Origin of the sequence: Pseudomonas sp. FSL R10-1350, assembly GCF_009600525.1 — a bacterium.
Lineage (GTDB): Bacteria > Pseudomonadota > Gammaproteobacteria > Pseudomonadales > Pseudomonadaceae > Aquipseudomonas > Aquipseudomonas helleri.
This window is the reverse complement of the sequence record NZ_WIVR01000041.1, coordinates 1-46,080: the sequence shown is the minus strand read 5'-3', so window position 1 is coordinate 46,080 and position 46,080 is coordinate 1. Positions and strand designations below refer to the sequence as shown.

Below are 46,080 nucleotides of genomic sequence, written 5' to 3'. Positions count from 1 at the left end.
TGTCCCCTTCGTCTAGTGGCCTAGGACACCGCCCTTTCACGGCGGTAACAGGGGTTCGAGTCCCCTAGGGGACGCCACGATTACCCGCTCTGCGGGATTTTTAAGGGTCATTCATTAATTGAATGGCCCTTTTGTTTTTCTGGCGTTCGGCCATTTCCATTCCTTTTGCCTTTGCCATCAGTCCGGGCCTGCCTCAGCGCAGACCGGGTGCGTTACACTGCGCGCTTTATTTGTAGGCAGGGAGACTGGCATGAATTGGGATCTGGCGACGCCGTTCATCATTGATCTGCAGGTGCAGAGCGAAGACATCGACGGTTTTGGCCATGCCAATAACGCCGCCTATGTGGTTTGGCTGGAGCGCTGCGCCTGGCGGCATTCCCAGCGCCTTGGGCTGGATTTGACCGAATACCGCAGGCTCGACCGGGCCATGGCGGTGGCGCGCCACGAAATCGATTATCTGGCCAGCGCCTATGAAGGGGATGAGCTGCAGCTCGCGACCTGGATTGTCGATTTTGACAAGCGCCTGCGTCTGACCCGGCACTTTCAATTGATCCGGCCAAGTGATGGCGCGACCTTGCTGCGCGCGCAAACCACGTTTGTCTGTATCGAACTGTCGACGGGCAAGCCCAAACGCCTGCCGCCGGAGTTTCTGGAAGGCTACGGTTCGGCGGTCGTGGCGCCCTGAACGAGATACCGGTTGATCACATAACCCCGTAAACTTGCGCACGTTTTTTTATGAGAGTCACCCATGCAAATTGCTTTGGCGCCGATGGAGGGGTTGGTCGACAACATCCTGCGTGATGTCCTGACCCGCACCGGCGGTATTGATTGGTGTGTGACCGAATTTATTCGGGTCACTGAACGGCTGTTGCCCGAAGCCTATATCCACAAGTTCGCCCCTGAGCTGCAACACGGTGCCAAAACCCGTGCTGGCGTGCCCCTGCGCGTGCAACTGCTGGGTTCTGACCCCGCGTGTCTGGCGGACAACGCGGCGCTGGCCTGCCAATTGGGCAGCGAGGTCATCGATCTCAACTTTGGCTGCCCGGCCAAGACCGTGAACAAGTCCCGTGGCGGGGCGGTGCTGCTCAAAGAGCCTGAGCTGCTGCATGCGATTTTGCTGCAGGTGCGCCGTACGGTGCCGGCGCATATCCCGGTGACGGCCAAGATGCGCCTGGGCTTCGATACGCCCGACAGCGCCAATGAATGCGCGATTGCCCTGGCTGAAGGGGGCGCCAGCCAGATCGTGGTGCATGCACGGACCAAAATGGACGGCTACAAGCCGCCTGCGCATTGGGAGTACATCGCCCAGGTGCAAGAGGCGGTCAAGGTGCCGGTGTTTGCCAATGGCGATATCTGGTCGGTTGAAGACTGGCGCCGTTGCCGCGAAATCAGCGGGGCTGAAGACATCATGCTCGGTCGCGGTCTGGTGTCGCGCCCGGACCTTGCCCGGCAAATCGCCGCTGCGCGGGCGGGCGAAGAGGTGGTTGAAATGACCTGGGCGGATTTACAACCGATGATCCGCGACTTCTGGGCGCAAGCTGAGGCGCAACTGACGCCGCGTTCGGCGCCGGGGCGGCTCAAGCAGTGGTTGGCCATGTTGACGCGCAACTACCCTGAAGCGGTGGTGCTGTTCAATGCCATGCGCCGCGAAACCGACTGTGAAAAGGTTCGGCATCTGGTCAACAACCCGCCTGTGGAAGGCGCGTAAAAAATTTCAAAAAAGCCTCTTGAAATGATTTTGCTGATCCCTACTTAGGGGTTAAGCGATGCCGAAACCGGGTCGCTAAGACAAAATCTCGCTGAAATCAGGAGGCTAAATTATGAACACCGCATTTTCTCTGGCGCCACTGTTCCGTAATTCTGTCGGTTTTGACCGTTTTAGTGATCTGTTTGAAACCGCGCTGCGCAACGACTCCAGCGCTGGCTATCCACCCTACAACGTCGAAAAGCACGGTGATGACAGCTATCGCATCGTGATCGCGGCAGCAGGGTTTACCCAGAATGATCTGGACCTGCAAGTTGAAAAAGGTGTGTTGAGCGTCAGCGGCAGCAAACGTGAAACCTTCGGTGACAACACCGAAAGCAGCGCTGAAAAACCAGCATCAGGCGTGACCTACTTGCATCAGGGCATCGCGCAACGGGCATTCAAACTGTCCTTCCGTCTCGATGACCACATCGAGATCAAAAACGCGAACTTGAGCAATGGCTTGCTGAGCATCGACCTGCAGCGGGTGGTGCCCGAAGAAGCAAAAGCCAAACGCATCCCGATCAACAGTGGGGATCAACAGCCTGCTCTGCAAAACTGATGTGAGTCTGTGCTGGAACCCCGTCTTATAGGCGGGGTTCTTTTTTGCAGGAGGAGGGGGGAGATTGCAACGGATCTGCAAGCGCGTGTTTCTATCGCCCGAAAGGGCCCAAAGCTTCAACTAGTCTGCCAAGACAGGCCTCAACCTCGGGGCTTTGACTGGAGCTTTAGATGAAAAACAAACGCGCACGTGATTCAGAAACGGGTCTGTTTATTCCGCTGGAGGAGGCCAAGCGCCGCCCGAAAGAAACCACCGTCGAAACCATCAAGAAAACGCCCAAGCCTTCACCCAGGCGTTAACGGGCAACACACAGGCACTTGCTCCGACTCTCTCCCCGGGGCAGGTGCCTGTTTTTTATCTGTTGGCGTATTACTCGGCGACATGCGCCGTTTTAGGTTGATGCTGTTGCAGGTTTTTGTCGGCTTTATAACGCAGCGCTACGTCGGGCACGCTGCTGGCTTTGCCGGTTTCAACCCAATTACGAATACGCCCGGCATCGGCAAAGTGAGTGTATTTGCCAAATGCATCCAGAATGACCAATGACACAGGGCGATTGCCCATCTCAGTCACCAGCACCAGGCAGTGGCCTGCCTGATTGGTAAAGCCGGTTTTGGTGATCTTGATGTTCCATTTGTCTTTGTTGATCAAATGGTCGGTGTTGTGAAAGCCCAGGGTGTAGTTGGGTTTACGGAACGTCACCGATTTTTCTTTGGTGGTGCTCAGCTGGCTGAGCATCGGGTAGTGGCGCGCGGCGGCGAGCAGCTTGCTCAGGTCGCGGGCCGTCGAGACGTTGCGCGGCGACAGGCCGGTAGGCTCAACGTAATGGGTGTGCATCATGCCCAGGCTCTTGGCTTTGGCGTTCATGGCAGCAATAAACTTCACGTAGCCGCCCGGGTAGTGGTGCGCCAGGCTGGCCGCAGCGCGGTTTTCCGAGGACATCAGGGTGATCAGCATCATTTCGTGACGTGACAACTCGCTGCCCAGCTTGACCCGCGAGAACACGCCTTTCATTTCCGGGGTGTCGCTGATGTTGACCGAGATGTACTCGTCCATCGATTGCTTGGCGTCCAGCACCACCATCGCGGTCATCAGTTTGGAAACCGATGCGATGGGCACGACCACGTCCGGGTTGCTGGCGTAAATGACTTTATTGGTTTGCAGGTCGATCAGCAGCGCGCTGCCAGAAGCAATGTGCAGTTTCGACATGTCTCGGGGTGACATGGTGCCTTCCGTCGCTGCGGCGATTGAAGGAGCGGCTGTGCCTGTGAGAACTAAAAATAGGCTCAAAATCGAAAGATGAATTTTCACGCAGATTGACTCAATGATGGTTAGGGAATTCTGAACGGCAACCGTTGGTATACATATAACGTTACATTTTCTGAGTATGGATTAATAACGTTAGAAATGCCTGTATTTGCAGGGGGTTAGCAGAGAAATTTCACGCGGTAGGTGAGCCTGGGTATTGCGCGCCGTGCCGGTGAGGATTTTGCTGCTTCACAAGCCCGTGAAGCGTGCATCGCACGAGCCTAGCAGCGCAATGCTGTTGGCTGGCTGAACAGACGTTGCAGCGGGGAATCAAGGGGCTTTAAAACGCAAAACGCCCATGAGGTGTCAGGCTCATGGGCGTTTTGCAGTTTAGGTGCCAGGGAGGGGCGGGTTATGGCTCCGGTTGAAAATGCAGCAAGTCCCCGGGTTGGCAATCCAGAGCGACACAGATGGCTTCGAGGGTGGCCAGCCTTATACCTTTGACTTTTCCTTGTTTGAGCAGTGAAAGGTTCTGCTCGGTTATCCCGATCATTTGCGCGAGGTCTTTGGATTTCATCTTGCGTGTGGCCAGCATGACGTCCAGTTTTATGGCTATCGGCATCGTGCCCTCTTAAACAAACTGCTCATTCTCTCTTGCCAACGAACACGCGTTGGACAAGCTGCGAGCGATGATCATAAGAGAGGCTGAGAGAAATAACGCAACAATATGTGACGGCTCAAAGTTAATACTGAGCAACCGTTCGCCTGCAGGTCGGGTGAAGGTAATCCATACACTCATCACCGGTGTCAGCACCAGGCTGGCCAGTACCCAGAGCAACACGCTCTTGCCCACTTTGCCCAGCAGGTCTGCCGACTCTGACGAAAAGTATTCGCCTTTGCTGTAGGCCAGAAACAGGCTGCGCAGCGCCAGTAAACCTTTTGCCAGTATCAGCAGCGGGATACTGGACAGGACGATTCCGCCGGCCGCTTGCCACCAGGGCATGAGCGAGATGTTGGCGTTCAATTGGCCGATCATCGCGGTCAAGTTGAATCCGCCCATGAAACTGCCGAGCGCGTCAGGGAAAATCCAGTAAGCGATATTGGCCAGCAGCATGCTGACCACCAGTACCAATGTGGCGGTCGCCAAGATCCGGCTGCGATTGGCCAAGAGATCTGTTGTCATCGAACAATCCTTTTATGCGTAGTCATCGATTTAAGTGTCCGGAGGCTGCACAGTCCTTCCGGGTAGGTCTGTGCAGTGGTTGTATCGTAATTCGATAATAAATGATTGTAAAACGATAATTTCATGGCGGCAGATTGCAGCTTGATGTCTGCGTGAATTCCGGGCAGGGGCGTGTTGCTTAAGTGCTACTGCGCAATTGTGTAAAATGCCGGCCTTTGAAATTGACCGGCCAGCCTGATGACCCCTGAAGCGTTAAGCACCTTGCACCTGCATTTAATGACCGCCCTGGAGGCTGCGCCTGCTGAGACACGGCGTATTTTCCATGGGCGCGGCCGTTGCTGGCCGAGCCTGGAGCAGTTGACGGTGGACTGGCTGCAAGGTGTGGTGTTGGTCTCGCTGTTCAAAGAGCCGGAGCCCGCCCAGCTTGAAGCCCTGAAGCAGATGCTGCTGACGATTGTGCAGTCGCCGGAGTGGCAAGCCTGTGGCGCCCACACGCTGGTGATGCAGCATCGCTACACGTTGCAAAGTGATACTGAATGGCTGGCGGGTGAGCCGGTGGACGAGTGGACGCTCACCGAAGGCGGGTTGCGTTATCAGGTGGACCTGGGCCGCAAGCAGAACAACGGGCTGTTTCTGGATATGCGTTATGGCCGTAACTGGGTGCGGGAGAACACCGAGGGTAAGCGGGTCTTGAATCTGTTTGCCTATACATGCGGGTTTTCTGTCGCGGCCATTGAAGGCGGCGCTGAGCATGTGGTGAACCTCGACATGTCACGTGCGGCCCTGAGCCGTGGCCGGGACAACCACCGGCTAAACGGGCATGACACCGGCAAGGTGAGCTTCCTTGGGCATGAGTTGTTCAAGTCCTGGGGGAAGGTCAAAAGCCTGGGGCCTTACGATGTGGTCATCATCGACCCGCCTTCGTTCCAGAAGGGCAGTTTTTTGCTGACCAAGGATTACCAGCGCGTGCTGCGGCGCTTGCCGGAATTGCTCACTGAAAACGGCACGGTACTGGCGTGCATGAACGATCCTTCGCTGGGCTCCGAATTTTTGATCAATGGCGTGACCGCTGAGGCGCCGAGCCTGCGCTTTGAGCAACGGCTGGAAAACCCGCCGGAGTTTCCGGATGCCGATCCTGAGTGCGGGCTGAAAGCGCTGGTGTTCAAGCAGGGCGTGTGACAGGCAAAAAAAAGCCCGCGGGAGAGTGCGGGCCAAGGTTCATTGAATGAGCGGGATCACTATACAAGTCGCCTGTTGTGACCACCGTGAAACAAAATTCATGAGCCGGGTGAATCTGCAGGCCCTGTAGGAGCTCGCGATCTTTTGATCTGATATTCCCTCGCCCTAAGGAGAGGGAATATCGGCGAGGACGGTAGCCTCCCGCGGCTCACACGTTAGCGAGTGCGCGACGACTCAAACAGGAACCAGACGCGGCGTTCGGCTTCGTCGATCCAGTTTTCCAGCAAGCTGGTGGTGGCCACGTCACCCGACTCAGAGCACAGCTCGTGGGTGGCGCGCATGTAGGCTGCCAGCTGGATGTTGTCTTCGCGCAATTCGGCGAGCATGTCTTCCGGGGTCACGAAATCAGCATCGTTGTCCAGCAGGCGCTGGAGATTTTTGATATGTCCGATCGAGCGGATTGTGGTGCGCCCCAGCTTGCGCACGCGCTCGGCAATGGCATCGGTGGTGGCAAAAATCTGATCAGATTGCTCATCCAGCAGCAGGTGGAAGTCACGGAAGTGCGGGCCGGACATGTGCCAGTGGAAGTTCTTGGTTTTCATGTAAATGGCGAACGTGTCGGCCAGCAATGCATTCACTTCTGCAGCAATGTTGATGCGTGCTTCTTCGCTCAGCGCCGAAGGTGTCCGCAGATCGGCCTTTCTGCTTTCCTTGGCGGATTTCAGGTCTTTCATGGTCGTTCCTCGTGTTGGCTGTGAATAGGCTTAAACGAATGAATAGTGGGGCTGACTAAAGACCACGAACAGTGGTTCGTCAAACCCGCCGGGCGGCTCAATGAGGGTGGCTAAACGTTACGACCTGACGAAGAGCAAGATCGTTCAAGACTTTCACTGACCAAGTTGCGACCCTTTGTCGCTGCTTACTGCCGGGATGTTTTTTGATGCCTACTTCGCTTCCTCGCGTCGCTTTTATACGCGGCGCGATTGCTTGTTTGCCCTTAACCCTGGCCTGCGCGCCCTGGGGGCTTTTAGCCGGTTCGACGGCGATTGATGCGCAATTGACGCCGCTGCAAGCCCAAGGGCTGTCGCTTTTTGTGTTTGCCGGGGCGGCTCAATTGGTGGCCATTGGCATGATCAAAGGGGGCGCCAGTGCGCTGTCCATTTTGATCACCACGCTGCTGCTGACTTCGCAACACATCCTCTATGCGATGCATTTGCGCCCCATCGTCGCGCCCATGGAGGCCAAGTGGCGCGTCAGCCTTGGCTTTTTGCTGACCGATGAGTTTTTTGCACTGGTCAGCCCGTATGACCAAAAAACCTTCAACCGCTGGTACGCCCTGGGCGTTGGCCTGTGCATGTATGTGGGCTGGAACCTGTTTACCTGCCTGGGGGTGATTGTCGGTAAAAGCATTCCGGGGCTGGATCAGTTGGGGCTGGAGTTCTCGATTGCCGCAACGTTCATTGCCCTGATCACGCCGATTGTGCGCAATGTGCCAACGCTGATTTGCGTCGCCGTCTCGTTATTGAGCGTGGTGCTGTTCAGTTATTGGCAATGGGAGTCGGCAATTGTGCTGGCGGGGTTGGCGGGTATGACCGTCGGGTATCTGTGCAAACGACTGGGAGCGTACTTCGCATGACGGTATGGCTGATTATTGGCGGGATGACGCTGATTCTGTTTTTTAACCGCTATCTGTTTCTCGAACCGCGCTTGCCGATTCGCTTGAACCGCGGGGTTCGTGAGTTTCTGGGGTTTGCGGTGCCAGGCATGTTAACGGCGATTTGCGGGCCGATTATTTTTATCAAGGATCACACCCTTGATCTGAGCCCCACCAACCCGTACCTGCTGGCGGCTGTGTGTGCGATAGGGCTGATGCTCTGGACCCGCAACGTGTTGCTCAGTGTCGTGTTAAGTGTGGCGTTGTTTTATCTGTTTCGCTGGTGGCTATAACTTGCGCTGCGGCGCGTGATTTGAACGGGCCGCTGACGGGAACACCGTCAATGACCACATACCAGCACGCCAGCAGACCGTCCGCGCGAAGCGGTTCGGGAACTGCGCTGCCGACAACCGACATGATATGGACCTTTGGCATAGGAACCTCCTGCTATCAAACAATGGCGCCACTTTAAGGCTTGGGCCCATGCGCAAAAAATCATTACGCGTGATAGTCGCCATTGATGCGGGTATAGGTATCTATACAACTTTAGAAGGTTAACGAATTATCGCGTTGTAGGAGCTGCCGCAGGCTGCGATCTTTTGATCTTCAACGTCAAAAGATCGCAGCCTGCGGCAGCTCCTACGAAGATTTTGATGCGGCGAAAGTCTGTTCTTTTGATCTAAAAAGCTACGTTAAACAACCCTGTCCGACCGCAGCCTTCGTGCCTCGTCAGCGACTACGGCCGCCTGAAAGGTGTGTCGCTACATAGGTTGCTTCCAGGCAGTTTAGTCGACGACTTGATCCAGCATTTGCATCACTTCATGGTCACTCAACAAGCCCTGGCTAACCAGGTGTTGAGCCAGCAGAGAAACCAGCTTGGCGGCGCGGTGGCCTTCAAGCTGTTTGAGTTCGGTCAGCGTGTTGTAGACCTTGGTGGAAGTGCACAGGCCTACAGTGCGGTGCGGGTTTTGTGTCGGCATACAGGTCGTCCTTGTTTTTATGGTGTGCGAAGTGTCACGGCCAGAGCGTCGAAAGTGTGTGCATGCTGATGCCGTAGTTTCTGCCAATACTGTGTCCAGTGCGTGACAATCGCAACCTCAATTCAAACCTGGCGGCAACTGAACAAGCCTGCCGCTGGGGTGTTGACTGCGATTACCAGCGTGGTGGGCCGTAATAACCGCGGGGTGGACCGTAGTACACCGGTTGTGGTCGGCCGTAATAGGCCGGTGCATAAACCGGTTGTGGTTGTACGTAAACTGGCTGCGCCTGGTAGTACACCGGAGGTGCCTGCACATAAACCGGTTGTGGTTGCACATAGACCGGGTGTTCTACGTAAACCGGGCGCTGTTGGCTGGCGACTATCGAGCCAACAACCGTAGCACCGACCACTGCGCCAACCAGCGCCGGGCCAGCACCCCAACCGCCATGGGCGGATGCCTGGCCAGCGACAGCCAGGGCGCCGATCAGCAAAGCAACTTTGGGGAAGGTACGCATCATGACGATTCCTCTGCTTTCAACCCCGCGTCTTGGCCTGCACCAGGCCATATGAAATAGCGGGGATAACATTGAGACAATCTTTTTAGAAAAAATTGCAAAATGTTTCGGTAAAGTTTGTGTAAGGTCTTGGGCTCGCTGACACGTTTCAGCGAGCGCTATGATCCGGCAAATTTATCGCGGCAGCTTGAGCCGTTTATCCGAAAGCACGAGGAGATGAACATGCAAATGAATCCGAACAAAGACACCCGGCTATGCATCTCGATGTCAGGCAGACCCGGGAATTTCGGACTGCGTTTTCATAATCATCTGTATGAACAGTTGGGCCTGAACTTTTACTACAAAGCCTTCAGCCCCAAAGACCTCGCCGGGGCCATTACCGGCATCCGGGCTTTTGGTATTCGCGGTTGCGGGGTGTCGATGCCCTTCAAGGAGGCGAGCATTGCGTTGGTCGACGAACTGGACGCCTCGGCGCAGGCCATTCAGTCGATCAACACTATCGTCAACACAGACGGGCACCTGAAGGCCTACAACACTGATTACATCGCCATTGCGCAATTGTTGCGTGATCATCAGGTTGCCAAGGACACCACGTTCGCCTTGCGCGGCAGCGGCGGCATGGCCAAGGCCGTGGCTTCAGCCTTGCGCGATGGCGGCTATCACAATGGCGTGATCGTGGCCCGTAACGAGGTCACGGGTTCTGCGCTGGCGAAAAACCTCGGCTACTCATGGCAGGCAGAACTGGGCCAGCAACGGCCGCAAATGCTCATCAACGTCACGCCGGTTGGCATGGCGGGCGGGGCTGAGGCCGATGATCTGGCGTTTGCTGCTGAGGCGATCGATCAGGCCGAGATCCTGTTTGATGTGGTAGCGATCCCCGTTGAAACGCCCATGATTATCCGAGGCCGTGAGCAAGGCAAACGGGTCATTACGGGCCTTGAAGTGATTGCCATCCAGGCGGTTGAGCAATTTGCCCTGTACACCGGCGTGCGCCCAACTCCGGAGCAGTTCCAGGCCGCGGTGGCGTTTGCCCGCAGTTGAGGGTTGAGCCAGGAGGGCCGAGGCCCGGCCTTCCTGGCGCTTAGCGCTTAAAGGTGCGCCAGTCGCACGCCATTTTCGTCAACACGCAGGCTCACGGTGCCGCCGATGATCAATGGGCGCATGTCCGGGATATGACCATTGGGAAACCCGAACACTTTCGGGAAAGAATACTGGGCCACGCGTTCGGCAATAATTGATTGAGCAATGGGGCTGTGCGGCGAGGTGTCATCCGCGATGTTTTTCATGCCGCCAATAATCAGGCCTTTAATCTTTTCAAAAGCCCCTGTTTGTTCGAGGCTTTTAAGGTAGCGGTCAATCTTGTAGTAAGCGTTCTCACCGATCTCTTCGAGAAACAGAATGGCGTTGTCGTAATTGAAGTTAAAGCGGGTGCCAGAAAGTGCGGTCACGACGGTCATGTTTCCGCCAATCAGGGTGGCGCACGCTGAGCCCTGTTCATTGAGCAGGTTATTGTCCAGTTGGTACGTCGGTTTGATGCCTTTAAAGAGGTTGAAAATATTCTGATAAGACTCGGCTGACGGGGTTGGCGTGCTGATGATGTTTTGGCCGTGTACCGACTCAATTCCGTGCCTGGCCAGCAGGCTCTGCAAGAAGGTGATGTCGGAGTAGCCGATTAACCATTTGGGGTTATGTAAGAAACGGCTCAGGTCGATGTGCTCCAGCAGTTGAACGCTGCCATAGCCGCCACGGGTTGCCCAGATGGCATCAATCGAATCGTCGTCCAGCGCCCACTGCAAGTCCCTGAGTCGCTGTTCGGGCGTGCCCGCGTAGGTGTAATGATGCGCATGTCTGGCGAGCGCAAACTCACCGTAAACAGGTGTATAGCCCTGCTCAATGATCATGTTGTGAGTGTGCGTCAGCAGGTCTGGATTAGACACAGCCCCGGCCGGGGAGACGATGGCGATCCGGCTGCCGGGTTTAAGGTTTTTAGGTGTTATTGAACACAAGGTCATTACTGAAACACTCCATGACGCCGTCGTTTAACGATATGAAGTGTTTAGCCTAGTCCTCGATCATCGGATGTATTTAAAGACGAGTCGCTTTAACGCGCGGGAAGATTCCTGATAATGAGTGGCTTTTTTATAAGAGCCCCCGATGCCGGATTGAACGGCGCGGCATCTGATGGGGGCTATGCAGGGTGTTATTCCAGTTCGCTCAAACGCGCTTCCAGTGCCGCAATGCGTGCTTCGAGTGCTTCAAAGCGCTCAAGGGACACACCTGAAGGGCTGCGCTCGGCGGGTTGCTGGCGGGCTGCGATGATTGCTTCGATGTCTGCCGGGTCGCCCAGTGCGTGGGTATAGCGATCTTCGCGCTGGCCCGACTGGCGCGGAATAAGCAGCGCCAAATCACGGGCAATCAGCCGTTCGAGCTGATGCTGGACTTGGTCTGTGTCTTCAAAGTCATGCATGCGGTTACTGCGGGTGAGCAATTCGTTAAGGGTTTGCGGGCCGCGCAGAAACAGCAAACCCAGCAGAACGACCTGGGCCGGAACCAATTCCAGTGCCTTGTCGACTTTGTGCTCCCAACGGTCAGCGCGACTGCCCATGACCAAACGGGTAAAGCCCTGGCCTTCAAGCGCACGCAAACTCTGGCCGACCTGGCCTTGGGTCAGGTTCATCACCGGCTCGCGGCTGGTTTTCTGGTTACAGGCCAGTACCAGCGCATTGAGGGTCAGGGGGTAGGTTTCCGGGTTGGTGGCCTGCTTCTCGATCAAGGAACCGAGGATGCGGATTTCAGTGCTGTTAAGCCGAGCTCCGGTGTCGCTGTCGTGTTCAGTGCTCATCACGCTTTCCTTGTGCGTTTAAAAGGAGATCAGTGTGTTGCGATCACACCCAATTGTCATCCGCCCCTTATAGGTTCAACACTGACTAAAAGACAAGCCGCTTCTTACACGGCGTATGCCTATAATCGCCGCACATTCACTTTCCGCCCACAGACTGTCGAGACTTTCATGACTATCTCTCTGTACGCTGCTTCTGTTCCTGTGTTCAAACAAATGCTTAATGCCCTGAGCGGTGTGTTGAGCAAAGCTGAAGCTCACGCCGCAGCCAAGAACATTGACCCGAGTGTGTTCCTGCAAGCACGCCTGGCTCCGGACATGTTCCCGCTGGTGCGTCAGGTGCAAATCGCGGTTGATTTCACCAAGGGTGTTTCGGGCCGTCTGGCTGAGATCGAGCTGCCTAAATACGATGACAGCGAAGTGACTTTTGCTGACCTGCAAGCCCTGATCAGCAAGGTGCTGGCATTTGTTGACGGCATTACGCCTGCGCAAATCGATGGCAAGGAAGGGATCGAAATCATTACCCGTCAGGGCACGCCGAAAGAAAAACGCTTCACCGGCCAGGCTTACCTGCTGACCTACGGCCTGCCGCAGTTCTTCTTCCACGTGACCACCGCTTACGCGATTCTGCGCCACAACGGCGTTGAAATCGGCAAGCGTGACTACATGGGCGCGTTCTAAGCATTGCGCCAAGCCACGCGTGACAGACTCAGGAGCACCCGCGCGGGTGCTCCTGTTTTGTATGGCCTAGGCCTGTTCTTCTTCGGCCAGGCACACAGCAGCGGTAAACAGCACGTCGGTTGACGAGTTGAGTGCGGTTTCAGCGGAGTCCTGCAGTATGCCGATGATGAAACCGACCGCCACCACCTGCATGGCAATTTCGCTCGGGATACCAAACAGGCTGCACGCCAACGGAATCAACAGCAGCGAGCCCCCCGCAACACCCGAAGCGCCACAGGCGCACACGGCCGCCATCACGCTGAGCAGAATCGCGGTCGGCACATCCACCTCAATCCCCAGCGTGTGCACGGCTGCCAGCGTCAAGACGGTAATGGTGATGGCCGCCCCCGCCATGTTGATGGTCGCGCCCAATGGGATCGACACTGAGTAGGTGTCTTCATGCAAGCCCAGACGCTCACTCAGCGCCATGTTGACCGGGATGTTGGCTGCAGAGCTGCGGGTAAAGAACGCGGTGATCCCGCTTTCACGCAGGCACATGAACACCAGCGGGTAAGGGTTGCGGCGCAGCTTCCAGAACGCGATCAGCGGGTTGACCACCAGGGCCACAAACAGCATGCAGCCGATCAGCACGGTGAGCAGGTGCAGGTAGCCCAGCAGGGCGCCAAAACCGGAGGTGGCGAGGGTCGCGCTGACCAGGCCGAAAATGCCCAATGGCGCGAAGCGAATCACCACGCGCACGATCAAGGTCACGCCGTTGGACAAGTCGTTGAGTACGGTGCGGGTGGTTTCGCCCGCATGGCGAACAGCAATGCCCAGGCCAATCGCCCAAGCCAGAACGCCGATGAAGTTGGCGTTCATCAGGGCGCTGACCGGGTTGTCCACCGCGCTCAACAGCAGGCTTTGCAAGACCTCGCTGATGCCCCCGGGAGCGGATACGGTGATGTCTTCGGTGAGCAGAATCAGGCTGGACGGGAACAGCGTGCTGGCGATCACGGCGACAACTGCTGCGGCAAACGTGCCGATCAAATACAGCACCAGGATTGGGCGGATGTGGGTGACCTGGCCTTGTTTGTGGTTGGCAATCGAGGCCATAACCAGCACAAACACCAAAATCGGCGCCACGGCTTTCAGGGCGCTGACGAACACTTTGCCGACAAAGGCCACCGAGAGTGCCGCAGCAGGTGCCAGCCAGGCCAGCAAAATGCCGGCAATCAGACCGATGACAATTTGGGTCACCAGGCTGGTGCGTTTGAGCGTTTGCAGCAGGGTAGGTGGAGCATCAGTCATAGGAGTGTCTCTAGTTGTTGTGGGTGGCGCATTCAAAGACTCTGGCGTTGACTCAACCTTTAGCCGGCAGGCAATAACGGCCAGCCGCCGAACTTGAACGTGTTGAGTTAAGCAGAGTAGGGGGCAGATTCAGTTATGCGTGCTGAGCACGCTTGTCTGACTAAGGTCAGAACGGGGGGCGGACTTTACCATACAGAAGTAGGACCTTTCCTACGTAAGGGCGATCTGCCGCACCTTAGCCCGTAGGTCTATAGCGCCAACTCCCCATCATGTAGAAGCATTCTGTTACCATTGCGCATCCCCCACTTTCTTTAAATCAGCGGGCCTTTCGGGCTTTCGCTGGCGTTGTCGTCTTTGGAGTTATTCATGCTGTTGCCCATCCTGCTGCTGTCTGCGGCCGGTTTCATCGTGCTCACCACCGAGTTCATTATTGTCGGGCTGCTGCCCGCGATCGCCCGTGACCTTGAGGTCAGCGTGTCGCAGGCCGGTTTGCTGGTCACGTTGTTCGCCTTCACCGTGGCAGCGCTGGGGCCGTTTTTGACGGCCTACTTCGCCCGCTTTGAGCGCAAGCGCCTGTTTATCGGCATTTTGCTGATGTTTGCCTTCGCCAATACCGTGGCCGCGCTGGCGCCGAATATTTGGGTCATGGCGTTTGCGCGGTTGTTGCCTGCGCTGGGCTTGCCGGTGTTTTGGGCGCTGGCCAGCGAAACCGCCGTCAACATTGTCGGCCCTGAATACGCGGGCCGGGCGATTGCGAAGATCGGCTTCGGGATTGTCTGTGCGACGGTGTTTGGTATCCCGGTCGGGACGTTGATCTCGGATGCGTGGGGCTGGCGCAGTGCGTTCGCAATTCTGGCCGTGATCGCCCTGGCCAAGGCCTTGCTGCTGTGGGCGTATTTGCCGGCAGTCAAAGGCGTCAAAGAGGGTGTCACCTTGCGTTCACAGTTTGGCCTGCTGCGCAGCCCGCTGATGATCGGGCATATCGTGCTGTCCGTGCTGGTATTCAGCGGCATGTTTACGGCCTACACCTATCTGGCCGATATCCTGGAGCGCCTGGCCGGGTTTGACGGCGCGCTGGTGGGGTGGTGTCTGATGGGCTTTGGCGCTGTTGGCCTGATTGGCAATTCGTTGGGCGGGCGCATGGTAGACCGCCACCCGCTGATTGCGTCGATGGTGTTTTGCGCGTTCATGATTGGCGGGATGGTGGCGCTGGTGCCGAGCATTCACTCCACGCTGGGGCTGGCGGCCGCGATGGGCGTTTGGGGGGTAACCCAGGCGGCGCTGTTTCTGGTCAGCCATGTGCGGCTGATGAAAGCCGCGCCGCAGGCACCGGCCTTTGCCGCATCATTGAACATTGCCGGGGCTAACTTGGGGATCGGCCTGGGCGCGCTGTTTGGCGGGCATGTGATTGATACCTACGGGCTGGGCAGCCTGGGCTTCGCCGGCGCCGGTTTTATTCTGGTATCGATCATCCTTGCATCGCTGCTGATGGCGATGAAGCCGCGTGCGGCCTGCGCCTGATCAGCGACTTTCGGTAAATAGCTCCCGTCGCGCCCCCTCGGTAATCGCCACGATGCCGGGGTGGAGGATCTTGCGCTCGACGGTAATGGCATAAAACGATTCGGTGACGGCCTCGGTCTGGCCGATCAGCTCAACGTCAAATTGGCGCATGACCTCGTCGGCGATCACGCTGGGGGCGATAAACACGCCGGTGCCGGATTGGCCAAACGCCTGCATCAGCGCGCTGTCATCGAATTCACCGACAATTCTTGGCTGGATTTTCAGCTCGGCCAGCCAGCGCAACAGACGCGTGCGGATCACTGTTTCCGGGCCCGGGATCAGCAGGGGCGCGTCTTGCAGGCTCTGCGGGAAGTGTTCGGCATACGCTTGGGCGAGGCTTGCGGTGGCAAAAAAACTGATTCCACATTCGCCAAGCTTTTGGCTTAGGCCTTTAATGTCTAGATGGGACGGCATCGGGCTGTCGGAAATGACCAAATCAAGCCGTTGAATCGCCAGGTCTGCCAGCAGCCGGTCGAGCTTGTCTTCGCGGCAGGTAATGCGAACGGGTTTGTCCAGCTCCATGGTCGGGGCGATCAGCCGATACACAATAGACTTGGGCACTACATCGGCAACCCCGACCCGCAAGATCACCTGTTGCTCTTTGGGCGCCATGCGCAGCATGCTTTCCAGCTCGGCGCCCACCTGGAAGATCTGTTCGGCGTAGGGCAGCACCTGGCGCCCGGTTTCGGTCAGCTCCAGTTGGCGCCCGACCCGGCGAAACAAGGGCAGGCCGTAGGTGTCTTCCAGCAGGCTGATTTGCCCGCTGATGGTTTGTGCGGTCAAGTTCAATTGCTCGCAGGCGCGCACGATGCTGCCGGTTTTGGCAACGACCCAAAAGTAATGGAGTTGGCGGTAATTGAGCATATGATTGGTAACACTTCGTAAAAACCGAAGTATAGCGCTTAAAAATACGAATTTTCCTGAAGTGTCTGGCTCTCTAAAATCGCGCGTTATTCGCAGGCCACGTTGCTGGCCGCAGGATTAAAGAGGACACGTCACGATGAAGATTCAAAAAGCAGGTTATGCCGCGCTGTTGGCGTCCACCTTGTTGCTGATGGGCGGTTGTGATCAGGCGGAAAAAGCCGCACAGCAAATGCTCAGCAAAACCGCTGAGGCTGCCAAGCAGGCCATTGATGACACCCACAAGGCGGCCGAGCAGGCGCTCAACGACGCAACCGGCGGGCGCTTGATTGAACAGCAGCCACCGGCTGAAGAACGTAAAGAAACATCGCACACTATTTAAGTTGTCTTACAGAAGGGTCAGAACACACCTATGGAATACCTTTTAGAACTGGCGGTCAGCCCTACGGCCTGGATTGCACTGGCCACGCTGATCGTGATGGAAGTGGTGCTCGGGATCGACAACCTGATCTTTATCTCGATTTTGACCAACAAGCTGCCTGAGCAATTTCGTACCAAGGCCCGCCGTATCGGTATCGGCCTGGCGCTGATTCTGCGCTTGGGCTTGCTCAGCACCATCGCTTACATCGTGCAGTTGACCACGCCGGTATTCGAAGTCTTGGGGCAGGCGTTCTCCTGGAAAGACATGATTCTGATCGCTGGCGGCCTGTTCCTGGTCTGGAAAGCCACCAGTGAAATTCACCACAACATGACCCCTGACGCCGAGGACAAGGCCGAGAGCGTGTCGTCCAAAGTAGCTGTAGGTTTTGCCGCTGCGATCGGTCAGATCTTGATGCTGGACCTGGTGTTCTCCATCGACAGTATCGTGACGGCGGTCGGTATGACCGAGCACTTGCCGATCATGGTGATTGCGGTCGTGGTGGCGGTGATGGTGATGTTGCTGGCTTCGGAGCCTTTGGCCAAGTTCATCAACGAAAACCCGACCGTGGTGATGCTGGCGCTGGCGTTCCTGATCATGATCGGCATGACCCTGATCGCAGAAGGTTTTGGCGCTCATGTACCAAAAGGCTACGTGTATGCGGCGATGGCGTTCTCCGCCACCGTAGAAACCCTGAACATTCTCGCGCGTCGGGCTCGGGAAAAACGTCAGGCTGGCGTGACCAAGTAAGCGCAGGCGGCTACTCAAAAACCGTCCATCCTTGTCAGGGTGGACGGTTTTTTTGCATCTAGTGCGCGTTGGCGGCGGTAGCGACCGGTTGGGCTGCTTTTTGCTTGGGTTCTGGCCGGGGTTGCGGATGATGGTGGCGGCTGATGCGCATCAGGCCCCAGAGCATGGCGGCGGCAACGGCCAGCCATCCGGTGATCAGCAAGATAATGGTCAATGTCGGGCTCATAAGTGCCTCCTTTGCCCACGACGGGCATAAACACACTTCAGATAACAGTCTAGCTTGAGCCGTGTTTCAGTCTATTGACCAAAGGTCGTGCTGCACCAACTGATTGGCTCTATGTAGGAACTTTCACTGTGCTTTAAGGCTATACCAGACCTTGTTGGCGCCCTATGATCGTCGACCATGGCAGACCTTGCGGTCTGGCGTTCATTCAAAGCGAGGGCGTATGCAGGGACTGAGTGGATTGAAAGGGCTGCGTCTATGGCTGCTGGCCGCATTGGCCGTGATTGTTGTGGGGTGTGCCAGTGTTGACCAGGCGCAAATGCGTCACCTGCCAGAGCGGGTTGAGCTTAACGGTGTGCCCTTTTTTCGCGGTAACGCCCATCAAAGCGGCCCGCAGGTGCTGGCCAGCATGCTGGGTGAGCAGCGCATCAGAATCACCCCGGGCCTTTTGACCAAGCCACTCAAACTGCCAGAGGCCGAAGCTTCGTTGCAAAGCAATATGGAGCAACTGGCCGGGCAATACGGGCTGATGGTGTACCGGCTGGATCCTTCGCTCACAGCGCTGTTGACCCAGGTTGCCGCAGGCCACCCGGTGATGGTGCGCTTTATGGAGGGGCGAGTCTGGAGCGAGCCGCGTTATGCAGTGCTGGCGGGCTATGACCGCAACAAGCAGACTGTTTTGTTGCGTGCGGGCATGGATCGGCGCCGGGTCATGGACTTCAGCAAGTTTGAGTCCAGCTGGAAGGATGCTGGCAACTGGGCTGTACTGATTTTGGCCCCGGACCAACTGCCGGTGAATGTCGACAAAGAACGCTGGTTAAAGGCGGCTAACGACCTGTCCCGCTTGGGCCAGGAACAGGCAGCGAGCAAAGCCATCAAAGCCTTGCAATAGCCAAATACCCTGTAGGAGCGAGCTTGCCTCGCGATCTTTTGATCTTTTAAAAGATCGCGAGGCAAGCTCGCTCCTACAGGGCCAGGCGCACACAAGCCCTGTAGTCGCTGACGAGGCACGAAGGCTGCGATCGACAGCGCAGCGGCCGCAACCCCTCCCGCTCGGTGCAACGGCCAATATCAAAAGACCGCGAGGCAAGCTCGCTCCTACAGGGCCAGGCGCACACAAGCCCTGTAGTCGCTGACGAGGCACGAAGGCTGCGATCGGCAGCGCAGTGGCCGCAACCCCTCCCGCTCGGTGCAACGGCCAAGCTCAAAAGATCGCGAGCCCTTTCTTTAGCCGTTAAAACCCGAACTTGTCACGCAAGCTGTAATACCAGGCGCCCAACGCCGTCAGCGGTGTACGCAACAATTGCCCGCCGGGGAAAGGGTAGTGCGGCAAGTCAGCAAACGCATCAAAACGCTCAGCCTGCCCGCGCAGCGCTTCGGCCAGCACCTTGCCCGCCAGGTGCGTATACGTCACCCCGTGCCCGCTACAGCCTTGTGAGTAATAGATGTTGTCGCCAATGCGCCCAACCTGCGGCAAACGGGACAGCGTCAACAGGAAGTTGCCTGTCCATGCGTAATCAATTTTTACGTCCTTGAGCTGCGGGAACGCCTTGAGCATCTTCGGCCGAATAATCGCTTCGATGTTGGCCGGATCGCGCGCCCCGTAAACCACGCCACCACCGAAGATCAGGCGCTTGTCGCCGGACAGGCGATAGTAGTCGAGCAAATAGTTACAGTCCTCGACACAGTAATCCTGAGGCAGCAGCGTTTTGGCCAACTCCTCGCTCAGCGGTTCAGTGGTAATGACCTGCGTGCCACACGGCATGGACTTGGACGCCAGCTCAGGCACCAGATTGCCCAGATACGCGTTGCCCGCCACGATAATGAACTTGGCGCGGACCTTACCCTGCGGCGTATGCACCACCGGGTTCGCGCCTCGCTCGATGCGCACGGCGGGCGACTGCTCGTAAATCGTGCCCCCCAGGGATTCGACCGCAGCCGCTTCGCCCAACGCCAGATTCAGCGGGTGGATATGCCCGCCGCTCATGTCCAGCAGGCCACCCTGGTAGAGATCGCAAGCAACCACTTCACCAACACGGCGCTTGTCGAGCAGCTCCAGTTGCGTATTGCCGTAGCGCTCCCACAGTTTCTTCTGTGCTTCGAGGTGACCCATTTGCTTGCTGGTGATCGCGGCAAACACACCGCCGTCTTTTAAATCGCACTGGATCTGATACTTGGCAACGCGGTTACGAATAATCTTGCCGCCTTCAAAGGCCATCTGGCCTAACAGCTGGGCTTGCTTGGCGCCGACCGTGCGTTCAATCACATCAATGTCGCGGCTATAACTGTTAACGATCTGGCCGCCGTTACGCCCTGACGCGCCAAAACCCACTTTGGCCGCTTCAAGCACCGTTACCTTAAAACCGTGCTCCAGCAGAAACAAAGCACTCGACAGCCCGGTATAACCGGCGCCGATCACACAGACATCCGTTTCAACCTCATCCTGCAGGGCAGGGCGCTCCGGCGCCGGGTTAGCCGAGGCCGCATAGTAGGACTGGGGATAAGGTGTGTTCGCCATTCTGCAACCTCTGTTTTATATTTTTTACGAGTGCGCCCGATGCTACCTCAGTTGAAATTCGCCCGCCAGCCAGCGCCAACTGAGTATTTTCGGGGTGAAAATAAAAAATTCGACTATTCATGGGGTTAGCTGCAAAAAAGGTGTTGACACCCCTCCGCAAATCTATAGAATGCGACCCCACAGCAGGCACGTAGCTCAGTTGGTTAGAGCACCACCTTGACATGGTGGGGGTCGTTGGTTCGAGTCCAATCGCGCCTACCAAACAAAATCCGCTCTGCTGGGCGGTCTAGAAGGGCTCACCGAAAGGTGGGCCCTTTTTTGTTGTCTTGGATTTGCCAGGCTTTTGTTCAGATGATGCAAATGCAGGTGCTGAGCGATCATAAGCACGAGATTTCATTTTTCAGATATTGAGTTGAACAAAGCTTGTTAAGGCTACATAATCGCTCCTGCCTCATTTGAGGCCGATCCCGCAAGGGGTTTCGACAGCGCTTAGAAAGTTCTATGTTGAGCGGTGTTCGCGCAGGTCAAGGTCGCAAGACGCAGACCATGCTATACCTGATAGGGTTTAGCGCATTTTCCAAAGGTGAGACATTATGTCTAAAACCAATGTTGTGTCTTTCGCAGAGAAAAAGGCTGAGCTCCAGACCAAAGCCGACTTTCTTGATTTTCTCCACGATGACATCAAAAATCAGCCAGAGAGTATCCAGCCTATACCTGCTGGTCTTCTGAATAGAATTCAGTCCCTTCGCCTTAAGGCTGAGCAAAATCGTCGTAGTGAGCTTCTAGAAGGCTAAAGATTACGTGACTGAAAGCACTCTTAACATTGTCAACGGGTGGGCACTTTATGCTCACCCGTTTTTCTTGGAGCGCCTTGAGGCGCTTACTGCAGAGGTTGAGAAGGCTGCAGAGAAGGATCCAGATGAATTTCATCGTCATCCCTCCTACAAGCTTCTAGATGCTATTGCCGAAAATATTTTGGTCAATGTACCTGCCAACCCGGCGCACCCTGGCTACCGTCAAGGTACTACGCTGGGAAAGACCAATAAGCATTGGCTTCGGGTTAAAAAGCAGGGTATGGCTCCTCGCTACCGTCTTTTTTTCCAGTTTCGTTCAGATGCCCCTAAAACGATCATCTATGTATGGATCAATGATCAGGACACGCTTAGAAAAGCGGGTGGCAAAAATGATGTCTACGCCGTCTTTGCTGCGATGATTAAGGGTGGCAAGGTCCCAAGCGAATTTGCCAAGCTTTTGGCAGAGAGCGACCCTTACATCGTGTCATTGGAGTCAGCAGTAACTGCTGATGACCAGGTTGTTGCGCCTGTCCCGTCTTGATTCATACTCAAGCCTTCCCTTTAATGCGTCGCTCATTAAGCGCGGATCCTCTCAAGGCTCAATCTGCTCATCTCAGTAATCTGCACACTTCAAACGCGCCTGTCGCCAAGCAGGCGCGTACTGCTTTAGTGCGTGCTCACGCTGTCCAGTGACTTGTCGACATACGCCTGGGCGAGTTCTACCAGGTGCACGAGCGACAACACTAAATGGCGCTGATGCCCGCTCAAACCATTCCCCGCCTCAATCGCCGAGGCGCCCAGGCAGCGCAATAAGTCTGACGCTTGGGCCAAAGCCGCTTCTGAATTAACGCTGTCAGGGATTGCATACGCGGACGGGGCCGCGTGGCGAGAGGGCTTATGGCCGAGCAGGTAAAAATCCAAAGCGCGATTAGCGGCGACACGATCGAGCGACAGCTCATGGCTCGCAGCAGCTTCTGGAGAAAAGGCGGGTGGGTCGGGAACTATCTTTTTCATGGTTACAACTCCGGATACAGCATAAGGGAGCTATCACCGTTCGCTACTAAACGAATTAAGGTGGTAGCCGTACGCAGGTTAGTAGACCGGTGTATCCGGAACCCGGCGCGCTCGAGAACGCCCTGCGCACGGCCACCATAAAATTGAGAGCGAAAAAATACGCCTCAACGAGGTGGCGGTATGCGCCGGATTACAAACCGAGCTACTAAACCCGACTGCTGTTTTTTTCAGCAGTGGGCCGAGACTAGTGCCCGATGTTGGCCGACGCAAGCGCGCGAGATTTTCTAGGATGTTTCGTCGGATTGAAAGGGAAACGTCGTACGAAATAGCTGATTTCACGCAGATGGTTCCCCAAAAATCATGAGGTGGGACTAGTCTTTTTATCGGGGGATGCGAGTCATCTTTTATTCTCTGCTGTGGTTCTCTCCGTCAATCAGACGCCGTTATTTGTAACGGTGGTGAGAAAGGTCCACGTTCAGGCGTGTTGCTGTTTTTTACTGGAAGGCCCGCAGTTAGAGGGTTCTAGGGTGGCAGACGCGGCCGCAGTGCGATTTAATGGCCATCGTGTCAATTTCATAATCCCCTAAGTGTCAAAATAACGGCGTTTAAGATGTTTTTTTTTAATTGGATCCCAGATTCAACGTCTGGCATATTCAAAATATTGACGATGCCATATTGATGGCCTATCTTGAAATTATCGATGTGGCGTGTAGATGTCCTTTAATAAAAAGCCAGCGTCACGGGAATTCTCTATGAGCCGTACAGATGACATTTCGAGTCTTTTCAGCAGATTCGGAGCAAGTGCTGGTAGTTATCACGAGTTCGAAAGTCAGATCGACTACAAAGAGAATCCCCCTGTACCTGAGCCGGAAAAAGCCCCTGTCAGCCCTGAAGTTGCGCCTGAAAAAGTGGTTGCCACTGAAGTAGTCGCAGAAGGTGTTGAGGCGCCGTACAGCGAACCTCCTGTTTCAATCGAGCCTGTCTCTTTAAAACCGGAGCCATCGCTCAGCGTGCCTGCGCCCGTCGCCGAGGTAGAGCAAAATCTGGCAGACGGTGTCGACGCTCAACTCGTTTCACCCACTCCGCAACCCCTGACTACACAGCCACCTCAGCCGGTTGCGGCTGTAGCACCGGCTGCGCCTGCCCCCAACCGTTTGCGCAATCTGCTTGCCGAGGTGGTTCAGGCCCGTGAAGTTGAGGCGCAGGCTCTGGCTGAAGAGGCATTGCGCCAGGAAGCCGCGCGGGGCCGTCCAGCCAAGTGCAAGGCGCATATTGTGGTGGTGGTTTCGCTCAAGGGCGGTGTCGGTAAAACCACGTTGGCGGCCGGGCTGGCCAGCCGTTTGCGCCTGGAGGGCGGTCGCACGCTGGCCATCGATCTGGACCCGCAAAACGCGTTGCACTATCAACTTGGCGTCGAACACGGCGAGTCCGGCATCGGCAGCCTGAATGGGGCAGGGCACACCTGGAATGACAGGCTACAGCCCGGTTTTGATGGCGCTCTGTTGATGCCCTACGGCGTGTTGGGCGACGACGAAAGTCACGCACTGATTCATGACATGCACGAAGATCGATACTGGCTGGCTCGCCAGTTGGACCACATGGACCTGGCTGCAAACGATGTAGTGCTCATAGACACTCCGACCGGTTCTACTGCGTCATTGGCGCAAGCCCTGGATGTGGCGGATGAAGTGATTGTGGTCACCACGGCCGATGCGGCCAGCTTCAACACGTTAGACCCGATAGAGCGCCTACTGAATGCGTCCCATGCCCGCGCCGCGTCTTCACATTGCAACTATGTGGTGAATCAGTTCGACGCCAGCCGTGAGTTTTCCCGGGACATGCTCGAGGTGTTCAAGCGTCGCCTTGGGCAGCAGTTGATGGCAGTTGTAGCTCTGGACAATACCTTGGGCGAAGCGCTGGCCTATGGACGCAACCCCATGTCGGCGGCCGAGCCTTCGCCAGCGTGTGAAGATGTGCTGCAGCTTGCAGAACAACTCAAGGTCCGGTTCAAAACCTCGTGTGCTCAAGAGGTTGAAGCCCAGTGATAACGACTACTCCAGAAGCCGATGCAGCCGCCCCGCCAACCCGCACTCAGCGTTGGGCCCAAGCGTTATCTGATCGTATTGAGCAGTGGCCGTCCGGGCTGCGTCACGTACTGGGCCTGGGCGTGACGCTGTTATGCGTGATGCTGGGCATCTTAATCATCATTACGCCGTTTGAGTTTTATGCGCAGTGCATGTTCGCCGTGGGCTGTTTCGCGGTGGCGCTGGTGTTGCGCAAGATTCCGGGGCGCCTGACAGTGTTGATCCTCATCGGCCTGTCACTCACCGCTTCGCTGCGTTACATGTACTGGCGCGTCACGGCGACACTGGACTTTGAAAGCTGGCTCGACATCGCGTTCGGTTACGGCCTGGTGCTGGCTGAACTGTATGCCCTGGCGGTGCTGGTGTTCGGCTACTTGCAAACGGCCTGGCCACTGCGTCGCCAACCTGTGCTGCTCAAGGGGCCGCCCAGCGAGTGGCCGGTTGTCGACGTGTTTATTCCGACCTACAACGAAGCGCTGGATATTGTAAAGCTGACGATTTTTGCCGCTCAGGCCATGGACTGGCCCAAGGACAAGCTGCGCGTTCATGTGCTCGACGACGGTAATCGCAAAGATTTTCGTGAGTTCTGCGAGCAGATCAACGTCGGCTACATCACTCGTGACAACAACCGTCACGCCAAAGCCGGCAACCTCAACGAAGCCTTGAAGGTGACCAGCGGCGAGTACGTGGCCTTTTTTGATGCCGACCACGTGCCAACCCGCTCGTTCCTGCAAATCAGCATTGGCTGGTTTCTCAAAGACCCCAAGCTTGCGATGTTGCAGACCCCGCACTTCTTCTTTTCACCGGATCCGTTTGAAAAAAACCTCAACACCTTCCGTTCAGTGCCCAACGAAGGGGAATTGTTTTACGGCCTGGTGCAAGACGGTAACGACCTGTGGAACGCGACTTTTTTCTGCGGTTCATGCGCGGTATTGCGCCGTGACCCATTGCTTGAAGTGGGCGGCGTCGCGGTAGAAACCGTGACCGAAGACGCCCATACCGCGCTGAAACTCAACCGCGCGGGCTACAACACGGCGTATCTGGCGATTCCGCAAGCAGCAGGGCTGGCCACCGAAAGTTTGTCGCGTCATATCAGCCAGCGGGTGCGCTGGGCGCGGGGCATGGCGCAAATCTTTCGCACCGATAACCCGTTGTTCGGCAAAGGCTTAAAGCTGGGCCAACGGCTCTGCTACCTCAACGCCATGCTGCACTTTTTCTACGGTTTGCCGCGCTTGGTGTTCTTGACCGCACCGCTGGCGTACCTGTTTTTTGGTGCGCAGATCTTCCATGCCACCGGCTTGATGATCATGGCGTATGCGTTACCGCATATTTTCCATGCGGCGTTGACCAACTCGGCGATTCAGGGGCGGTTTCGCCACTCGTTCTGGAACGAGGTGTACGAGACCGTACTGGCCTGGTACATCATGGGGCCGGTGTTGATGGCGCTGGTCAAGCCCAAGTTCGGTGGCTTCAACGTGACCAGCAAGGGCGGGATCATCGATCAGACCTTCTTTGACTGGAAGCTGGCCCGGCCCTATATCGTGCTGCTGGCCATCAACCTGGCCGGGATGATTTTCGGCTTTGTGCAACTGGCAGTGGGCAGCGAGGGGGCGGTCGTTACCTTGCTGATCAACCTGGTGTGGACGGTCTACAACCTGATCATCACCAGTGCGGCCGTGGCAGTAGCCAGTGAAACCCGCCAGGTGCGTTCTGAACCGCGGGTGGCTGCTGTTATGCCTGCGCTCATGACCTTGCCCGATGGCAGCGTGATCGAAGGCGTGACTCAAGACTTCTCGCAAAAAGGCATGGGCCTGAGATTACCCGAAGGCGTTAGCTTGCCCCAAGGGTCGAAGGTGCAGATCTCGCTGTTTCGCAACGATAAGCCGAGCGAGTTCCCGGCCATTATTGTGTTCAGCCGCGGCGGCTTGCTGGGCTTGCAATTCGACCAATTGAGTCTGCGTCAGCAAAGTGAACTGGTTCGTCTGACGTTTTCACGTGCCGATACCTGGGCTTCAACTTGGGGCCATGGCGAGATCGACACGCCTTTGGTGGCTTTCCGTGCCGTTACCCGCATCGGGTGGCGCGGTTTTACCGCACTGTTCAAAGCCATGCTTATGGAAATACGAAACGCTGTTGCGCGTCGTCGTGTCGCCCCATCCACTCTAGAAAACGTATTGGACAAATGATGAACTCAAAGTCTTTCGCTTTCAGTAATCTGCGCGACCCACGTCGTGCACTGGCAGGCCTGACCTGTGCCTGGCTAGCGTTGAGTGGCGGCACGGCCCTCGCCGAGACGGCTACTGCGTCTGCTGCCCCTGCCGCTACCCAGAAAAGCTACACCGTGACCCTCAAGCAGTTGGGGCGTAATTACCCTATGACCTTGCGCGGTGTGGACTCAACCGACAGCGTCAACTTCAACGTACGCGCCGACTCGATTGTGACGGGTGCGAAGTTGAATCTGCAGTACGCCTATTCGCCTTCGTTGCTGGCCGACCTGTCGCAAATCAACGTGTTGATCAATGATGAAGTGGCGGCGAGCCTGCCGCTGCCTAAAGACAAAGCCGGGCAACCGCAGCAGCAAACCATCGATATTCCGCCGCACCTGATCACTGAGTTCAACCGTTTGAGCTTGCAGTTCATCGGGCACTACACCATGAGTTGCGAGGACCCGCAGCACTCCAGCTTGTGGGCCAAAATCAACAACGGCACCAACCTCACCCTTGATGTATCACCGCTGCCGTTACCTAATGATTTGTCAATTTTACCGTTGCCATTTTTTGATCGTCGTGACGCGCAGCCATTGGAGCTGCCATTTGTTTTTGCCGCCTCACCGGACAACACCACGCTGGAAGCGGCCGGTGCGTTGTCTTCCTGGTTCGGTGCATTGTCCAGCTATCGCGGGGCGCGGTTCTCTTCCAGCTTCAACCAGATCCCTGCAAGCGGTAACGCCGTGGTATTGCTCAGCGGCCAGGGTGACTTGCAACTGGACGGTGTGACGTTGCCAGCGGCCAAGGGCCCGAGCGTGAGCATCATCACCAACCCGAACGACCCCAACGGTAAGTTGTTGCTCATTACCGGGCGTGACAGTGCTGAGCTCAAACGGGCCGCCACGGCGTTGGTGTTGGGCAGCCAGACGTTGTCGGGTAATGGCGTGGTGATCGATAACCTCACGGTGGTGCAGCCACGCAAGCCTTACGACGCGCCAAACTGGTTGCCGACAGATCGCAAGGTCAAGCTCGGCGAGTTGCTGCCAGAACAACAGTTCAATGTCACCGGTTACAACCCGGGTGACATCGTAGTGCCGCTGAACTTCCCGCCGGACCTGTTCACCTGGCGCGATAGCGGGGCCCCGTTGGACCTCAAATACCGCTACACCCCGCAAGAAAAATCCAACAACTCGTCGTTTATCGTCAGCTTTAACGATGCGTTGATTCAGTCGCAAAGCCTGCCCTCCGAGGAAAAACTCGACAGCAGCGTGCTGAGCACCCTGAAAAGCAACAACGGCAACCTCGATCGCGAGCTGAGCGTAAACTTGCCGCTGAACTCGGTGGCCCTGCAGTCACGCCTGCAACTGCGCTACATGTTCGATTACATCAAGCAGGGCGAATGCCGCGACATCATCATCGACAACATGCGCGGCTCCATCGACCCTGAGTCTACGCTGGACCTGACCGGCTACGACCATTTCATCGCGATGCCTAACCTGGGTGTGTTCAAAGACGCCGGTTTCCCGTTCACCCGCATGGCTGACCTGTCAGAAACCGCGGTGGTGCTGCCTGATCACCCAGGCGTTGCCGAACTGAATGCGTTCCTGACCGTGCTCGGCCGTTTTGGCCAGTCCACCGGTTACCCTGCGGTTGGCGTGCAAGTGATTGAAGCCGACAAAGTGGCGGGCGCCGCAGATAAAGACCTGCTGGTGTTTGCCTCGGGCAACAACCAGCCGTTGCTGTCGCTGTGGGCCGATCGCCTGCCGGCTTACGATGCTAATGGCCAGCAGAAATTCCATCTGTCTGACCTGCCGATGCGCGTTCGCGACTGGTTCAGCCCGGATCCGGAAGCCAACTTGCGTAAAACCAAGCTGGCAATGGCGTTCTCTGGTGGTGCGCGCAGCACTTACCTGACGGGCTTTGAGTCGCCGCTCAAGAGCGGTCGCAGTGTGGTGGTGATCGCAGGGGGCGGCCCTGACGGCCTGGCGGATGCGACCAATGCCCTGATTGGCGGGGAGGATTACAACCAGTCGGTCCAGGGCAGCCTGGTGGTGGTTCGCGATAAAGCCGTCGAGGCGCTGGTAGCTGACGAGGATTACTACGTCGGCAGCCTGGGCACGATCAAATACCTGCAATGGTTGATGTCGCGCCACGTGCTGTGGGTGCTGGTGCTGACTGGCCTGGGCGTGGTGGTGCTCAGCGGGCTGGCTTACCTGGCATTGCGTGCGCGTGCCAACAAGCGTCTTAAAGAGTAGGCCCCAGTGCTTTTCGTGAAGGGTGTGGATGTTGTGCGAGCCCGCGTTCGGGGTGGCCTGCTGTGTGCGTTGCTGTTGACCTTACTGCTGCCGGTCACTGCGCGCGCAGAGGCCTGCAGTGTGCCGCCCTGGCCGCTTTGGCAAACATTTGTTGAGCACTTTGTGCAGCCCGACGGCCGGGTCATGGACGCCAGCACGCCGCAGCGTCACAGCTCTTCAGAGGGGCAGTCGTACGCGATGTTCTTTGCCTTGGTGGCGGATGATCGCGAAACCTTTGAAAAGCTGTGGCGCTGGAGCGTGAATAACCTCGCCCAAGGTGACATCAAGGCCCATTTGCCGGGTTGGTTCTGGGGCCTGGACGAGCACGGAGAATGGGTCTTGCTGGACAGCAACTCGGCGTCTGACGGCGACCTGTGGTTTGCCTACGCCTTGCTGGAAGCCGGGCGACTCTGGCATCGAGCGGATTACACCGAAGACGCTCGGCATCTGTTGGATAACATCGCCACTCAAGAGGTTGCCGCATTGCCGGGCTTGGGCAAGATGCTGATGCCGGGCAAGTTCGGCTTTATCAAACCTGATCCGGCCAGCCCTGATCAGTGGCAGCTAAACCCCAGCTACATGCCGATTCCGATACTGCGGCGCTTTGCCGAGGTTGATCCCAAAGGTCCATGGGCGGACATCGCGAAGAACACTGCCGCCTTGATCAAAGCCGTTTCTCACAACGGTTTTGTCGCGGATTGGGTCACTTATCGCGCCACCGGCGCCAAAACCGGCGAGTTCGTGACCGACCCCACCAAAGGCGATCTGGGCAGCTATGACGCGATTCGGACCTACATGTGGGCCGGGCTGATGCCTGCCCGTGACCGGCTGCGCAAACCCTTGCTCGATAGCCTGGGCGGTATGTTGCAGGCCACCACCGAGGATGGCGTGCCCCCGGAAAAAGTTCAGGTCACCACCGGCGCGCATAGTGGAGCAGGGCCGTTTGGTTTCTCGGCTGCGTTGCTGCCGTACCTCAAGGCGCTGGGCAAGACCACGCTGCAAAAAGAGCAGGCCTTGCGCGTTGACCAGCTTATGGCGCAAAGCCTGACGCCAGAAGCAGTCAAGCTTGCTCAGCCACCGTACTACTTTTTTGTATTGAGCCTGTTTTCCTTGGGCTATATGGACAACCGCTACCACTTCCTCGATGACGGGAAGTTGCAACCGATGTGGGAGACAATATGTCCGCGCGCCACCACGCCGTAGCCTTCGGGATACTTGCGACACTGATTAACAGCAGCAGTTTTGCCGCGCTCAATGACGCGGGCAAGGCATTGCTTGAACAGGGTAAATACTGGCAGACACAAGATGACTCGGCCCGTGCCACGGAGGTCTGGAAAAAGCTGTTGCTGATCGATCCGCAGCAAGTGGATGCGTTGTATGGCCTGGGCCTGCTTGAACTCAAGGCCAAGCGCGTGACAGGCGCGAGCAATTACCTGGCGCAGTTGAAACAGTCCCATCCCGGTGATCCACTGACCTTGCAACTGGAGCAAGCCATTGCCCTGCAGGCCGGTAAAAACCCGGACCTGCTGGATCAGGCGCGCACCCAGGCCCGTAGCGGCGAACTGGATAAATCGGTGGCGTTGTATCGGCAGGCGTTTGCCGGCAAACCGCCGCAAGGTGAGCTGGCGCTGGAGTTCTACAACTACCTGAGCTACACCGCTGGCGGCGCCAATGAAGCCCGTCAAGGGCTGTTGCGCTTGCTGCAACAGAACCCGAACAATGCCAAGGCCAAGCTGGTACTGGCCAAATTGCTGATTCGCAACGAGGGCACCCGCCCTGAAGGTTTGCAGCGCCTTGCGCAACTGTCGACATTGCCTGAGCTTGGCGGTGAAGCCACCGAAAGCTGGCGCCAGGGGCTGGTCTGGCTGGGCACGCCACGCCCTTCGGACATTCCCTTGTTTGAGGCCTACCTTAAGGCCAACCCGAACGACAGTGAGATTCGCACGCAAATGCTCAGCCGGCCCAAAGCGGGCAGCACGGCCAACATGAACCCCAACTTGGCGCGCGGGTACAAGGCGCTGCAAAACAACCAGCTCAACGTTGCCGAACAAGCGTTTCTGGCACGCCTCAAAGAACAGCCGCAAGACTCGGACGCCTTGGGCGGCCTAGGGCTGGTGCGTCAGCGTCAGGGGCGTTTGAGCGACGCCAATGAGTTGTTGAGCCGTGCCGCCGCTCGCAGTTCCGACAAGCGCTGGCAGTCGGCGTTGGACGGCAACCGCTATTGGAGCCTGTTGGACCAGGCCGACAAGGCACAGGCCAGTCAGGACTTGCCACGGGCGCGCAGCCTGTTGCAGCAAGCCATCGCCAGCAAGCCGCGGCAGGTCGAAGGCTACATTGCGCTGGGCGGGGTACAGGCCGCGCAAAATCAGTTGACCAATGCCGAGGCCAGCTATCGTCAGGCCCTTAGTCTGGACAACGATAACCCGGACGCGTTGCTCGGGTTGATCACGGTGATGGCGCAAAACGGTCAAGCCAGCCAGGCCATGCAGATGGTTGAGCGCATGACCCCGGCCCAGCAACAGCGTTTGGGCGATCTGCGTCCGTTGAAAGCCGCAGTAGCGGTGGGCAAGGCCAAAAATGCGGCGCGCAGTGGTGACCTCAAGGGCGCGATCACGGCGCAACAGGAAGCCGTGCGCAATGATCCGGGCAATGCCTGGGCGCACTACGACCTGGCGCTGTATTACCTGCAAGCCAAAACCCCGGACAAGGCTCGGCAAACCATGGCCGATGCGCTCAAGTCCAACCCGCAAGACCCCGAAGTCTTGTACGCGAGTGCCTTGCTGTCCAGCCAGTTAGGCGAATGGTCGGCCGCGCAAAGCACGCTGGATCGCATCCCCATGAGCCAGCGAACAGCACCGATGCAGCAACTGGCCAGCGAAGCGCAACTGCAGGCGCTGGTCACACAGGCGGCGACGCTGGCCAAGCAGGGCGACCGTGAGCAAGCGCTGACCTTGTTGCGCCGCGCTGAACTGGCCGCCAACGGCAAGCCGCAATCCATTGGCATGTTGGCCTCGGCTTATGTCGATGCGGGTTACCCGGATCACGCTTTGTCGATGCTGCGCAACGCCATTGCGCAGAGCACTAATCCGCCCGCGTCGTTGCGTCTGGCGTATGCCGGTGTGCTGCTCAAAACCGGTGATGACGCCAAGGTTAATCAGTTGCTGCACCAATTGCAGAGCCAGCCTTTGACCACGGCGGATCAGCGTACCTACGACGAGCTGCTGTTTTTGTACACCGTGCGTCAGGCGGACGTACTGCGGGAGAAGGGCGATTTGGTCGCGGCTTACGACACCTTGGCCCCGGCGCTGGCCCAACGGCCGAACGACCCATTGGCCAACGGCGCACTGGCGCGCATGTACCTGGCCAATGGCGACAGCGCCAAAGCCATCGCGCTGTACAAGCCATTGTTGCGGGCTGCGCCTGATGACCCGCAATTGCAGATCGGCATGGCCCAGGCCTTGAACAAATCGGGTGACAAGAGCGGGGCCGCCGCTGCGGCGGACAAAGCCCTTGAACTGGCGCCCAACGATGCACAGATCCTCGCCAGTGCGGCGGGCATTTTCCGCGCCCAAGGCAAAAACGCCAAGGCTCAGGATCTGTACACCCGCGCCCTGGCATTGCAGGCGCCGCCCAAGCAAGACGCCAATCCCTTCGCGAAATCGGCTGTGGCCGCCAACCCGTTTGTGGGGGCAGAAGGGCAACGTCGCCAGTCGCGTTTGGCCCAAGGCAGCGTGCCGCTGATTCCCGAGCCTGCACAGGAGCAACTGGCCGCGCCCGACGAAGACATCGCTGCGCCCGTGCCGGTGTATGCAGGTAACTCACGCAACCCAGCGCGCATCGCACCGAGTGTCAGCAGTGGCGGGTATGCCGTGTCTGAGTTCGACGATGATTACGTTGCGCCACGTCGGGTTGCTTCAGCTCCGGTCAGCGACCCGCAAGAAGAAGCGCGCCAGGCGATGCAAACCGCTTTGACCGAGATCAAGCAGGAGCGCAGCCCGCGTATCACCCAAGGGGTGGCCATTCGCAGCAACGACAGCGAGTCGGGCCTGAGCAAAATGACCGACGTGGAAGCGCCGCTGGAGATCAGTTTGCCGGTGGGTGATGACCGTGTTGCCTTGCGCGTGACCCCGGTGTCGTTGAACGCTGGCAGCGTCGGTGATTCGGCCAAAAACCGCTTTGGCGGCCCTAATGCGGCTCAGATCGCAGCGGTGCAAACCGTGTTGGCGGCCCCCGACCCAACCCCGGCAGCGCTGGCTGCGGCCAGTGGTGTCAATGGCTCGGCCGGTCGGCAAAAAGACTCGGGCGTGGGTGTGGCGGTGGGCTATGAAATGCCCTCGCAAGGGCTCAAGGCTGACATCGGCGTCAGCCCGCTGGGCTTTCTGTACAGCACGCCCGTGGGTGGCGTGAGCATTGATCGCGCGCTCAGCGAAGACAGTAACGTGCGTTACGGGGCGAGCTTGTCGCGCCGCTCGGTGAACGACAGCCTGGTGTCTTTTGCCGGTGCCAAAGATGCGCGCAGCGGCCTCAAGTGGGGCGGAGTAACCGCCAACGGCGGGCGCGTGCAACTGGGTTACGACAACGGTGACTACGGCGCGTACGGTTACGCAGGCCTGTACAAACTGCTGGGCAACAACGTCAAGGACAACACCCGTGCCGAAGGCGGCGCCGGTATTTACTGGTACCTGCTCAGGGATGAAGAACGCCAGTTGACGGCAGGCCTTGGCGCCACGGCCCTTAAGTACGACAACAACCAGGACAACTTCACCTACGGCAGTGGCGGCTACTTCAGCCCGCAAAACTACTTCTCCATCGGCGTGCCGGTGAGCTGGTCGCAACGCGCTGATCGCTGGAGCTACACGCTGCGCGGTTCGGTGGGCCTGCAACACATCGAGCAGGACTCGGCCAAGTACTTCGCCAACGACGGCGCCATGCAAGCATCGCTGGAGCAGGCGTCGGCGGCCTATGCCGCTGCCGGCTCATCGTTGCAGACCAAATCTTCAGGCCAGAACAAAAACGGGATCGGCTACAACCTCGGCGCGGCAGCCGAGTACCGTTTGGGCAGCAACATGATTTTGGGGGGCAGCTTTGGCATGGACAACGCCCAGGACTACAAGCAGTGGACGGGTGGCTTGTACCTTCGTTACACGCTCGAAGATTTCACCGGGCGCATGCCGATGCCGATCAATCCTTACCTTTCCCCGTATTCGAACTAATGTGCAGGAGCTAGACCGTGGCAGCATCTCTTTTGGCGGGCATGACAATTCTAATGATCGGCGACAGCCACTTGGCGACGCCGGGGTATTTGATTACGTCGTTGCATGAAGACCTCGTGGCCCAGGGGGCCAAAGTACACACCCTGGGCATTTGCGGCTCCAATGCCGGTGATTGGCTCAAAGCCTCCCCGGCGGGGCAGTGCGGGGCTGCCGAGCGTAAGGATGGCGGCAAGGTGGTGGTGTTGAGTGACAAGACCGCGACTACCCCCATCAGTGAGTTGATCGCTGCCGATAAGCCGGACCTGGTGCTGGTTGTACTGGGCGACACCATGGCGGGTTACGACAAGCCGCAATTCCCTAAAACCTGGGCCTGGCAGCAGACCACCGACCTGGCCAAAGCGATTGCTGCAACGGGCAAGCGTTGCGTCTGGGTGGGGCCGAATTGGGGCTCTGTGGGTGCTCAATACAAAAAGACCCCGGAGCGGGTCAAGCAGGTGTCGGGTTTCCTGGCGGCCAACGTTGCGCCCTGCGATTACATCGACTCCTTGAAGTTTTCGGTTCCGGGGCAAAAAGAGTGGGCAACGGTCGACGGCCAGCACATGACCGCACCTGGCTACAAGCTCTGGGGTGACGCTATCGACAAGGCGTTGCTAGACACGCCTGCGGTCAAGGGGCTGAAAAAATGAGCAAGCACTTTTCGGCGCTAATGGCCCTGCCGGTGTTGGCATGCAGCGCCCTGGCAAATGCTGCGCCTGCGCTCTACGCCACCGGCCCGGCTGAAGACTCGGCATTTATTCGCTTCGTCAACGCCAGCCCTGCGCCGCTGGAGGTGGTTGCTCAGCCTGGGCAGGCGCCGCTGCGTCTGGAGGCGGCGCAGCCGGTGTCGCTGTTGTTTCCCGTGGACTCCAGCAAGCCGGTCAAGGGCACGCTGGTCAGTGGCGGGCAGAAGTTGCCCATCGATTTGAAGATCGAGCCCAGTGAGTTTGTCACGGTGTTTGCTGTGCCGGATGGCGCGGGTATTCAACAGGCGGTGGTGCGCGAGCCCGACACTGACTTCAACGCTTTAAAGGCGTCGCTGGCATTTTTTAACGTCGATGCGTCATGTGCCGATGCCGCGCTGCTTGCTGCGGGCCGTAACGCTGAGTTGTTCAAGTCTGTCCCGGTCAACACCGCCCAGCGCCGCCTGATCAATCCGGTGCAATTGTCGGTGCAACTGGTGTGCGCGAATGCCAATGTCGGCGCTGCGCTGGATCTGGGCCAACTCAAGGCGGGCGAGCGTTACAGCGTGATGCTGGTGCCGTCTGCCAACGGGCCGCGGTTGTTGCACGCAACGGACACTCTATCCCACTGATCGGATTCTGCCGCCGCCATGGTCTTCGCCTCTCTCGAGTTTCTGACGTTATTTCTGCCAGCGTTCCTGCTCATCTATGCGCTGGGCAAGCCGCAGTGGCGTAACGTCATTTTGTTGATCGGCAGCTGGTTGTTTTACGGCTGGCTGAACCCGATGTTTCTCGCGTTGCACATGGCGTTGACCGTGGTCGCGTGGGTTGGCGGGCTGCTGATTGACCGCTCGCGGGAAGACTCGAAGGGCCGTGTGCGGTTGTTGGTCGCCCTGATCGTGTTCAACACCGCCGTGCTCTGCTGGTACAAGTACGCGAACATCCTTGCGGCCACCTGGATGGAGTGGATCACCTACCCGGGTGCCATGCCGCTGGAATGGCAGCGCGTGGCGCTGCCTGCCGGGCTGTCGTTTATCGTTCTGCAGGCGATCTCTTATCTGGTGGACGTGCACCGCAAAACCGTGCCGGTCGAGCGCAGCTTTGTGAACTACGCCACCTACATTTCGATGTTCGGCCACTCGATTGCAGGGCCGATTATTCGTTACGACTGGGTGCGTCGCGAACTGGTCAAACGCTACTTCGACTGGCAGAACTTCTCGCTGGGTGCCCGTCGTTTCATGATCGGCATGTGCATGAAAGTGCTGGTGGCCGACACTCTCTCGCCGCTGGTGGACGTGGCGTTTCATCTGGACAATCCGTCCTTTGTTGATGCCTGGATCGGTTGCCTGGCGTACTCGCTGCAACTGTTTTTCGACTTTGCCGGCTACAGCGCCATGGCCATCGGCCTGGGTCTGATGCTGGGTTTTCACTTCCCGGAAAACTTCAATCAGCCGTATCTGGCCCGAAGCATTCAGGACTTCTGGCGGCGCTGGCACATGTCCCTGTCCAGCTGGTTGCGCGACTACCTGTACATCGCCTTGGGTGGCAACCGCAATGGCGCCTGGAAAACCTATCGCAACCTGTTCCTGACCATGGCCATCGCCGGTCTGTGGCATGGCGGCGACAGCTGGAACTACCTGCTGTGGGGCGCTGCGCACGGTATTGCATTGTGCGTAGACCGCCTGTGGTCCCGCTCGACCCTGCCGAGCATCCCGCCGGTGCTGGCGCACACCTTGACCCTGTTGTTTGTGTTTATGGCCTGGACGCTGTTCCGCGCGCCGGACTTCCATTCGGCGTTGAACATGTACGCGGGGCAGATTGGTTTGCACGACTTTGCACTGGGCGACGCGCTGGCCGTGACCCTGCGTTCGGCTCATGGCCTGGCGGCTTTGCTGGGGATCGCCTGCATCCTCGCGCCGGCCTTTAAAAGTCGGTATGAGCAACGTTTCGGCGGCTCAGCGCTGTATGCACCGATAGCGGCCGTGTGGCCGGTGGCGGGTTTTCTGCTCTCGTTCGCGTTGATCGCGAGTCGTGAAGCGGTGCCTTTCCTGTACTTCCAGTTCTGATGGCCGAGCCCATGCCTGACTCATCTCCAAAAGCGGTTATGCCGAGTGAATTCACGGCCCGTATCAGCAAGCTGTCCGGCTGGGTATTCGCCGCGTTTTTGCTGGCAAGCTTTGCTTCGGCTGTCTGGTTAATGGTCAGTGGCAAGGTACAACTGTTGCCGCCCAACCTCACCCAGGACCAAGTGCTGCATGGCGAAGTCACCCATAAAATCGCCAAGCAATTGTCGATGGCGGCGGTGCCGGAACGCGCCGCCGATCTGGAGCGTGCGGCCAGTTGGCTGACCTTCCATGACACCGGCGCGCGGGTGCGTCCGGGCTGTGACGGCTGGTTATTCCTGACCGACGAAATGCGCATCAACCGTCACGCCCAAGACAATGCCAACACCAAAGCGGCAGCGGTGGTCGACATTCAACAGCGCTTGGCCAAACGCGGGATTCAACTGCTGGTAGCGGTGGTGCCGGACAAGAGCCGGATTGGCGCTTCACAACTGTGCGATTTGCGTCGTCCGGCGCAATTGCAGGACCGCGCGGTGGCGTGGGTTGCCGCGTTGAACAAGGCAGGCGTCAAGGCCATCGACCTGGCGCCCACCCTGCAACCGTTGGGTGCCGAGGCGTTTCTGCGCACTGACACTCACTGGAGCGAAGTGGGCTCATCGGCGGCTGCCAAAGCGATTGCCCAGCACGTGCAGGCCATGGGCATCAACGCCACCCCGCACACAGACTACGAGCGCACCGTGCAAAGCCCTGCGCGCCGCCCGGGCGACCTGGTGCACCTGGCGGGCCTTGACTGGTTGCCGGTGAGCGCCCAGCCCGCCCCGGAAACAGTGGCGGCTAGCGAGTTCAGCGAGAAAAAGACCGAAGGCAGCAGCGGGGCGACAAGCGAGGATGACCTGTTTGGCGACGATAACTTGCCCAACATCGCGCTGATCGGCACCTCCTTTTCGCGTAACTCCAACTTCCTGGGTTTCCTGCAACAGGCGCTGGCCGCGCCGGTGGGCAACTTCTCCAAGGATGGCGGCGAGTTTTCTGGTGGTGCGAACACCTACTTCAACAACCCGGCCTTCAAAGACACCCCGCCCAAACTGGTAATCTGGGAAATCCCCGAGCGCGACATCCAGACGCCTTACAGCGAAACAATTGAGTGGGCCAAGTAGGTAACAACCCACGTAGCAGTTGACGAGCTCAGCGAGGCTACGTCCGGCTGCGAAGCAGTCGTAAAGATCTTTTACTGGCACCGGCAGCATGAGGCGCCGCGGTCTATGCTCACAGTCTTTCGCCATTCCTCCAAAGGACCGCAGCCATGACCGAAAAGACGTTGTTTGAGCCTTACGCCCTTGGGCACCTTACGCTTGCCAACCGCATCGTGATGGCGCCGCTGACGCGTAACCGTGCGGGTAAAGGGTTTGTGCCCAGTGAGTTTGCGCCAGAGTATTACGGCCAGCGGGCCTCGGCCGGTTTGCTGATTTCAGAAGCCACGCAAATTTCTCATCAAGGGCAGGGCTATCAGGACACGCCCGGTATTTATTCCCCGGCGCAAATTGACGGCTGGCGTGCAGTGACCGATGCCGTACATGCGAAGGGCGGGCGGATCTTTGCCCAGTTATGGCATGTGGGGCGGATCTCCCACGTAGACCTGCAGCCCAATGGCGATGCCCCGGTAGCACCTTCTGCGCTGCGGGCCGAGAGTAAAACCTTCGTCAATAACAGTTTTGTGGACGTCTCTGAACCTCGGGCGCTGGAGCTTGAGGAACTGCCGGGCATCATCAACGATTTTCGTCAGGCCGCCGCCAATGCCATCAAGGCAGGCTTTGACGGGGTCGAGATCCATGGCGCAAACGGTTACTTGCTGGACCAATTCGCCAAAGACGGCGCCAACCTGCGTGACGACGCCTATGGCGGTTCCATCGTCAACCGTGCCCGCTTGTTACTGGAGGTGGCGTCGGCGGTGGCCAGCGAGATCGGCCCGCAGCGTACCGGTATCCGTATTTCGCCGGTTTCCCCGGCCAACGGGATAACCAGCAGCGATCCGCAGGCGCAGTTTGATTACATCGTCGACCAGTTATCGGCGCTCGACCTGGTGTATCTGCATGTAGTGGAGGGTGCGACCGGCGGACCGCGTGATGTTGCGCCCTTTGACTATGCCGGGTTGCGTCGACGTTTCAAAAACACCTACATCGCCAATAACGGCTATGACCTGGCGCTGGCGAAGCAGCAATTGGCAGAAAACAAGGCAGATTTGTTCGCTTTCGGGCGGCCATTTATTGCCAATCCGGATCTGGTCGAGCGCCTGAAAACCGGTGCGCCTCTGGCTGAGCTGGATCCGAACACCCTGTATGGCGGGGGCGCTGCCGGATATATCGACTACCCGACGTTGTAGTCGCTGACGAGGCACGAAGGCTGCGAGAAGAGGTAAATAAAACGGTTTTCGCAGCCTCATGCTTCGGCAGCGACTACAGGTATTGCGAATTTTTTTTAGTTATTCGTTGGGTGCCTGGCGGCTGAATAACACTGGAAAATGGCAGGGGCGGCTGGATTTGAACCAACGCATGGCAGGATCAAAACCTGCTGCCTTACCGCTTGGCGACGCCCCTGTATCTGTTGCGAAGAGTGCCTTGCACTCTGTGTGACGCTGCTTACTGCGAGGTCTTTAAGATCTGCTGTAAGAGTGGGCGAGAATATATCGACATTTTCTCGACCTGTGAACCCCCTGAATGAAAAAAATCACGTAAAAACAGCCGCTTAGTGCTTTTTTAGGGCATGCCGAGAGGTTTTTTGCCCCGGCCAACGGTTGTCTGGTCAAAAAATAACCTTGCGCTTGTGAAATTTACCGAGTAATTTTTCATGAAATTAAGCTACATAAATTTCATGGCGGTATAAATGTGCCTTCCAGCCTGTGTGGAATCAGGGCGTGAATAAACAAGAAGAAATCGCTGCGCTGGCGATCCTCATTCACGATCTGCGCAAGCATAAAAAAGTCACCCTCACGGAACTGGCCGACAAAATTGGCCGCTCGGTGGGTTTTATGTCCCAGGTCGAACGCGGTCTGTCGCGGCCGACGGTGGCAGATCTCACCGCCATCAGCGAAACGCTGGACGTGCCGACCACCTATTTCTACAACATGCCCAAGCCCAAAGCCTTGTCCTGGGTTACCCGGCCGGACGAGCGCCGCACCTTGTACCTGGCCAACGGCATCACCGACATTCTGGTTTCGCCGAAAATCCGCGCATCGTTTTCCATGCTCGAAAGTTTGCTGGAGGCGGGTGCCACCAGCGGCGAGCGGCATATGCTCGACAGCTCCGAGCAGGGCGGCTATGTGCTGGAGGGCGAGCTGACCTTATGGCTGGGCGACGACGAAGACCCGGTGACCTTGCGCGCCGGCGACAGCTTTCAGTTCGACAGCAACACTTTGTGCCGTTACGCCAACCTGACCGAGCAGCTCACACGCGTGCTGTGGGTCTACACCTGATTTAAGGATGAATACGATGGATGCTGCGTGCTCTGACCTGCTGGCCGAAGTGCGGACCTTTCGCCAGCGCTACCCGGATGTGCGGTATGTCGACCTGATTTCCCTGGACATACCGGGGCATTTTTACGGCAAACGTTATCCGATCGACATGCTGGAAAAAGTCGCAGGGGGCAGCGCGCTCAAGTTGCCGCAAAACTGTGTGTTGCTGGGGGCGCAGGGCGGGTTGTTCAAGATCGGTGATTATTGCTTTAACGATGGCGACCCTGATGCCGTGCGCCGTCTGGTGCCCGGCACACTCAAGCCGGTGACTTGGGAAGGCCAGCCGCTGGGGCAAATGCTGATTACCTCTGACGGGACGGCAAAACCCATCGAATTCGAGCCGCGTGAAGTCCTCGCGCAAGTGCTTAACCGGTTGGCCAGCAAAGGCATTCATCCGGTGGTGGCGTTTGAGCTGGAGTTTTATCTCTTCGACAAGCACCTGCGTGATGGCCTGCCGCAATTTGCCCGTGACCCGTTCACCGACGACACCGATGACCAGCCCAACATGCACATCGAGCGCCTGTCGCGTTTTGCCCCGGTGCTCAATGAAATGGTTGAGGCGGCGCAAATCCAGGGTATCGATGCCACGGTCATTACCGCCGAACTGGGCCCGGGCCAGTTTGAAATCAACTTTGGCCACCTTGACGATGGTTTGCGTGCCGCCGACTGGTCAGCGCTGTTCTGCCGCAGCACCCGGGGTGTTGCGATGAAGCACGGTTACCGGGCCAGTTTTATGTCCAAACCCTACCTGCATCAGCCGGGCAGCGGCATGCATGTGCACGTCAGCCTGTATGACGCGGCGGGCAACAACCTGCTGGCGGCCAATCAACAGCAACCGCTGCGCCATGCCATTGCGGGTTGTCTGGAACTCTTGCCTGCGTGCATGCCGATTTTTGCCCCCAACCACAACGCCTTTCGCCGTCTGGGCGGCACCACCAACATCGCCACCCGCGCCAGTTGGGGCTTTGAAGACCGCGACGCGTGCTTGCGGATTCCCGAGTCAGACAGCAAAAACCTGCGGGTGGAATACCGTCTGGCGGGCGCCGATGCCAACCCGTACCTGGTGCTGGCGGCGATTTTGGTGGGGCTTGAGCACGGGCTTGAATCGGCCAAAGAGCCGATTGCGCCACTTAACGAAGACCGCAACAGCGGCGTCGACTTCCCGCTGGACATGCTCGAAGCCGTGCGCGCCATGCAGCCCCAACCGCAGTTGCGCGCAGGTTTGGGGGCCGAGTTCGTCGACGTTTATTGCGAAAACAAACGCCAGGACCATCTGGCGTTTATGCAAGACATCAGCGCGCGGGAGTACCGCTGGTTTATGTAAATAACGTTCTCGCTGGGCGGGTTAGAACGTTTGCCCCAGCGAGAACTGGAAGATTTGCGTTTCGGCATCGGTCGGTTTGCGCACCGGGAAGGCCAGGTTGACGCTCAGCGGGCCCATCGGGCTGTACCACGTCACGCCCACGCCCAGCGAGCTGGCCATCTGGCTCAGGTCTACGCCGTCGCAGCCGGTGGTGGTGCTCAAGTAGCACTTGTCTGAATACACGCTACCGACGTCCCAGAACAACGAGGTCCGCAGCGATTTGTTGTCCTTGATGAAGGGAATCGGGAACAGGTATTCGACGCCGCCGGTGATCATGATGTTGCCGCCCAGCGCGTCGGTTTTACGGTCGGTGTAGTACTCCTGGCCCATGCTCGCGTACTTGCCGGTGGCCGGGGTGTTGCGTGGGCCGAGGGTGCCGCTTTCAAAGCCGCGCACCGAACCTTCACCGCCTGCGGTGTAGTTTTCATAGAACGGCAGGCCGTCGGTTGAGCCGTAGCCATTGCCGTAGCCCAGGTTGGTATGAAAACGCAGCGAGGTGGACTGTGTCAGCGGCAGGAAGGTCTGGCCGCTGTAATCGATTTTGTAGAAACTCAGGTCGCTGCCGGGCACCGTGACCATCAGGTTGAGGTTTTGCGAGTAACCGCGTGTCGCCAGAATCCCTTTGTTCAGGGTCGATTCCGACCAGCCCAGGTTGGCCTTGAAGTTGGTGAAGGATTTGCCGTCGCGCTGGATGAAGTCATAGATCTCATCGGCGCTGTAAGTGCCGGGCTTGAGTTCGTCGTGCTGCGCAGTCAGGCCAAAACTGACGCGTGAAGTTTCGTTGATCGGGTAACCCAGGGTGATCCCGGCACCGTAGCTGTTGATCGAGTAGTACGACACGCCATCGTCGTAATAATCGTTGTAGTCGGTTTTGTTGTAGAACGCGTTGTAGCCAAGGCTCACGCCGTCCGGGGTGAAGTAGGGGTTAGTGAAGCCGATGTTGTATTTGCTTTGGTATTCGGAGCGGGTCAGGCCAAGGCTGGCGGAGTTACCCGTGCCCAAAAAGTTGTTCTGGGTGATCGAGCCGCCGAGGATCAATCCGGCGTTCTGGGCAAATCCCACGCTGGCAGTGATCGAGCCCGAGGCCTGTTCTTCAACGGTGTAGTTCACGTCCACCTGATCGTCGACACCCGCCACGGCCGGTGTTTCAACGTTGACCTCCTTGAAGTAGCCCAGACGCTCAAGGCGCACCTTGGACTGGTCAATCAGGTAGGTCGAGGCCCAGCCACCTTCCATCTGGCGCATTTCACGGCGCAGCACCTGGTCTTCGGTCTTGGTGTTGCCGCGGAAATTGATGCGGTTGGCGTACGCGCGTTTGGCCGGATCGACCACAAACACGATATCAACCGTGTGGTCGTCTTTATTCGGTGTTGGCACGGCGTTGACGTTGGCAAAGGTATAGCCTTCGTTGCCGAGGCGCCGGGTAATCAAGTCAGAGGTGGTGGTCATCAGTTTGCGCGAGAACACCTGGCCCTTTTGCACCAGCAACAAGGCTTTGATCTGCTCCTCGGGGATTTTCAGGTCGCCGCGCAAGGACACGTCGCGCACGGTGTACTTTTCACCCTCATTGATATTGACGGTGATGAACACCTGCTTTTTGTCAGGCGAAATCGAGACCTGAGTCGAGATGATCTCCATGTTGATGTAGCCGCGGTCCAGGTAATAAGAACGCAGGCGCTCAAGGTCACCGGTGAGCTTTTCGCGGGCGTACTTGTCATCGTTCTTGAAGAACGACAGCCAGTTGGTGGTCTTGAGGGTGAACTGGTCGTCGAGCTCTGCCTGATCAAACACGCTATTGCCGACCACGTTGATGTGCTTGATCGCCGCCACCTGGCCTTCGTCAATCTTGATCTTCAACTGCACGCGGTTACGCGGTTGGGAGACGACTTCGGTGTCTACCGAGGCCGAGTAACGGCCTTGGGCCACGTACTGGCGCAGCAACTCGTTGCGTACGCCTTCAAGGGTGGCCTTCTGGAAAATCTCGCCTTCGGCCAGCCCCGATTGCTTGAGGCCTTTCATCAGGTCGTCGGTGGAGATGGCCTTGTTGCCTTCTATATCAATGCTGGAAATAGACGGGCGTTCAACCACGGTAATGACCAGAACGTCGCCATCGCGACCCAACTGAATGTCCTGGAAAAACCCGGTTTTAAACAGTGCGCGGGTGGATTCTACCAAGCGCTGATCATCCGCTTCTTCGCCGACATTCAAGGGCAGGGCGCCGAACACGCTACCGGCGGAAACCCGCTGCAAGCCGTTGATTCGAATATCAGAAATTTTGAAACCCTGGGCATGTGCAAGGGTGGCATTGAGCAGCAGTGCAACCGAGCAGAGCAGGCGCGGAAAATTCATCAAGATCTTTATTTCCAGAACACATCGACAAGCAGCGCTGGCGGGCGTGCGGATGGCTCGAGCAGACGCCATGCTCCGCGAGCCACGCAAGCGGGTGGAGCGCCAGCATAAAAGCTCGGGGCGTTTGGTGCGGTTAACCCAGTGTCAAGTTAGGTAAAGGTTGGCGTTACGCGATGACGCTGCACGGTTCAGCTACGATAATGCCTGGCCCCCCTTTGCAAGAGTTCGCCATGATCCGTGTATTGCTCGTCGACGATGACCAGGAACTGACTGCACTGCTCAGTGAATATCTGGAGCGCGAAGGTTTTGCTGCGACCGCCGTGCACAGCGGCGAAGAGGGCGAAGTCCAGGCGTTGTCCGGTCGCTACAGCATTGTTGTACTGGATGTGATGTTGCCCCGGCTGTCGGGGATCGAAGTGCTGCGGCGCATTCGTGCGCGCAGCCAGGTGCCGGTGGTGTTGCTGACCGCCCGTGGCGACAACATTGACCGCATTACCGGCCTTGAGCTGGGCGCGGATGACTACGTGCCCAAACCCAGCTCGCCGGGTGAACTGGTGGCGCGTTTGCGGGCGATCATGCGTCGGGTCAATCCCGCCCCTGACCAGACCGCGACCGAAGCGATCAAGACCGGGCAGTTGGTGCTCTGGCCCGGCAAACGCCAGGCGCTGTGGCAAGGCAATGAGCTGGGCCTGACCAGTACGGAGTTCAGCCTGCTCGAAGAACTGGCCCGCTGCGCCGGGCAAGTGGTGAGCAAGCAAGATTTGTCGCTCAATGCCCTGGGCTGCCCGTTGACCCGCTACGACCGGCGCATCGACGTGCACATCAGCAGCATTCGGCAAAAGCTCGGCCCGCGTCCTGATGCCAAAGCCTGGATCCAGAGCGTGCGCGGCCTGGGCTACTTGTTGATCGCTGAATAATGAAAGCGAGTCGACTGTTCTGGAAGCTGTTTCTGGCGTTCTGGCTGGCCACCACGTTGACGTTTTTTGTCGGCATGGGCTTTGTGATCCTGAGCAAATCAAAACCGGGGGACCCGCACCTCGACACCATTCTGACCAGCGAAATCCACCTGCTTGAAACCTTTGGTGTCGAGTCGGGCATGCAATTGCTCACGGTCTGGCGCCACCCCGATGATCAAGCCATTGGCGTTTATGACAGCAGCGGGCAATTGCTGGCCGGGTCACCCGTATTGCACCCGGTGTTTGAGCGTGCGGTGCTGAGCAAAGAAGGCATCGAACTGTTTATCCGCTCGACCCGCGCGCCGGGTGAACACGGCGAACCAGGGCCGGGGCTTGGCGAAGGGCCGGGCCTGATGCCGTTGATTATCGGCACGGTGATGAGCGCGTTGTTCAGCGGCTACATGGCCTTTTACCTGACCTGGCCGTTGACCTTTTTGCGCCGCGCCATGAGTGACGTGGCCCAGGGCCGATTCGGTACGCGGGTCAAACCGATGATGGGCGGGCGCCGTGATGAAATCGTCGACCTGGCCGAAGACTGTGACCGCATGGCCAACCAGCTGAGGCTGCTGGTCGAAGCGCAACAGAGCTTGCTGCATGACATCTCCCACGAATTGCGCTCACCGCTGACGCGCATGCAAGTGGCGATCGGGCTATTGCATCAAGACCCCGGACGCAAAGAAATGGTCGAGCGCATCGAGCGCGAGTCGGTACGCATGGACACCCTGATTGAAGCGCTGCTGACTCTGGCCCGCGTTCAGGGGCGGCCCGACAGCATCGAGCGGGAGCTGGTCGACATCATCGAGTTGCTCAGATTGATCGTTGAAGATGCGCAGTTTGAGGCCGGGGTCAAAGACTGCGAAGTCACCTTGCAGGCGGGGCCACCTTTTGTCAGCCGGGTGAGCGGTGAACTGCTGTATCGCTGTTTTGAAAACGTGATTCGCAACGCCGTTCGCCATACCCGCCCCGGCACGCGTGTGCGGGTAACCACCCAGACCAGTCTGGCGGGCAACAGCTTGCAGGTGCAGATTACCGACCATGGGCCGGGGGTTGAAGAACAGCGCCTGAAGAGCATTTTCCAGCCCTTCGAGCGCGGCGCCAGCGAACCCGGTGGCGGTTTTGGGTTGGGGCTGGCAATTGCTTCACGCTCGGTGGAAATGCACGGCGGCACCATCGTCGCCTACAACCAGCCCTCGGGCGGCCTCACCGTAGAAATCAGCCTGCCCAAAGACCCCGTGTAGGAGCGCGTACACCCTGTAGTCGCTGACAAGGCACGAAGGCTGCGAACAACCCCCCCCCGTAGCAGTTGACGAGCCTTGCG

Annotated in this window: 44 protein-coding genes and 3 tRNA genes; 31 read left to right on the top strand and 16 right to left on the bottom strand. The window is 57.9% G+C overall.

The window, feature by feature from the left end; translation table 11 throughout:
• Position 1 precedes the first annotated feature (1 nt).
• From GHO25_RS17450 to GHO25_RS26590, 5 genes are all read left to right on the top strand, one after another.
• Positions 2-77, top strand: a tRNA-Glu gene (locus tag GHO25_RS17450).
• A 173-nt stretch (positions 78-250) separates the two neighbouring features.
• Positions 251-685: a thioesterase family protein gene (locus tag GHO25_RS17445; protein WP_048388601.1), complete on the top strand. Its 435-nt coding sequence runs from the start codon at positions 251-253 to the stop codon at positions 683-685.
• Between the two features lie 63 nt (positions 686-748).
• A complete protein-coding gene (locus tag GHO25_RS17440) occupies positions 749-1,708 on the top strand; it encodes a tRNA-dihydrouridine synthase (protein WP_153329790.1) in 960 nt (319 codons plus the stop codon).
• 112 nt (positions 1,709-1,820) lie between these two features.
• Positions 1,821-2,306 carry an Hsp20 family protein gene (locus GHO25_RS17435; RefSeq protein ID WP_048368873.1) on the top strand — a complete coding sequence of 162 codons (486 nt, stop codon included), beginning with the start codon at positions 1,821-1,823 and terminating at the stop codon, positions 2,304-2,306.
• A 170-nt stretch (positions 2,307-2,476) separates the two neighbouring features.
• Entirely contained in the window at positions 2,477-2,605 is a 129-nt protein-coding gene (locus GHO25_RS26590; protein WP_256677241.1) for a hypothetical protein, read from the top strand.
• A 70-nt stretch (positions 2,606-2,675) separates the two neighbouring features.
• On the opposite strand, the gene pbpG is transcribed toward GHO25_RS26590, so the two are convergent.
• The 3 genes from pbpG to GHO25_RS17420 form a co-directional block, all read right to left on the bottom strand.
• Positions 2,676-3,614, bottom strand: a complete 939-nt coding sequence (gene pbpG, locus GHO25_RS17430; protein WP_048368874.1) for a D-alanyl-D-alanine endopeptidase — start codon at positions 3,612-3,614, stop codon at positions 2,676-2,678.
• Between the two features lie 349 nt (positions 3,615-3,963).
• Entirely contained in the window at positions 3,964-4,173 is a 210-nt protein-coding gene (locus GHO25_RS17425; RefSeq protein ID WP_048368875.1) for a helix-turn-helix transcriptional regulator, read from the bottom strand.
• Positions 4,174-4,182: 9 nt separating this feature from the next.
• Positions 4,183-4,734: a DUF2975 domain-containing protein gene (locus tag GHO25_RS17420; RefSeq protein WP_048368876.1), complete on the bottom strand. Its 552-nt coding sequence runs from the start codon at positions 4,732-4,734 to the stop codon at positions 4,183-4,185.
• A gap of 237 nt (positions 4,735-4,971) precedes the next feature.
• Between GHO25_RS17420 and GHO25_RS17415 the strand changes: the two genes are divergently transcribed.
• Positions 4,972-5,913, top strand: coding sequence for a class I SAM-dependent methyltransferase (locus GHO25_RS17415; RefSeq protein WP_153391439.1), 942 nt, complete (start codon positions 4,972-4,974; stop codon positions 5,911-5,913).
• Between the two features lie 215 nt (positions 5,914-6,128).
• Here GHO25_RS17415 and GHO25_RS17410 read toward each other — a convergent pair whose 3' ends face one another.
• Complete coding sequence (locus tag GHO25_RS17410) at positions 6,129-6,647, bottom strand: Dps family protein (RefSeq protein WP_048368878.1); 519 nt, start codon at positions 6,645-6,647, stop codon at positions 6,129-6,131.
• Between the two features lie 206 nt (positions 6,648-6,853).
• Here GHO25_RS17410 and GHO25_RS17405 point away from each other — a divergent pair, with 206 nt between their 5' ends.
• A complete protein-coding gene (locus tag GHO25_RS17405; RefSeq protein ID WP_153391437.1) occupies positions 6,854-7,549 on the top strand; it encodes an AzlC family ABC transporter permease in 696 nt (231 codons plus the stop codon).
• Positions 7,546-7,860 (top strand): AzlD domain-containing protein, encoded by a 315-nt coding sequence (locus tag GHO25_RS17400; protein ID WP_048368880.1) that lies wholly within the window; start codon positions 7,546-7,548, stop codon positions 7,858-7,860. Before GHO25_RS17405 ends, GHO25_RS17400 begins: the two co-directional genes overlap by 4 nt.
• On the opposite strand, the gene GHO25_RS17395 is transcribed toward GHO25_RS17400, so the two are convergent.
• The 3 genes from GHO25_RS17395 to GHO25_RS17385 all read right to left on the bottom strand — a co-directional run bounded on the left by GHO25_RS17395 (position 7,808) and on the right by GHO25_RS17385 (position 9,064).
• A complete protein-coding gene (locus GHO25_RS17395) occupies positions 7,808-8,002 on the bottom strand; it encodes a hypothetical protein (RefSeq protein WP_082148659.1) in 195 nt (64 codons plus the stop codon). The genes GHO25_RS17400 and GHO25_RS17395 overlap by 53 nt on opposite strands.
• Positions 8,003-8,352: 350 nt before the next feature.
• The gene (locus GHO25_RS17390; protein ID WP_048368881.1) at positions 8,353-8,547 is read right to left on the bottom strand and encodes a hypothetical protein; all 195 of its coding nucleotides are present in this window, start codon (positions 8,545-8,547) and stop codon (positions 8,353-8,355) included.
• A 172-nt stretch (positions 8,548-8,719) separates the two neighbouring features.
• Positions 8,720-9,064 carry a hypothetical protein gene (locus GHO25_RS17385; protein ID WP_048368882.1) on the bottom strand — a complete coding sequence of 115 codons (345 nt, stop codon included), beginning with the start codon at positions 9,062-9,064 and terminating at the stop codon, positions 8,720-8,722.
• Positions 9,065-9,283: 219 nt separating this feature from the next.
• Here GHO25_RS17385 and GHO25_RS17380 point away from each other — a divergent pair, with 219 nt between their 5' ends.
• A complete protein-coding gene (locus GHO25_RS17380) occupies positions 9,284-10,102 on the top strand; it encodes a shikimate 5-dehydrogenase (RefSeq protein ID WP_123750506.1) in 819 nt (272 codons plus the stop codon).
• Between the two features lie 47 nt (positions 10,103-10,149).
• Here the strand turns inward: GHO25_RS17380 and GHO25_RS17375 are convergent, their stop codons facing one another.
• On the bottom strand, positions 10,150-11,073 hold the full coding sequence (locus tag GHO25_RS17375) for an LD-carboxypeptidase (protein WP_153391435.1): 924 nt from the start codon (positions 11,071-11,073) through the stop codon (positions 10,150-10,152).
• A gap of 188 nt (positions 11,074-11,261) precedes the next feature.
• Positions 11,262-11,903, bottom strand: coding sequence for a YceH family protein (locus GHO25_RS17370; protein WP_153391433.1), 642 nt, complete (start codon positions 11,901-11,903; stop codon positions 11,262-11,264).
• A 168-nt stretch (positions 11,904-12,071) separates the two neighbouring features.
• Here GHO25_RS17370 and GHO25_RS17365 point away from each other — a divergent pair, with 168 nt between their 5' ends.
• On the top strand, positions 12,072-12,581 hold the full coding sequence (locus GHO25_RS17365; RefSeq protein ID WP_123750508.1) for a DUF1993 family protein: 510 nt from the start codon (positions 12,072-12,074) through the stop codon (positions 12,579-12,581).
• Positions 12,582-12,647: 66 nt separating this feature from the next.
• Here the strand turns inward: GHO25_RS17365 and sstT are convergent, their stop codons facing one another.
• Positions 12,648-13,868 carry a serine/threonine transporter SstT gene (gene sstT / locus GHO25_RS17360; RefSeq protein WP_048368887.1) on the bottom strand — a complete coding sequence of 407 codons (1,221 nt, stop codon included), beginning with the start codon at positions 13,866-13,868 and terminating at the stop codon, positions 12,648-12,650.
• A 366-nt stretch (positions 13,869-14,234) separates the two neighbouring features.
• Between sstT and GHO25_RS17355 the strand changes: the two genes are divergently transcribed.
• Positions 14,235-15,389 (top strand): MFS transporter, encoded by a 1,155-nt coding sequence (locus GHO25_RS17355; RefSeq protein WP_153391431.1) that lies wholly within the window; start codon positions 14,235-14,237, stop codon positions 15,387-15,389.
• Here GHO25_RS17355 and nhaR read toward each other — a convergent pair whose 3' ends face one another.
• Complete coding sequence (nhaR, locus tag GHO25_RS17350) at positions 15,390-16,292, bottom strand: transcriptional activator NhaR (protein WP_153329809.1); 903 nt, start codon at positions 16,290-16,292, stop codon at positions 15,390-15,392. It lies immediately after the preceding gene.
• 136 nt (positions 16,293-16,428) lie between these two features.
• On the opposite strand from nhaR, the gene GHO25_RS17345 reads away from it, so the two are divergent.
• Entirely contained in the window at positions 16,429-16,671 is a 243-nt protein-coding gene (locus GHO25_RS17345) for a hypothetical protein (RefSeq protein ID WP_153391429.1), read from the top strand.
• A 30-nt stretch (positions 16,672-16,701) separates the two neighbouring features.
• Positions 16,702-17,457, top strand: a complete 756-nt coding sequence (locus GHO25_RS17340) for a TerC family protein (protein WP_048368891.1) — start codon at positions 16,702-16,704, stop codon at positions 17,455-17,457.
• A 58-nt stretch (positions 17,458-17,515) separates the two neighbouring features.
• Here the strand turns inward: GHO25_RS17340 and GHO25_RS26150 are convergent, their stop codons facing one another.
• Positions 17,516-17,683: a hypothetical protein gene (locus GHO25_RS26150; RefSeq protein WP_178110129.1), complete on the bottom strand. Its 168-nt coding sequence runs from the start codon at positions 17,681-17,683 to the stop codon at positions 17,516-17,518.
• 220 nt (positions 17,684-17,903) lie between these two features.
• Here GHO25_RS26150 and GHO25_RS17335 point away from each other — a divergent pair, with 220 nt between their 5' ends.
• Positions 17,904-18,572 (top strand): PA2778 family cysteine peptidase, encoded by a 669-nt coding sequence (locus GHO25_RS17335; RefSeq protein WP_178110128.1) that lies wholly within the window; start codon positions 17,904-17,906, stop codon positions 18,570-18,572.
• A gap of 342 nt (positions 18,573-18,914) precedes the next feature.
• On the opposite strand, the gene GHO25_RS17330 is transcribed toward GHO25_RS17335, so the two are convergent.
• Entirely contained in the window at positions 18,915-20,198 is a 1,284-nt protein-coding gene (locus GHO25_RS17330) for an FAD-binding oxidoreductase (protein ID WP_153391427.1), read from the bottom strand.
• A 184-nt stretch (positions 20,199-20,382) separates the two neighbouring features.
• On the opposite strand from GHO25_RS17330, the gene GHO25_RS17325 reads away from it, so the two are divergent.
• From GHO25_RS17325 to GHO25_RS17315, 3 genes are all read left to right on the top strand, one after another.
• Positions 20,383-20,459, top strand: a tRNA-Val gene (locus GHO25_RS17325).
• Between the two features lie 332 nt (positions 20,460-20,791).
• Positions 20,792-20,992 carry a hypothetical protein gene (locus GHO25_RS17320; protein WP_153336209.1) on the top strand — a complete coding sequence of 67 codons (201 nt, stop codon included), beginning with the start codon at positions 20,792-20,794 and terminating at the stop codon, positions 20,990-20,992.
• 7 nt (positions 20,993-20,999) lie between these two features.
• Complete coding sequence (locus GHO25_RS17315; RefSeq protein ID WP_178110127.1) at positions 21,000-21,533, top strand: type II toxin-antitoxin system YhaV family toxin; 534 nt, start codon at positions 21,000-21,002, stop codon at positions 21,531-21,533.
• Positions 21,534-21,658: 125 nt separating this feature from the next.
• Here the strand turns inward: GHO25_RS17315 and GHO25_RS17310 are convergent, their stop codons facing one another.
• Positions 21,659-22,006 carry a DUF6124 family protein gene (locus GHO25_RS17310; protein ID WP_153375227.1) on the bottom strand — a complete coding sequence of 116 codons (348 nt, stop codon included), beginning with the start codon at positions 22,004-22,006 and terminating at the stop codon, positions 21,659-21,661.
• Positions 22,007-22,758: 752 nt separating this feature from the next.
• On the opposite strand from GHO25_RS17310, the gene bcsQ reads away from it, so the two are divergent.
• The 10 genes from bcsQ (at position 22,759) to GHO25_RS17260 (ending at position 38,966) form a co-directional block, all read left to right on the top strand.
• Positions 22,759-24,051 (top strand): cellulose biosynthesis protein BcsQ, encoded by a 1,293-nt coding sequence (gene bcsQ, locus GHO25_RS17305; protein WP_153391424.1) that lies wholly within the window; start codon positions 22,759-22,761, stop codon positions 24,049-24,051.
• The gene (gene bcsA, locus GHO25_RS17300) at positions 24,048-26,276 is read left to right on the top strand and encodes a UDP-forming cellulose synthase catalytic subunit (RefSeq protein WP_178110126.1); all 2,229 of its coding nucleotides are present in this window, start codon (positions 24,048-24,050) and stop codon (positions 26,274-26,276) included. The genes bcsQ and bcsA overlap by 4 nt, the downstream gene beginning before the upstream one ends.
• Positions 26,276-28,552: a cellulose biosynthesis cyclic di-GMP-binding regulatory protein BcsB gene (gene bcsB, locus GHO25_RS17295; protein WP_153391422.1), complete on the top strand. Its 2,277-nt coding sequence runs from the start codon at positions 26,276-26,278 to the stop codon at positions 28,550-28,552. The genes bcsA and bcsB overlap by 1 nt, the downstream gene beginning before the upstream one ends.
• A 6-nt stretch (positions 28,553-28,558) precedes the next feature.
• Positions 28,559-29,794, top strand: coding sequence for a cellulose synthase complex periplasmic endoglucanase BcsZ (gene bcsZ / locus GHO25_RS17290; RefSeq protein WP_178110125.1), 1,236 nt, complete (start codon positions 28,559-28,561; stop codon positions 29,792-29,794).
• The gene (locus GHO25_RS17285) at positions 29,770-33,804 is read left to right on the top strand and encodes a cellulose biosynthesis protein BcsC (RefSeq protein WP_153391420.1); all 4,035 of its coding nucleotides are present in this window, start codon (positions 29,770-29,772) and stop codon (positions 33,802-33,804) included. Before bcsZ ends, GHO25_RS17285 begins: the two co-directional genes overlap by 25 nt.
• A gap of 53 nt (positions 33,805-33,857) precedes the next feature.
• Complete coding sequence (locus GHO25_RS17280) at positions 33,858-34,490, top strand: SGNH/GDSL hydrolase family protein (RefSeq protein WP_048388555.1); 633 nt, start codon at positions 33,858-33,860, stop codon at positions 34,488-34,490.
• On the top strand, positions 34,487-35,155 hold the full coding sequence (locus GHO25_RS17275; protein ID WP_153391418.1) for an alginate O-acetyltransferase AlgF: 669 nt from the start codon (positions 34,487-34,489) through the stop codon (positions 35,153-35,155). Before GHO25_RS17280 ends, GHO25_RS17275 begins: the two co-directional genes overlap by 4 nt.
• An 18-nt stretch (positions 35,156-35,173) precedes the next feature.
• The gene (locus GHO25_RS17270; RefSeq protein ID WP_048368900.1) at positions 35,174-36,589 is read left to right on the top strand and encodes an MBOAT family protein; all 1,416 of its coding nucleotides are present in this window, start codon (positions 35,174-35,176) and stop codon (positions 36,587-36,589) included.
• Positions 36,590-36,600: 11 nt separating this feature from the next.
• The gene (locus tag GHO25_RS17265; RefSeq protein ID WP_178110124.1) at positions 36,601-37,743 is read left to right on the top strand and encodes a cell division protein FtsQ; all 1,143 of its coding nucleotides are present in this window, start codon (positions 36,601-36,603) and stop codon (positions 37,741-37,743) included.
• A gap of 146 nt (positions 37,744-37,889) precedes the next feature.
• Positions 37,890-38,966 (top strand): alkene reductase, encoded by a 1,077-nt coding sequence (locus tag GHO25_RS17260; protein WP_153329822.1) that lies wholly within the window; start codon positions 37,890-37,892, stop codon positions 38,964-38,966.
• 139 nt (positions 38,967-39,105) lie between these two features.
• Here GHO25_RS17260 and GHO25_RS17255 read toward each other — a convergent pair.
• Positions 39,106-39,180 (bottom strand) — tRNA-Gln (locus tag GHO25_RS17255).
• Positions 39,181-39,497: 317 nt separating this feature from the next.
• Between GHO25_RS17255 and GHO25_RS17250 the strand changes: the two genes are divergently transcribed.
• Positions 39,498-40,055 (top strand): helix-turn-helix domain-containing protein, encoded by a 558-nt coding sequence (locus GHO25_RS17250; protein WP_048368902.1) that lies wholly within the window; start codon positions 39,498-39,500, stop codon positions 40,053-40,055.
• Positions 40,056-40,071: 16 nt separating this feature from the next.
• Positions 40,072-41,418 (top strand): glutamine synthetase family protein, encoded by a 1,347-nt coding sequence (locus tag GHO25_RS17245; protein WP_153391414.1) that lies wholly within the window; start codon positions 40,072-40,074, stop codon positions 41,416-41,418.
• Between the two features lie 21 nt (positions 41,419-41,439).
• Here GHO25_RS17245 and bamA read toward each other — a convergent pair whose 3' ends face one another.
• The gene (bamA, locus tag GHO25_RS17240; RefSeq protein ID WP_153376062.1) at positions 41,440-43,806 is read right to left on the bottom strand and encodes an outer membrane protein assembly factor BamA; all 2,367 of its coding nucleotides are present in this window, start codon (positions 43,804-43,806) and stop codon (positions 41,440-41,442) included.
• A 230-nt stretch (positions 43,807-44,036) separates the two neighbouring features.
• Between bamA and GHO25_RS17235 the strand changes: the two genes are divergently transcribed.
• Both GHO25_RS17235 and GHO25_RS17230 read left to right on the top strand, forming a co-directional pair.
• Positions 44,037-44,723, top strand: a complete 687-nt coding sequence (locus tag GHO25_RS17235) for a response regulator transcription factor (protein WP_048368907.1) — start codon at positions 44,037-44,039, stop codon at positions 44,721-44,723.
• On the top strand, positions 44,720-46,000 hold the full coding sequence (locus tag GHO25_RS17230) for a HAMP domain-containing sensor histidine kinase (RefSeq protein ID WP_178110130.1): 1,281 nt from the start codon (positions 44,720-44,722) through the stop codon (positions 45,998-46,000). The genes GHO25_RS17235 and GHO25_RS17230 overlap by 4 nt, the downstream gene beginning before the upstream one ends.
• Positions 46,001-46,080 lie beyond the last annotated feature (80 nt).

Coding starts and splice junctions, on each gene's coding strand:
- GHO25_RS17265 (WP_178110124.1), top strand. CDS start 36,601: ATGCCTGACTCATCTCCAAAAGCGGTTATGCCGAGTGAATTCACGGCC.
- GHO25_RS17420 (WP_048368876.1), bottom strand. CDS start 4,734: ATGACAACAGATCTCTTGGCCAATCGCAGCCGGATCTTGGCGACCGCC.
- GHO25_RS17440 (WP_153329790.1), top strand. CDS start 749: ATGCAAATTGCTTTGGCGCCGATGGAGGGGTTGGTCGACAACATCCTG.
- GHO25_RS17415 (WP_153391439.1), top strand. CDS start 4,972: ATGACCCCTGAAGCGTTAAGCACCTTGCACCTGCATTTAATGACCGCC.
- GHO25_RS17270 (WP_048368900.1), top strand. CDS start 35,174: ATGGTCTTCGCCTCTCTCGAGTTTCTGACGTTATTTCTGCCAGCGTTC.
- GHO25_RS17445 (WP_048388601.1), top strand. CDS start 251: ATGAATTGGGATCTGGCGACGCCGTTCATCATTGATCTGCAGGTGCAG.
- GHO25_RS26590 (WP_256677241.1), top strand. CDS start 2,477: ATGAAAAACAAACGCGCACGTGATTCAGAAACGGGTCTGTTTATTCCG.
- GHO25_RS26150 (WP_178110129.1), bottom strand. CDS start 17,683: ATGAGCCCGACATTGACCATTATCTTGCTGATCACCGGATGGCTGGCC.
- GHO25_RS17310 (WP_153375227.1), bottom strand. CDS start 22,006: ATGAAAAAGATAGTTCCCGACCCACCCGCCTTTTCTCCAGAAGCTGCT.
- GHO25_RS17280 (WP_048388555.1), top strand. CDS start 33,858: ATGATCGGCGACAGCCACTTGGCGACGCCGGGGTATTTGATTACGTCG.
- GHO25_RS17370 (WP_153391433.1), bottom strand. CDS start 11,903: ATGAGCACTGAACACGACAGCGACACCGGAGCTCGGCTTAACAGCACT.
- GHO25_RS17390 (WP_048368881.1), bottom strand. CDS start 8,547: ATGCCGACACAAAACCCGCACCGCACTGTAGGCCTGTGCACTTCCACC.
- GHO25_RS17335 (WP_178110128.1), top strand. CDS start 17,904: ATGCAGGGACTGAGTGGATTGAAAGGGCTGCGTCTATGGCTGCTGGCC.
- GHO25_RS17365 (WP_123750508.1), top strand. CDS start 12,072: ATGACTATCTCTCTGTACGCTGCTTCTGTTCCTGTGTTCAAACAAATG.
- GHO25_RS17385 (WP_048368882.1), bottom strand. CDS start 9,064: ATGATGCGTACCTTCCCCAAAGTTGCTTTGCTGATCGGCGCCCTGGCT.
- GHO25_RS17410 (WP_048368878.1), bottom strand. CDS start 6,647: ATGAAAGACCTGAAATCCGCCAAGGAAAGCAGAAAGGCCGATCTGCGG.
- GHO25_RS17235 (WP_048368907.1), top strand. CDS start 44,037: ATGATCCGTGTATTGCTCGTCGACGATGACCAGGAACTGACTGCACTG.
- GHO25_RS17425 (WP_048368875.1), bottom strand. CDS start 4,173: ATGCCGATAGCCATAAAACTGGACGTCATGCTGGCCACACGCAAGATG.
- GHO25_RS17330 (WP_153391427.1), bottom strand. CDS start 20,198: ATGGCGAACACACCTTATCCCCAGTCCTACTATGCGGCCTCGGCTAAC.
- nhaR (WP_153329809.1), bottom strand. CDS start 16,292: ATGCTCAATTACCGCCAACTCCATTACTTTTGGGTCGTTGCCAAAACC.
- bcsQ (WP_153391424.1), top strand. CDS start 22,759: ATGAGCCGTACAGATGACATTTCGAGTCTTTTCAGCAGATTCGGAGCA.
- GHO25_RS17405 (WP_153391437.1), top strand. CDS start 6,854: ATGCCTACTTCGCTTCCTCGCGTCGCTTTTATACGCGGCGCGATTGCT.
- GHO25_RS17275 (WP_153391418.1), top strand. CDS start 34,487: ATGAGCAAGCACTTTTCGGCGCTAATGGCCCTGCCGGTGTTGGCATGC.
- bamA (WP_153376062.1), bottom strand. CDS start 43,806: ATGAATTTTCCGCGCCTGCTCTGCTCGGTTGCACTGCTGCTCAATGCC.
- GHO25_RS17400 (WP_048368880.1), top strand. CDS start 7,546: ATGACGGTATGGCTGATTATTGGCGGGATGACGCTGATTCTGTTTTTT.
- GHO25_RS17260 (WP_153329822.1), top strand. CDS start 37,890: ATGACCGAAAAGACGTTGTTTGAGCCTTACGCCCTTGGGCACCTTACG.
- GHO25_RS17320 (WP_153336209.1), top strand. CDS start 20,792: ATGTCTAAAACCAATGTTGTGTCTTTCGCAGAGAAAAAGGCTGAGCTC.
- GHO25_RS17340 (WP_048368891.1), top strand. CDS start 16,702: ATGGAATACCTTTTAGAACTGGCGGTCAGCCCTACGGCCTGGATTGCA.
- GHO25_RS17380 (WP_123750506.1), top strand. CDS start 9,284: ATGCAAATGAATCCGAACAAAGACACCCGGCTATGCATCTCGATGTCA.
- sstT (WP_048368887.1), bottom strand. CDS start 13,868: ATGACTGATGCTCCACCTACCCTGCTGCAAACGCTCAAACGCACCAGC.
- GHO25_RS17355 (WP_153391431.1), top strand. CDS start 14,235: ATGCTGTTGCCCATCCTGCTGCTGTCTGCGGCCGGTTTCATCGTGCTC.
- bcsB (WP_153391422.1), top strand. CDS start 26,276: ATGAACTCAAAGTCTTTCGCTTTCAGTAATCTGCGCGACCCACGTCGT.
- GHO25_RS17245 (WP_153391414.1), top strand. CDS start 40,072: ATGGATGCTGCGTGCTCTGACCTGCTGGCCGAAGTGCGGACCTTTCGC.
- GHO25_RS17435 (WP_048368873.1), top strand. CDS start 1,821: ATGAACACCGCATTTTCTCTGGCGCCACTGTTCCGTAATTCTGTCGGT.
- GHO25_RS17285 (WP_153391420.1), top strand. CDS start 29,770: ATGTCCGCGCGCCACCACGCCGTAGCCTTCGGGATACTTGCGACACTG.
- GHO25_RS17345 (WP_153391429.1), top strand. CDS start 16,429: ATGAAGATTCAAAAAGCAGGTTATGCCGCGCTGTTGGCGTCCACCTTG.
- GHO25_RS17395 (WP_082148659.1), bottom strand. CDS start 8,002: ATGCCAAAGGTCCATATCATGTCGGTTGTCGGCAGCGCAGTTCCCGAA.
- GHO25_RS17375 (WP_153391435.1), bottom strand. CDS start 11,073: ATGACCTTGTGTTCAATAACACCTAAAAACCTTAAACCCGGCAGCCGG.